This window comes from Actinotalea soli (assembly GCF_017565425.1).
Classification (GTDB): Bacteria; Actinomycetota; Actinomycetes; order Actinomycetales; family Cellulomonadaceae; genus Actinotalea; species Actinotalea soli.
In genome coordinates, this window is record NZ_JAGEMK010000005.1 from 112913 (window position 1) to 168076 (window position 55164).

The following is a 55164-nucleotide window of genomic DNA, read 5'->3' on the forward strand; positions in this document are numbered from 1 at the left end:
GCGCCGCCAGTCCTTGGTGGTGGCGGCCGCGAGGACAGCAGGGGTGATGTCCACGGTCCGGTCCTCGACGTGACCGACCGGCCCGCCCAGGCGCGTCCCGTCCCCGGCGACCTCGGCGTCGTTGACGACCCTGCCCGGCTCCCCCGGGACGTTGTACTCGAGGGCGTCGTTGATCACCGTGCCGTCGGCCCGCGAGACGTCGCGCAGCGACACCGCGAGGACGATCCCCCGCGCGGGATGGACCGAGCTCGCGACCTCGCCGGTCACCAGGCTCGGGGCGAGCGAGGCCCGCCAGTCACCCTGCGCCGCGAGGGCGCCGACGACGGCGGCGCGCTCGACGTCGGAGAGCGGCGAGTAGACGAGCCGGACCCCTCCCGCGACCTCCCGCTCGGCGGGACTCAGGTCGATCCGAGGCATCACGACCCAGTCGTTGCCGGGCCCTGCAGCTGCACCCGCGTACGGGACGGCGGCCGCCCCGACCGGCTTCCAGCTCGCGTCGGTGGTGTCGAAGTACTCGACCGCGGTGATCTGGTCGAACACGAGGTACGGGTCGTAGGCCCCCGTCCCGGCGGCGGGCCCGGAGGTGATCCGTCCTACGGCGTCCAGGTCGAAGCTGTCCCAGAAGCTGCTGCTCGCCCCCGTGGCGGGGTCGCCCGCGGTGAGGTCGTTGCCGTCCGTCACCGTGACCGAGCCGTGGCCGGTCCCCCGCGTGCCCCAGGTGAGGCGCGCGGCGAGCTGCCCCCGACCGCCCTCGGTGACGTCGCCGGCGATCCTCTTCACCAGGGCGGCGGGGCCGCCGGCGCCCGCGTCGTAGGCCTCGACCTCGTCGCAGGCCGGCCCGCTGCGGTCGGAGTACACCTGGCCGCCGTACTCGACCGAGCCGACGGCGTGCGCGCAGTTGACCAGCAGCTCACCGGGAGCGACCGCCGCGCCCGAGGTGGGCGACGGCCGCACCGCGAAGGTCACGAGGGCCTGCACGCGGCTGGATCCCTCGAAGCCCGCGGCCCGACGGTGCTCGACCCGCAGCCCGGTCCACGCCGAGGTGTCGCCGAGGGCGACGTCGGTGGTGTCCGTGTAGGTGCCGTGCACGTTCCAGTCGCCGGCCGCGTCGCGGAAGGAGACGGTCGCCTCGTCCCCGGCCGCGACCTGCAGGTCGATCGAGGTCGGAGCCATGACGGCCCACCAGCGCGGTGAGGCGTCGGCGCTCTCCTCGATGATCAGCGAGGTCGGGTTCGTGTTGCCCGGCACCGAGGTGGCCTGGAGCACGGCCAGCACGGTCGAGCCTGGCGCGGTCGAGACGTACCCCTGCGGGATCCGCTTGGTGATCTCGGCCCCCACGCTCGGAGCCTCGACCCCGAGGTCGGCCCGCGAGACGGGGCGGTTGCCGCTGTCCGGCGTGCGGGGCGCGACCCCGGAGACCTCGCCGCCGATCGACGTCGTGGCGAGGACGTGGTTCGCGTACACGCCCGGCTCTGCGTCCGCGCCCGGGGTGAGCAGGTACGGGAGCGAGGCCCGCGCACCGGTCGGGATCGGGTCACCGCCGCGGTCCACGAAGGTCGCGGTCAGGCCGGTGACGGCCGCCCAGGACCCGATGCTCTGGGGGGCGGTGAGCGCGCCCAGCCCCGGCAGCAGATCACCGGGGACGAGGGTCACCGTCGCTGTGCCGGCCGCCGAGGTCACGGTGAGCTCGAGCTCCTCCGCGTCGCTCGGCCAGACCAGGCCGGTGCCGTTCGGCCCCGACGCCGGGTCGCCGTCGACGAACCCGTCGCCGAACCCCGCGAAGACGAGGCCGGAGTCGGCGAACATGGCGCCGTCGATGTCCCCGAGGCCGAGGGCCGGCGGGTTGGCGTCGAGGTCGCCCTGGGCGGGGCGCTCGACCAGGCTGAGGGAGTCGACGCCCTGACGGGTCCAGTTGGTCCCCGTGATCGTCGCGACGGCGTACGAGCCGACGGGCACCTCGGTCAGGGCATCCCCCGACCCCGGCGCCGTGTACCGCTTCGTCGAGCTCGCGTACGGGCGCGGGTCCAGGATCTCGGCGAGGGCGGTGTCCTGGGAGGTGCCCGGCGCCTCCCCCGTGATGCCGGAGGTGGCCACGGTCCGTGCGGTGTTCTCGATCCTCAGCACCCCGAAGCTGTCCGACGGGCCACCGCCGGAGTCGAAGTCCACCGTGCCGTGACGGGCGAGGACGGACCCGGCGTCGTCCCCCCACTGCTCGGTGCTCAGCTCCAGCCCTGCCGCGGCCCCGGTGGCGATGTGGGCACCCTCCGGCGCGGCGAAGACCGCGCGCAGCCCGGTCACGTCCCGCGGGGACGCCAGGGCGGCGAGCCACGCGTTCGCCTCGGCCAGGTCGGCCAGCGCGGGAGAGGTCGCCTGCTCGACGCCGTCGGCCCACGTGGTCAGGACCAGGGAGGTGGCGCCCGCAGGCCACTGGGTGATCTCGGCCCCGGTCAGCGCGACGAGGTTGAAGGCCGCAGCGCCGGCGGGCACCGCCGTCGGGTCGGCCGGCTCGGTGATCGTCAGGGTCCGCGTCGGCTCGCCCGCGTTCGTCCCGAGGATCGATGCGGTGTCGGCCGTGCTCGCCCCCTGGCCCGACAACCAGGAGCCCTGGGCCCAGGACTTCGCGGTCTCCGTCGACAGCACGGGCACGAAGGTGGTCGTCACGCTGATGCCTGCGACGGGGCCGCTGCCGGTCTCGTCCTCGGGGGTCACGACCACGGTGCCGGTCTGCTCCCCCCCGCCCACCGGGGGGCGGACCACGGCGCGCAGCAGGAGGTTGCCGGTGGTGCCGCTCACCAGACCCGCGGTGCCCGCGACCTCGTCGGCGAACCGGATGCGGATCGCGGCGACGTCCGCCAGGACGCCGCTGCCGGCCGGGACCTCCACGCCCCCGGCGTCGAGGTGCGTCACCGTGTAGGCCCCCGGGGACGTGGCGCTCGGCGTGAGCCAGGCCTCCAGGACGAGGTCCTCGAGGCCCAGGGTGAACGCTGCGCCCAGGCAGCCGTCGGCGCCGTCGGCCGGGCAGGTGTAGGACAGCGCGAACTGCTGCGCGTCGCGCGCGCGGTCGCTGTCGAGGGTGTAGACGCCGTCCTCGCCGGTGAGCCCGGGCGCAGGGATCATGCCGCTCGCCGTGAGCTGCAACCGGGCTGCCGGGTCCGCGGCCGCGGGAGCCGCGACACCCACCGTCGCCAGGCCCATCGTCACGACCGCGACGAGGAGGGCGGCGAGCCCGCGGGCCGCCCCACGCCTCGAGTCGCGTCGGGCACGGGAGAACGGCAGCAGAGCAGCGCGGGTCATCGTCACGTCCATCAGGAGTCGGGGTCACGTCCAGGGCCCCGACCGACGGCCGGGTGCTCCTCGTGACTCCTCGTCGCGCCGTGGGGGAAGCACGAGATGAAAGCCGAGGTGAACCGAGGAGGCGGCCTGGTGCGCCCGGACGCCGAGCCACGGCCACCGTCCTCGGACCGAGGGCGGTACCCCCGGTGGGTCGGCTCAGGACGCGTCGGAGGTGAGGGAGAACCCGTGGGCGAGGGCCGCAGCGAGGGTCTCGGACCGCGTCCTCGTGCCGAGCTTGCGGTAGATGCTGCGCACCTGCGTCTTGACGGTGTTGATCGACACCACCAGGGTCTGGGCGATCTCCTGGTGAGAAGCGGTGCGGGCGAGCTCGATCAGGACCAGCCGCTCGCGCTCGCTGAGCTGGACCACCGCGAGGTCGGGCATCGCCTCGGGGGCCCGCACCACCCAGTCGGGCAGCGGGACGTCCCCCGCCGCTCGTGCCAGGGCGAGGACGTCCGCCCGAGGCGCGGTGGCGATGCCTCGCCAGCACTCGTCACGGCGCGCCCGTCCCACGGCGTCGGCGAAGTGCTCCACGCCGCCCCGGGGATCGAGTCGACGTTCCGCCACGGCGAGGGCGACCAGCAGGTCCACCCGGCGGAACCCGTAGGCCTCAGGGGACACCAGCCCGGCGGCCGCCTCGACCTTGGCTGTCTCGGGGTCCCCCACCGCCAGGGCGAGACGCGCGCGCGCAGCCCGGAGCAGGTGCCCCTCCCCTGCCCCGTCGAGTAGCTCCTGGGCGTGGGCCGACCGTCCCAGCCGGAGGTCGAGGTCCACCGCCACCGACGTCAGCAGCCCGTGGGCCAAGGAGCCCACCTGGCCTGTCTCGGGCTCCGCCATGGCGTGGTTCGCGAGCTCGGCCGCGACCTCGCGGGGACGCGAGCCGTAGACCGCAAGATGGGCGCGGACGTAGGCCTCGACGATCCACCCGGGGTGTGCACCCTCCAGGGACGTGAAACCCGCCAGCGCCACGTCCGCCTCGGCCAGCTCCCCCGCCTCGCTCGCCAGCAGTGCCTCGACCAGGGGGTCCCACTCCTCGACGAACTGCCGCAGGAACCCCTCCGCCCGCGGGAGGCCGGACGCCCGGTCGAGCCACCGCCGAGCCCGGGCCCGGTCTCCGTGCAGGGCGTGGACCAGGGCGGCGTTGGTCGCGCCGTTGCGGGCGACGTAGGACGTGTCCGTGGACCGGCCGGTCCAGTACCCCTCCTGGAAGTCGCGCACCGCCTGGGTGAGGTCCCCCGCCAGCAGGCTCACCAGGCCCCACTGGACGTACAGCAACGACCGCAGGTCCGGGGCGAGCGCGACCCAGCCCTCGGGCTCGTCGCGGGCGAGGGCCCGCTGCTGGTCGACGACAGGCACCGCGAGCAGGGGCTGGCGCGCGGAACGGAGTGCGACGAGGAGCGCGACGCCCTCGGTCAGCGTGTCCTGCATGGGCCGGTCCACGAGGCCGGCCCCGAGCGTGCCCGCGAAGGCCTCGGCGCCGACCGCGTCGGAGGGGAACTCGACGAGCAGGGTCCGGACGAGCGCGATCGACGGGCGCGCCAGGAGCAGCTCCTCAGGCACCCCACCGATCCAGGTGCCCAGACGGTTGCCGTGGTGCACCGCGAGGCTCGGCCAGTGCAGGTCGAGCACGGTCACCATCGTCTCGTGGTCCTCGGCCAGCCAGGCGGCCTCGGCTGCGGCGTCCGGCAGGCCCTGCTCCAGGTACCACCGCGCGGCCCACCGCAGCAGGGCGACCTCCTCCGCACCGAGCGTGGCGTCCGCTCGCGCTCCCTGGAGCGCGTCCCGGACGCCCGGGGCCTGCTCGAGCGGGGCGTCCGCGTCCGGGCCGACCGCGACGCACAGACCCGAGTCGACCAGCTGGCCGACCACGTCGTTCTCCTGGTCGAGGCCTGCCTCCGCCGCGAGGGCGACCACGATGCCACGGTGCAGGCGCGGGAGGAGCGCGAGCTGCGACGCCAGCCTCCGCAGCGGGACCGGCTCGAGCGTGCTGAGGACGTACCGCACGAAGTCCCGTGCCGCGACGCCCCCGGGGTCCCGCACCAGCGCGACCGTCGGTCCGGTCCACCCGTCGTAGGTGCGGCGGATCTCCTCGGCGTCGGCGAGGCCCGCGGCGTCCTCGTCGGGGTCGCCCTCGGGGCCACCGGGCAGCGCTCGCGCCGTGCCCTGCAGGGCGGACGGCCCCTTCTGCAGGGTGCGCACCTCCGCCGCCGAGAGGGCGAGGTCGGGGGCTGTGAGAACCGTCGCGGCGTGCTCGACCCGACCGAGCACCTCGACCGGGCGCAGCACCTCGGTCGAGACGAGCACACGAGTCGCCGGGCACCGGCGCAGCAGGGTCATCAGGTCCCGGTCGAGGGTGTCGTCCGCGAGCAGCTCGGCACGTTCCACGACCAGGACGGCGCGGACGGTCTGGCGCTCGAGGACGTCGAGGACCTGCCGCGCGACGCTGCGCCCTGGGTCGCTCTCGACGCCGAGCCGGGACAGGACCTCGGTCCACACCTCGGCCGCCTCGGCGTGCCCCGGGTCGACCTCGACGCGGAGCACCCGGCGCTCACGGGACCGGCACGCCGCGACCCACTGGTCGACCAGGACCCTCTTGCCCGAGCCCCTCGGACCGCGGAGCACCGTGAGCCGCGACCCGTCCTCGACCCGCGCCAGGAGGCCGGCCCGCTCGATCAGTTCGTCGTCCGATCCGACCTTCCCGGCCTCGCGCGGCACGGCGCCTCCTCCTCGATCCTGGCTGCCGCAGCAGTCCGGTGCGTCCCTAGGGCTCCCACGGCGCGATGGTCACGCCGAGGGCGGCGAGCCGCTCGGCGCCGCCGTCCGGGGCGGTCAGGACCCACACGCCCTCGGGCCCGATGGCCACGGTGTGCTCCCAGTGCGCGGCACGCTGACCGTCCATGGTCACGACCGTCCAGTCGTCCTCGAGCACCTGCGTGGCCCGCGATCCCCGGGTCAGCATCGGCTCGACGGCCACGCAGAGCCCGGCCCGGAGCCGCGGGCCCTTGTCGCGGGTCCGGTAGTTGAGCACCTCCGGTGGCTGGTGCATGGCGCTGCCGATCCCGTGTCCGACGTACTCCTGCACGATCCCGTAGCCCGTGCCGGAGGCCGCCACCACGTCCTCGACGGCATCGCCCACGACGCCGAGCCGGTCGCCCTTGGCCAGGGCCGCGATCCCGGCCCACATGGCCTGCTCGGTGGCGTCGCTCAGTGCGAGGTCACCGGGATCGGCGTCGGGGAGGACGGTGGTGAAGGCTGCGTCGCCGTGCCACCCGTCCACGACCGCGCCGCAGTCGACCGAGACCACGTCGCCGGGCCCGAGCACCCGCGGACCGGGGATGCCGTGCACGATCTCGTCGTTGACCGAGACGCAGATCGACGCCGGGTAGCCGTGGTACCCGAGGAAGGAGGACGTCGCCCCGGCCTCGGCGAGGGTCGCGGCGGCGACGTCGTCGAGGTCGGCCGTCGTCACGCCGGGCCGCATCGCCTCGCGGACGGTGCGGTGGATGTCGGCCACGACGAGGCCCGCACGACGCATGGTCTGCACCTGCGCGGCCGTCTTGTACTCGATCTTCTCGCGTCCGAACATCGGCGGAGAGCCCTCAGGCCGCAGGGGTCGACGCGGCGACCACGCGGGCCGTGACCTCGTCGATGGTGCCGATCCCGTCGACGCGGACGAGGAGGCCACGCTCGGCGTAGGCCGAGGTGAGCGGAGCGGTCTGCTCGGCGTAGATGTCCAGCCGCCGGGCGATCGCCTCCTCGGTGTCGTCCTCACGGCCCTCGGTCTCGGCCCGCTGGCGCAGCCGGGTGAGGAGCTCGGACCGGTCGGCGGTCAGCTCGACCACGCGGTCGAGGGCCACCCCGAGGCTGGTGAGGATGTCGTCGAGCTCGACGACCTGCGCGGCGTTGCGCGGGTACCCGTCGAGGATGAAGCCGCCGGCCGCGTCGGACTGACCGAGCCGGTCCCGCACCATCGCGTTGGTGACCTCGTCGGGCACGAGGTCTCCCTTGGAGGTGTACGACTGCGCGAGGACACCGAGCTCGGTGCCGCCCTTGATGTTGGCGCGGAAGATGTCGCCGGTCGAGATCGCCGGGACGCCCAGCCGCTCGGCGAGCCGCTGGGCCTGGGTGCCCTTGCCGGCTCCCTGCGGGCCCATGATCACCAGACGTGAGCTCACCGCAGGAACCCTTCGTAGTGCCGCTGCTGGAGCTGAGACTCGATCTGCTTGACGGTCTCGAGGCCCACGCCGACGACGATGAGGATGGACGCCCCGCCGAACGGGATGTTCGCGCCGACCCCGAGCCAGATGAACACGAGCAGCGGGATGAGGGCGACGAAGGCGAGGTAGACCGACCCGGGAGCGGTGATGCGGGAGATCACGTAGTCGAGGTACTCGGCCGTGGGGCGCCCTGCCCGGATGCCCGGGATGAAGCCGCCGTACTTCTTCATGTTGTCTGCGACCTCGTCCGGGTTGAACGTGATCGCTGTGTAGAAGTACGCGAAGAAGATGATGAGGACCAGGTAGAGCGCGATGTGCAGCGGGGCCTCGGGAGCGGCGACGTAGGTCGACAACCAGATCACCCACCCCGCGGTCTGGTCGCCGAACTGAGCGGCGAGACCCGGGATCGCGAGCAACGAGGAGGCGAAGATGACCGGGATGATCCCCGCCATGTTGATCTTGATCGGGATGTAGGTGCTCGACCCGCCGTACATCTTCCGGCCGACCATCCGCTTGGCGTACTGCACGGGGATGCGTCGCTGGGACTGCTCGACGAAGACCACGAGGGCGATCACGAGCAGGATCACGAGCATCACGATCACGAAGTTCGTGAGGCCGTTCTCGCCACCGGCGATCGACCACATCGCACCGGGGAAGGTGGCCGCGATCGAGGTGAAGATCAGGAGCGACATGCCGTTGCCGATGCCCCGCTCGCTGATGAGCTCCCCGAGCCACATGATCAGCGCGGTGCCGGCGGTCATCGTGATGACCATGAGGACGATCGTGGTGACCGAGTCGTCCGGGATGAGCGGCACAGGGCACTCGGGGAAGAGCAGGTTGTTGCGGGCGACCGTGATGACGGTGGTCGACTGCAGGATCGCCAGCCCGATCGTCATGTACCGCGTGTACTGGGTGAGCTGGGCGGTGCCCTGCTGGCCCTCCTTGTGGAGGGCCTCGAAGCGCGGGATGACCACGCGCAGCAGCTGGGTGATGATGCTCGCCGTGATGTACGGCATGATCCCCAGCGCGAACACCGAGAGCTGGAGCAGCGCCCCACCGCTGAACAGGTTCACCAGACCGAGCAGGTCGTTGGTGCCGTCCATCGACGCGACGCACTGCTGCACGTTGCCGTAGTCCACACCCGGGGTCGGGATGAAGGACCCCACCCGGAAGATCACCATGATGGAGATCGTGAACAGCAGCTTGCGCCGCAGGTCGGGCGTCCGGAACGCCCGCACGAATGCGCTGAGCACTAGTCCTCCTGCTCCGCCCGAGAGCGGTGTGTCGTCATGCCGGTGCCCCGGCGTACGGGTTGATCACCCGCGGGAGGCCGCTTGGAACCCTAACCGACGTCCGACCCGGGACGGCACAGGGGCCGGGTCGCGCGTCGCGTCCCGGCCCCTGGTCCATCTCAGTCCTGGTCGACGGACCCGCCAGCGGCGAGGATCTTCTCCTTGGCCGAGGCCGAGACCGCCTGCACCTGGACGTTGAGCTTGACGCTCACGTCGCCGCTGCCGAGGACCTTGACCGGCGAGCCCTTGCGGACCGCGCCCTTGGCCACGAGGTCCTCGACCGTCACGTCGCCACCCTGCGGGTACAGCGAGGCGAGGCTGTCCAGGTTGACCACCTGGTACTCCACGCGGAACGGGTTCCTGAACCCACGGAGCTTGGGCAGCCGCATGTGCAGCGGCATCTGCCCGCCCTCGAACCGCTCAGGCACCTGGTAACGGGCCTTGGTGCCCTTGGTGCCTCGTCCGGCGGTCTTGCCCTTGGACGCCTCACCACGACCCACACGGGTCTTGGCGGTCTTCGCGCCGGGTGCAGGCCGCAGGTGGTGCAGCTTGAGCGTGCCGCCGGCACCTTCGGTGGTCGACGACCCCTTGGTGGCCGAGGACTTCGTCGTCGATGCCTTCGCCGCGGGGGCCTTCGACGCCGACGCCGTGGGCTCGGAGGCCTTGGCTGCGGACGTGCTCGGCTTCTCGGCCTTGGCGGCCGAGCCCTCGGTCTTGGCCTTGCTGGCCGTCCCGGCGGACTTCGTGGTGCTGCTCTTGGCCTTGGCGGGCTTGTCGGCCGCCGCGGTCTTCGCTGCAGCCGTCTTGCTCGCGGGCTTCTTGGTGGGAGCCGCGGCCGAGGTGTCCTCGGACGGGTCCTTGGTGCTGTCTGCCATGGTCAGTCGACCTCCTCGACGGTGACGAGGTGCGCCACCGTGACGACCATGCCGCGGATCTCAGGACGGTCCTCCTTGACGACGACGTCGCCGATGCGCTTGAGGCCGAGGGTCCGCAGCGTGTCGCGCTGGTTCTGCTTGCCGCCGATGGCGGACTTGGTCTGGGTCACCTTGAGACGAGCCATCAGGCACCTGCCTTCGCGGCGACGCCCTTGGCACGGGCACGCAGCATCGAGGCCGGCGTGACGTGCTCGAGGGGCAGGCCACGACGAGCGGCCACGGCCTCGGGCTCCTCGAGCCCGCGCAGAGCAGCCACCGTGGCGTGCACGATGTTGATCGCGTTGGTCGAGCCCATCGACTTGGAGAGCACGTCGTGGATCCCGGCGCACTCCAGGACGGCGCGCACCGGTCCACCGGCGATCACACCGGTACCCGGGGACGCGGGCCGCAGGAAGACGACTCCGGCCGCGGCCTCACCCGTGATGGGGTGCGGGATCGTGCCCTGGATGCGGGGGACGCGGAAGAAGCTCTTCTTCGCCTCCTCGACGCCCTTCGCGATCGCGGCGGGCACCTCCTTGGCCTTGCCGTAGCCGACACCGACGGTGCCGTCGCCGTCGCCCACGACGACAAGCGCCGTGAAGCTGAAGCGTCGACCGCCCTTGACGACCTTCGAGACGCGGTTGATGGTCACCACGCGCTCGAGGAAGGCGCTCTTGTCGGGCGCGTCGCCGCGGCGACCGCCGCCGTCCCGACGACCGCCGTCACGGCCGCCGCCGGCCTGACCGCCGGTGTTGCTGCGCTGAGGTGCAGCCATCAGTGAATCCTCTTCTTCCGAACGGGAGTGGTGGTCGTCGTCACAGGGACAGCCCGCCCTCGCGGGCGCCGTCGGCGACCGCTGCGACCCGGCCGTGGTACTTGTTCCCACCACGGTCGAAGACGACGGCCTCGACGCCGGCGGCCTTGGCGCGCTCGGCGATGAGCTCGCCGACACGCTTGGCCTTGGCGACCTTGTCGCCGTCCAGGGCGCGCAGGTCGACCTCGAGGGTCGACGCGGAGGCGACCGTGCGGCCGACCGAGTCGTCGACGACCTGGGCGACCATGTGCCGGCTGGACCGGCTCACGACCAGGCGGGGACGCTGCGGGGTGCCTGAGACCTTCTTGCGCAGTCGCAGGTGACGGCGGGCGCGGGCTACTGCCTTGCCCTTGCCACGAATGGTGAGTGCCACGTTACTTACCAGCCTTTCCGGCCTTGCGGCGGACGACCTCGCCGGCGTAGCGCACGCCCTTGCCCTTGTAGGGCTCGGGCTTGCGGATCTTGCGGATGTTCGCAGCGACCTCGCCGACCTGCTGCTTGTCGATGCCGCTCACCGAGAAACGGGTGGGCGACTCGACAGCGAAGGTGATGCCCTGCGGGGCCTGCACGACGACCGGGTGGCTGAAGCCGAGGGCGAACTCGAGGTCCGATCCCTTGGCGGTCACGCGGTAGCCGGTCCCGACGATCTCGAGCTTCTTCTCGTAGCCGGCGGTGACGCCGGTGACGAGGTTGGCGAGCAGCGTCCGGGTGAGGCCGTGCAGCGATCGCGACGCACGCTCGTCGTCAGGTCGGGCGACCACGAGGGTGCCGTCCTCCTGCACGACCGTGATCGGCGCGGGGATGGTGTGGGACAGCTGTCCCTTGGGGCCCTTGACGGTCACCGCGGCGCCGTCGATGGTGACGTCCACGCCGGTCGGGACCGGGACGGGGACCTTGCCAATTCGAGACATGGTTCTCTCCTCTCGGTCTCGGGCTACCAGACGTAGGCGAGGACTTCCCCACCTACGCCCTTCGTGGCGGCCTGCTTGTCGGTCAGGAGGCCGGAGGACGTGGACAGGATCGCCACGCCGAGGCCGCCCAGCACACGGGGCAGGTTGGTCGACTTCGCGTACACACGCAGGCCCGGCTTGGACACGCGGCGCACACCCGCGAGCGAGCGCTCACGGTTCGGGCCGAACTTGAGCTGGATGGTGAGGTTCTTGCCCACCGGCGCGTCCTCGACGCTCCAGCTCGCGATGTAGCCCTCGGCCTGGAGGATCTCAGCGATGTGAGACTTCAGCTTCGAGAACGGCATCGTCACGGAGTCGTGGTACGCGGAGTTCGCGTTACGCAGACGGGTCAGCATGTCTGCGATCGGGTCGGTCATCGTCATCGGGCTTGTGCCCTTCCTCGCCGGGGTATCCCCGCGCTAGTGCGCAAGGGGACCTGCGACGTAGTTGTTACCAGCTGCTCTTGGTGACGCCGGGAAGCTCACCACGGTGCGCCATCTGGCGCAGGCAGATCCGGCAGAGGCCGAACTTGCGGTAGACCGAGTGCGGACGGCCGCACTTCTGGCACCGGGTGTAGGCGCGCACGCTGAACTTGGGCTTGCGTGCCGCCTTCTTGATGAGGGCAGTCTTCGCCATGTCAGTTCTCCTTGAAGGGGAAGCCCAGACGGCGGAGCAGCGAACGGCCCTCGTCGTCGGTGGTCGCGGTCGTCACGATCGTGATGTCCATGCCACGCACCCGGTCGGTCTTGTCGGGGTCGATCTCGTGGAACATCACCTGCTCGGTCAGGCCGAAGGTGTAGTTGCCGTGCCCGTCGAACTGCTTGGGCGACAGACCGCGGAAGTCACGGATGCGGGGAAGGGCCAGCGAGACCAGGCGGTCTGCGAACTCCCACATCCGGTCTCCGCGCAGCGTGACGTGCGCACCGATGGGCATGCCCTCACGGAGCTTGAACTGGGCGATCGACTTGCGGGCCTTGGTGACCTGGGGCTTCTGCCCCGTGATCGCGGTCAGGTCGCGGATCGCGCCCTCGATCAGCTTGGAGTCCTTGGCGGCGTCCCCGACACCCATGTTCACGACGATCTTCGTGAGCCGGGCGACCTGGTTGATGTTCTCGTGGCCGAACTCCTCACGCAGGCCGGGGAGGATCTCCTCGGCGTAGCGCGTCTTGAGGCGCGGCGCGACCTTGGTCTCAGTCGTGGTGCTCATCAGATGTCCTTACCGGAGCGCTTGGCCACGCGGACCCGCACGGTGCGGGTCCGGCCGTCGCGCTCGATCTCCTCGGTGCGGTACCCGACCCGGGTGCCCTTCTTGGTCTCCGGGTCGACCAGCATGACGTTGCTGACGTGGATGGCGGCCTCGACGGTCTCGATGCCCCCGGTCCGCGTCCCGCGGCTCGACTGGCCCGCCTTGACGTGCTTGGTCACGCGCTGGACACCCTCGACCACGATGCGGTCGGTCTCCGAGAAGACCTCCAGCACGCGGCCCTGCTTGCCCTTGTCGCGGCCCGAGATGACGACGACGAGGTCGCCCTTCTTGATCTTTGCCATGGTCAGAGCACCTCCGGCGCCAGCGAGATGATCTTCATGAACTTCTTGTCGCGCAGCTCGCGGCCCACCGGGCCGAAGATGCGGGTTCCGCGAGGCTCGCCGTCGCCCTTGAGGATCACGGCGGCGTTCTCGTCGAACTTGATGTACGAACCGTCGGGCCGACGGCGCTCCTTGGTGGTGCGCACGATGACGGCCTTGACGACGTCGCCCCGCTTGACGTTTCCGCCCGGGATGGCGTCCTTGACGGTCGCGACGATGACGTCGCCGATACCGGCGTAGCGACGGCCAGATCCGCCGAGAACACGGATGCAGAGAATCTGCTTCGCTCCCGTGTTGTCGGCGACCTTGAGTCGCGACTCCTGCTGGATCATCTACCTACTCCTGTCGTCTGCTGGTTCTCGCTGCGCTCATCGCTGCGAGCCTGGCCGAACGGATCGCTGTGGTCGAGCTGCGGACCGGTCGTGGCGCGAGGCCCGATCGGTCGGACTACTTGGCCTTCTCGAGGATCTCCACCACACGCCAGCGCTTGGTCGCCGACAGCGGACGGGTCTCCATGATGAGGACGAGGTCGCCCGCGCCGGCCGCATTGGCCTCGTCGTGCGCCTTGACCTTGCTCGTGCGTCGCATGACCTTGCCGTAGAGCGGGTGCTTGACCCGGTCCTCGACCTCGACCACGACGGTCTTGTCCATCTTGTCGCTGACCACGTAGCCGCGCCGCGTCTTGCGGTACGGCCGGTGCTCGGCCACCGACGCCGCGGCGTCGGTCTTGTTCGTGTCGGTGCTCATCTATGACCTCTCGCTCACTCAGCGCTGGCGCTGGGTGCGGTACGGATGCCGAGCTCGCGCTCGCGCAGGATCGTGTAGATCCGCGCGATGTCGCGACGAACGGCCTTGAGGCGCCCGTGGCTCTCGAGCTGGCCGGTAGCTGACTGGAAGCGGAGGTTGAACAGCTCCTCCTTGGCCTTCTTCAGCTCGGCGACGAGCGCGTCGTCGTCCATGCCGTCGAGCTCGACCGGAGCAAGCTCCTTGGAACCGATAGCCATCAGCTGCCACCACCCTCGCGAACCACGAAACGGGTCTTCATCGGGAGCTTGTGCATCGCACGACGCATGGCCTCTCGGGCCAGGGGCTCGGGCACACCCGCGAGCTCGAAGAGCACGCGACCCGGCTTGACGTTGGCGATCCACCACTCGGGGGAACCCTTACCCGAACCCATACGGGTCTCCGCCGGCTTCTTGGTCAGCGGGCGGTCGGGGTAGATGTTGATCCAGACCTTGCCACCACGCTTGATGTGGCGGGTCATGGCGATACGAGCAGCCTCGATCTGCCGGTTGGTGACGTAGGCGGGCTCGATGGCCTGGATGCCGTAGTCGCCGAAGGCGATCGTGGTGCCACCCTTGGCCGCGCCGGAGCGCGAGGGGTGGTGCTGCTTGCGGTGCTTGAGCCTGCGCGGGATCAGCATGCTCAGGCCTCCGTTCCGGACTCGGTCGCCTTCTCGGCGGGCGCGGCTGCAGGAGCCTCGGTCCCCGCGGCAGGCTGAGCGGGGGCGTCGGACCGCTCGGGACGACGTGCGCCCCCGCGGGCCGGGCGGTCACCACGCGGGCCACCGCGCGGCGAGCGCGGACCGGCAGCAGCCTGCTCGCGAGCAAACTCCTTCTCGGTCATGTCGCCCTTGTAGATCCAGACCTTCACGCCGATCTGGCCGAAGGTCGTGCGGGCCTCGAAGGTGCCGAAGTCGATGTTCGCGCGGAGGGTGTGCAGCGGCACGCGCCCCTCGCGGTAGAACTCCGACCGGCTCATCTCGGCGCCGCCGAGGCGGCCGGCGCACTGCACCCGGATGCCCTTGGCACCGGCGCGGAGGGCGGACTGCATGCCCTTGCGCATCGCACGGCGGAAGGAGACACGGCTCGCCAGCTGCTCGGCGATGCCCTGCGCGACCAGCTGCGCCTCGATCTCGGCGTTCTTGACCTCGAGGATGTTCAGCTGCACCTGCTTGCCGGTGAGCTTCTCGAGCTCGCCACGGATGCGGTCGGCCTCGGCGCCGCGGCGACCGATGACGATCCCGGGGCGGGCGGTGTGGATGTCGACACGGACGCGGTCACGCGTTCGCTCGATCTCGACCTTGGCGATACCGGCACGCTCGAGCCCGGTGGACATGAGCTTGCGGATCTGGACGTCCTCGCGGACGTAGTCGCGGTAGCGCTGTCCGGGCTTGGTGCTGTCGGCGAACCAGCGCGACCGGTGGTCGGTGGTGATGCCGAGGCGGTACCCGTGCGGGTTGACCTTCTGTCCCACTATCGGGTCCTCTCCTTCTTCTCGACCGGGGCGACGACCACGGTGATGTGGCTCGTGCGCTTCAGGATCTGGCTGGCCCGCCCCTGGGCGCGGGGCCGGAACCGCTTGAGGGTCGGGCCCTCGTCCACGTACGCCGCGGAGACCACGAGCGCCGAGGCGTCGAAGGCCTCGTTCGCACGGTCGGCCTTGACCCGGGCGTTCGCGATCGCGCTCTCCACGACCTTGCGAACCGTCTCGCCAGCGGCCTGCGGCGCGAACTTCAGCGTCGCCACGGCCTCGTCGGCCTGCTTGCCACGGATGAGGTCCACGACGCGCCGGGCCTTCTGGGGCGTGACACGGACGAACCGCGCCTGCGCCTTGGCTTCCATTGCTGTCCTGCCTTCTTCTGTCGTCATGGGAAGTCCTTCCCGCACTTGTCCTCGTCGCGACCGGAGGTCAGCGACGACGACCCTTGCGGTCGTCCTTCTCGTGGCCGCGGAAGGTCCGCGTCGGGGCGAACTCGCCGAGCTTGTGGCCAACCATCGACTCGGTCACGAAGACCGGGACGTGCTTGCGGCCGTCGTGCACGGCAAGGGTGTGGCCCAGGAAATCGGGCGTGATCATCGAACGACGGGACCAGGTCTTGATGACCGTCTTGGTGCCCTTCTCGTTCTGGACATCCACCTTCTTCTGCAGGTGGTCGTCCACGAAGGGGCCCTTCTTCAGGCTGCGTGGCATCTGTCAGGCTCCTTCTCAGCGCTTCTTGTTCTTGCCGGAACGGCGACGACGGACGATGAGCTTGTCGCTCGGCTTGTTCGGGCGACGCGTGCGGCCCTCGGCCTGTCCCCAGGGGCTGACCGGGTGGCGACCACCCGAGGTCTTGCCCTCACCGCCTCCGTGGGGGTGGTCGATCGGGTTCATCGCGACACCGCGGACGGAGGGACGCTTGCCCTTCCAGCGCATCCGGCCGGCCTTGCCCCAGTTGATGTTCGACTGCTCGGCGTTGCCGACCTCGCCGACCGTCGCGCGGCAGCGCAGGTCGACGTTGCGGATCTCGCCCGAGGGCAGCCGCAGCTGGGCGTAGGGCCCGTCCTTGGCGACCAGCTGGACCGAGGCACCCGCCGAGCGGGCCATCTTGGCCCCGCCGCCGGGCCGCAGCTCGACGGCGTGGATGACCGTACCGGTCGGGATGTTGCGCAGCGGGAGGTTGTTGCCGGGCTTGATGTCGGCGCCGGCACCGTTCTCGATCATGTCGCCCTGCGACAGACGGTTCGGCGCGATGATGTAGCGCTTCTCCCCGTCGGCGTAGTGCAGGAGCGCGATGCGCGCGGTGCGGTTGGGGTCGTACTCGATGTGAGCGACCTTGGCCGGCACGCCGTCCTTGTCGTGGCGACGGAAGTCGATCACCCGGTAGGCGCGCTTGTGGCCCCCACCCTGGTGACGCATCGTCACGCGGCCGGTGCTGTTGCGTCCACCGGTCTTGTGCAGCGGGCGCACCAGCGACTTCTCGGGCTCGGAGCGCGTGATCTCGACGAAGTCGGCGACGCTCGAGCCGCGGCGCCCGGGCGTCGTCGGCTTGTACTTACGGATTCCCATGGAGGTCAGTCCTCAATCTGTCTCGTCGGTCCGGCCTCAGCCGACCGGTCCGCCGAAGATGTCGATGGTGCCCTCGCGCAGCGTGATGATCGCGCGCTTGGTGTCCTTGCGCTTGCCCAGGCCGAACCGCGTCCGCCGCGACTTGCCCTTGCGGTTGATCGTGTTGACCGAGGCGACCTTCACACCGAAGACCTGCTCGACCGCGATCTTGATCTCGGTCTTGTTCGCCCGAGGGTCCACCACGAAGGTGTACTTGCCCTCGTCGAGGAGCCCGTAGCTCTTCTCGGAGACGACCGGCGAGACGAGGATGTCGCGCGGGTCCTTGTTCACGGTGGTCACTTGGTCTCCTCCGTGTCGAGGACGGACGCCTCGGTCGAGGTGGCGACACCCTTGGCACCGCGGCCGGCAGGCCGGGTCAGGAACGCGTCGAGCGCGCCCCGGGTGAACACGACGTCGTCAGAGACGAGCACGTCGTAGGTGTTGAGCTGGTCGGCGAGCAGCAGGTGCACCTGCTCGACGTTGCGCAGCGACTTCCACGTGAGGTCGTCGCCCCGCTCGAGGACGACCAGCACGTGCCGACGCGGCGACAGGGTCGCGAGGGTCGAGACGGCCGTGCGGGTCGAGGGCGCGCCGTCCACGGCGAAGCCATCGACGACATGCACGCGGCCGGCGCGTGCCCGGTCCGAGAGGGCCCCGCGCAGGGCGGCAGCCTTCATCTTCTTCGGGGTGCGCTGGCTGTAGTCGCGCGGCTGCGGTCCGTGGACCGTACCGCCGCCGGCGAACTGAGGAGCGCGGGTCGAGCCCTGGCGGGCGCGGCCGGTGCCCTTCTGCTTGTAGGGCTTCTTGCCGCCACCACGGACCTCACCACGGGTCTTCGTGGAGTGCGTGCCCTGCCGCGCGGCGGCGAGCTGTGCCACGACGACCTGGTGGATCAGCGGAACGTTGGTCTGGACGTCGAACACCTCGGCGGGAAGCTCGGCGGTGCCGGACTTCTTGCCCTTGGCGTCCAGGACGTCGACGGTCAGCGTGCTCATGCTCACGCCCCCTTCACGGCGGAACGCACCAGGACGACGCCACCCTTGGGGCCGGGGACGGCGCCCTTGACGAGCAGCAGACCCCTCTCGGCGTCGACCGCGTGCACGGTCAGATTCTGGGTCGTCTGGCGCTCGTGGCCCATCCGACCGGCCATCCGCATGCCCTTGAAGACTCGCGACGGCGTCGAGGCGCCACCGATCGAGCCGGCCTTGCGGTGGTTGCGGTGCGCACCGTGGGAAGCGCCGACGCCGGAGAAGCCGTGACGCTTCATCACACCGGCGGTGCCCTTGCCCTTGGTGGTGCCCGAGACGTCGACGGTCTGCCCGGCCGCGAAGGCCTCGGCGGTGATCTCCTGGCCGAGGGCGTACTCGGCGGAGTCCGGCGTCCGGACCTCGGCCACGTGACGGCGCGGCGTGACGCCGGCCTTCTCGAAGTGGCCCTTGAGGGGCTGCGTGACCTTGCGCGGGTCGATCTGGCCGTAGGCCAGCTGGACCGCGGCGTAGCCGTCGACGTCCTCGGTCCGCACCTGCGTCACCACGTTGGTGCCCACCTGGACGACCGTGACGGGGACGAGGCGGCCTGCCTCGTCCCACACCTGGGTCATTCCCAGCTTGGTACCGAGCGCGGCCGTGATCGGCTTGGCGTTCTGGGGAAGCGTGGTCATCGTGATCTCCTCGCCAGCCTCAGAGCTTGATCTCGATGTTCACGTCCGCGGGCAGGTCGAGTCGCATGAGCGAGTCGACCGCCTTCGGCGTGGGATCGATGATGTCGATGAGGCGCTTGTGCGTGCGCATCTCGAAGTGCTCGCGGCTGTCCTTGTACTTGTGAGGCGACCGGATGACGCAGAACACGTTCTTCTCCGTCGGCAGCGGCACCGGACCCACGACCGTTGCACCAGCGCGCGTCACCGTGTCGACGATCCTGCGCGCCGAGCTGTCGATGACCTCGTGGTCGTAGGACTTGAGCCGGATGCGGATCTTCTGTCCCGCCATGGCGTCGTCTGACTCTCTCTCTCGAACCGCTAGCTGTCCGACCCCCGCACTCGGGCGTGTCGCCTGTTGCGACATACTCTGGCGCTGCGCACCGTGAGGCGCGAGGTCGTTGGATGCTGTGTGAACCGCCCCGCCCGAAGGCGAGTGCCGGTCCTCAACGTCTGTCGTACGTGGCTGCCGGCCTGTCTCAGCGCGTCCTCGTCGGCGCTCATCGAGCGCACGGTCGAGACGTGCCGGTACCGGGCAACCTGAACAGTGTGCCAGACACCCGCGTGGATTACCAATCGCGGGCGCCGTGACCACCCGGCCCTCCCCTGGGCCGCCGTGACGACGGCCAGCGCGAGGAGGACATGCCGAGGGCCCGGACGCCTGAGGCGTCCGGGCCCTCGGTCAGATCACTTGAGGATCTTGGTCACACGGCCGGAGCCGACGGTACGGCCACCCTCACGGATGGCGAAGCCGAGGCCCTCCTCCATGGCGATCGGCTGGATCAGCTCGACCGTCATCTCGGTGTTGTCGCCGGGCATGACCATCTCGGTGCCCTCAGGCAGCGTGATGACGCCGGTGACGTCCGTCGTGCGGAAGTAGAACTGCGGGCGGTAGTTCGAGTAGAACGGGTTGTGACGCCCACCCTCGTCCTTGGCCAGGATGTAGACCTGGGCCTCGAAGTCGGTGTGGGGCGTGATCGACCCGGGCTTCACGACGACCTGGCCGCGCTCGACGTCCTCGCGCTTGATGCCGCGGAGCAGGAGGCCGCAGTTCTCGCCGGCCCACGCCTCGTCCATCTGCTTGTGGAACATCTCGATGCCCGTGACCGTGGTCTTCTGGGCCTCGCGGATGCCGACGATCTCGACCTCCGAGTTGATCGCGAGCTTGCCGCGGTCGACCTTGCCGGTGACGACGGTGCCACGACCGGTGATCGTGAAGACGTCCTCGATCGGCATGAGGAAGGGCTTGTCCATGTCACGGACGGGCTCGGGGACGCTCTCGTCCACGGCCTCCATGAGCTCCTCGACCGACTTGGTCCAGGTCGCGTCGCCCTCGAGCGCCTTGAGGCCCGACACCCGGATGACCGGGGCGTCGTCGCCGTCGAAGCCCTGCGAGGACAGCAGCTCACGGACCTCCATCTCGACGAGCTCGAGGATCTCCTCGTCCTCGACCATGTCGGACTTGTTGAGCGCGACCAGCAGGTAGGGAACGCCGACCTGACGGGCGAGCAGGACGTGCTCACGCGTCTGGGCCATCGGCCCGTCGGTGGCGGCCACGACCAGGATCGCGCCGTCCATCTGGGCGGCACCCGTGATCATGTTCTTGATGTAGTCGGCGTGACCAGGGGCGTCGACGTGGGCGTAGTGCCGCTTCTCGGTCTGGTACTCGACGTGCGCGATGTTGATCGTGATACCGCGCTGCTTCTCCTCAGGCGCCTTGTCGATCTCGTCGAACGGCGTGAAGGGGTTCAGGTCGGGGTGCTTGTCGTGCAGCACCTTCGAGATCGCAGCAGTCAGCGTCGTCTTGCCGTGGTCGACGTGACCGATGGTCCCGATGTTGACGTGCGGCTTGGTCCGCTCGAACTTGGCCTTCGCCACTGGGGTCCTCCTCGGACTCGGGGTAGTGGTACCGATCTCCGCAGCTGCCGGTTGGCCGCTGCGGGATGCGGCTGTCTACAGGTTGATGGTTACTGGTGGGTCGACCTGTGGGACTACTCGCCCCGGGTCTTCTTGATGATCTCCTCGGCGACCGCGCGAGGAACCTCGGCATAGCTGTCGAACTGCATCGAGTACACCGCGCGGCCCTGGGTCTTGGACCGCAGGTCGCCGACGTACCCGAACATCTCGGAGAGCGGCACCTGCGCCCGCACCACCTTGACGCCGGTCGCGTCCTCCATCGACTGGATGAGGCCACGACGCGAGTTGATGTCGCCGATGACCTCGCCCATGTACTCCTCGGGCGTACGGACCTCGACGGCCATGACCGGCTCGAGCAGGACGGGGTCCGCCTGGCGGACCGCCTCCTTGAGGATCATCGAGCCAGCGATCTTGAACGCCATCTCCGAGGAGTCGACGTCGTGCGAAGCACCGTCGAGCAGCGTGGCCTTGATCCCGACGAGCGGGAAGCCGGCGAGCACGCCGAGCTCCATCGCCGACTGGATGCCCGCGTCGACGCTGGGGATGTACTCACGAGGAACGCGACCGCCGGTGACGGCGTTCTTGAACTCGTAGAGCTCCCCTTCCTCGGACTGCAGGGGCTCGAAGGTCATCTGGACCTTGGCGTACTGGCCCGACCCACCGGTCTGCTTCTTGTGCGTGAAGTCGATCTTCTCGACCTTGCGACGGATGGTCTCGCGGTAGGCGACCTGGGGCTTGCCCACGTTCGCCTCGACACGGAACTCGCGGCGCATGCGGTCCACCAGGATGTCCAGGTGAAGCTCGCCCATCCCACCGATGACCGTCTGGCCCGTCTCCTCGTCGAGGCGCACCCGGAAGGTCGGGTCCTCCTCGGCGAGCTTCTGGATGGCGACGGACAGCTTCTCCTGGTCGCCCTTGGTCTTCGGCTCGATCGCGACGTCGATCACGGGCTCGGGGAAGGTCATCGACTCGAGGACGATCTGGTTCTGCGGGTCGCAGAGCGTGTCGCCGGTCGTGACGTCCTTGAGGCCGATGAACGCGTAGATGTGGCCCGCCTGGGCCTCCTCGACCGGGTTCTCCTTGTTGGAGTGCATCTGGAAGAGCTTCCCGATGCGCTCCTTCTTGCCCTTGGTCGCGTTGTAGACCTGCGCGCCCGAGGGGACCTTGCCCGAGTAGACCCGGACGTAGGTCAGCTTGCCGAAGAACGGGTGGCTCGCGACCTTGAACGCCAGGGCCGAGAAGGGCTCGTCCGCCGACGGCTTGCGCGTGATGATCTTCTCCTCGTCCTTGACGTCGTGCCCCTCCATGGGGGGGACGTCGAGGGGCGAGGGGAGGTAGTCGATCACGGCGTCGAGCATGGGCTGCACGCCCTTGTTCTTGAACGCCGAGCCGCACAGGACCGGGTACGCCTCGCTCGAGATCGTGAGCTGGCGGATGCCGGCCTTGATCTCCGCGACGCTGATCTCCTCGCCGCCGAGGTACTTCTCGAGCAGCTCCTCGCTGGTCTCGGCGACGGCCTCGATGAGCTCCGCGCGGTACTGCGCGGCCTTCTCGGCGAGGTCGGCCGGGATCTCCTCGGTCGTGTAGGCCTCGCCGAGTGGGGTCTCCCCACGCCAGGTGAGGGCCTTGTTCTCGACCAGGTCGATCACGCCGATGAAGTCGTTCTCGGCACCGATGGGCAGCTGGATGACCAGCGGCTTGGCCTTGAGGCGGTTCACGATGGTGTCGACCGTGAAGTAGAAGTCAGCACCGAGCTTGTCCATCTTGTTGACGAAGCAGATGCGCGGGACGTCGTACTTGTCCGCCTGACGCCACACCGTCTCGGACTGGGGCTCGACACCCTCCTTGCCGTCGAAGACGGCGACCGCACCGTCGAGGACGCGCAGCGAGCGCTCGACCTCGACCGTGAAGTCGACGTGCCCCGGGGTGTCGATGATGTTGATCTGGTTGTCCTTCCAGTAGCAGGTCGTCGCGGCCGACGTGATCGTGATGCCGCGCTCCTGCTCCTGCTCCATCCAGTCCATCGTCGAGGCGCCGTCGTGCGTCTCGCCCATCTTGTAGTTGACCCCGGTGTAGAACAGGATCCGCTCGGTCGTCGTCGTCTTACCGGCGTCGATGTGGGCCATGATGCCGATGTTGCGGACCTTGTTCAGGTCGGTCAGCACGTCAAGTGCCACGGTGTGAAGCCCTTCGTCGGTCTGCAGTCCAGGAGGCGCCGGGAAGACGCCGGATTACCAGCGGTAGTGCGCGAAGGCCTTGTTCGACTCGGCCATCTTGTGCATGTCCTCACGACGCTTGACCGCGGCACCGAGGCCGTTGCTCGCGTCGAGGATCTCGTTCATGAGGCGCTCGGTCATCGTCTTCTCGCGACGCGCGCGGGAGAAGTCGACGAGCCAGCGCAGCGCGAGGGTCGTCGAGCGCACGGGACGCACCTCGACCGGCACCTGGTAGGTCGCGCCACCGACACGGCGGGACTTGACCTCGAGGGCGGGACGGACGTTCTCGAGCGAACGCTTGAGGACGACGACGGGGTCGCTGCCGGTCTTGTCACGGACGCCCTCGAGGGCGCCGTAGACGATCGCCTCGGCGACGGACTTCTTGCCGTCCTGCAGGACCTTGTTGATCAGCTGGGTGACGACCGGCGATCCGTAGACCGGGTCGATGATGAGCGGCCGCTTCGGGGCCGGGCCCTTGCGAGGCATCAGCTCTTCTCCTTCTTGGCGCCGTAGCGGCTGCGGGCCTGCTTGCGACCCTTGACACCCTGGGTGTCGAGGGCGCCGCGGACGATCTTGTAACGGACGCCGGGGAGGTCCTTCACCCGGCCGCCGCGCACGAGCACGATGGAGTGCTCCTGGAGGTTGTGACCGACGCCGGGGATGTACGCGGTGACCTCGATCTGGCTCGAGAGGCGCACGCGAGCGACCTTCCGCAGGGCGGAGTTCGGCTTCTTCGGCGTGGTGGTGTAGACGCGGGTGCACACACCGCGCCGCTGCGGGCTGCCCTTGAGGGCCGGCGTCTTGGACGACGTCTGCTTGGACGTCCGTCCCTTGCGCACGAGCTGCTGAATCGTGGGCACTGCATCTCCGTGTCTGCTCGGTACTGCTCGTCTGGTCGACCGGCGGTTGACCGGTCAGGAGGGCCGACTGGTGCCGACCCTGGGATCTTTCGTCCCCGCCGCCGGGCTCGACCCCCGCACCCGGGCGTGTCGCCCCGTCCTGAGCACGGCGCCGTCCGCCTGTTCGGGGCGGAGGAGCCGTGCGACGGCGGGTCGAGCACCCGGCACAGCGTCGCATGGGCCGACCCCGAGGGGCTGACGCTCCGTCGCTGTGCGCGCACGAGGGCCCGACGGCGCGGGCACAGGGACTTACGTTACCCGGCGATCCGTCACACCGTCAAAGCGTGGCGGGCCAGGACGCCTCGAGGGGCCCACCGTGCGGTGGGCCCCTCGAGGCAGGTCACGACGTCCGGGTCAGCGCAGGTCCCCGAAGTCGATGTCCTCGAGCGGGATGGCCTCGCCCGACCCCACGCCCAGGGGCGGGAAGTCGATCTCGTCGTAGCCGAAGGACGGGTACAGCTCGGCCTTCGCCTCCTCGGTGGGCTCGACCGTGACGTTCCGGTACCGAGGAAGACCGGTACCCGCCGGGATGAGCTTTCCGATGATGACGTTCTCCTTGAGGCCGAGCAGCGGGTCGCTGCGTCCGCTCATCGCGGCCTCCGTGAGCACCCGGGTGGTCTCCTGGAAGGAGGCCGCCGAGAGCCACGAGTCGGTCGCGAGCGAGGCCTTGGTGATGCCCATCAGCTCGGGACGGCCCGAGGCGGGCTGACCGCCCTCGGCCATCGTCTTGCGGTTGGCGTCCTCGAAGCGACCACGCTCGGCGAGCTCGCCCGGGAGCAGGTCGGTGTCCCCCGAGTCGAGCACGGTCACGCGCCGCAGCATCTGCCGGACGATGACCTCGATGTGCTTGTCGTGGATGTCCACGCCCTGCGACCGGTAGGTCTCCTGGACCTCGTCCACGAGGTGCTTCTGGGTGGCACGCGGGCCGAGGATGCGCAGCACCTTCTTCGGGTCGACAGCACCCTGGACCAGCTGGGTGCCGACCTCGACGTGGTCGCCGTCCTCGATCAGCAGGCGCGAACGCTTGGTGATCGGGTAGGCGATCTCCTCGGAGCCGTCGTCGGGGGTGAGCAGCAGGCGACGCGTCCGCTCGGACTCGTCGATGGTGACCCGGCCCGAGAACTCCGCGATCGTGCCCTCACCCTTGGGGGTGCGGGCCTCGAAGAGCTCCTGGACGCGGGGCAGACCCTGCGTGATGTCGTCCGCCGAGGCCACACCACCGGTGTGGAAGGTACGCATCGTCAGCTGCGTGCCGGGCTCGCCGATCGACTGGGCCGAGATGATGCCGACGGCCTCGCCGATGTCCACGAGCTTGCCGGTCGCGAGGGACCGGCCGTAGCACTTGGCGCAGGTGCCGACCCGCGACTCGCAGGTCAGGACCGAGCGGACCTTGATCTCGGTGACACCGGCCTCGAGCAGCTGGTCGATGATGACGTCGCCGGCGTCGTCCCCGGCGTGCGCGACGACGGTGCCGTCGGCGCTCACGTCGGTCGCGATGGTCCGGGCGTAGATGCTCGTCTCGACCTTCTCGTGACGACGCAGCGTGCCGTCGGGAGCCTTCTCGGCCACGGGGAGGGTGAGACCACGCTCAGTGCCGCAGTCCTCCTCGCGGATGATGACGTCCTGCGACACGTCGACCAGACGTCGGGTGAGGTACCCGGAGTCTGCGGTCCGCAGGGCGGTGTCCGCCAGGCCCTTACGGGCACCGTGGGAGGCGATGAAGTACTCCAGGACCGACAGGCCCTCGCGGTAGTTGGACTTGATCGGGCGCGGGATGATCTCGCCCTTCGGGTTCGCCACGAGGCCGCGCATGCCGGCGATCTGACGGACCTGCATCCAGTTACCACGCGCACCCGAGCCCACCATGCGGTTGAGCGCGTTGTGCGTGGGGAAGTTCTTCTGCATGGCCTTGGCGACCTCGTCGGTCGCCTGGGTCCAGATCTCGATGAGCTCCTGGCGGCGCTCGTCGTCGGTGATCAGACCCTTGTCGTACTGGCCCTGGATCCGCGCGGCACGACCCTCGTAGTCCTCGAGGATGTCCTTCTTGATCTCAGGGGTCGCGACGTCGGAGATGGCGATCGTGACGCCCGAGCGCGTGGCCCAGTGGAAGCCGGCGTCCTTGAGCGCGTCGAGGCTCGCCGCCACCTCGACCTTGGGGTACCGCTCGGCGAGGTCGTTGACGATCGAGGACAGCGCCTTCTTGTCGACCACGCCGTTGACGTACGGGTAGTCGACCGGGAGGAGCTCGTTGAACAGCGCCCGCCCCAGCGTCGTCTCGAAGACGATCGGCTGGTCGCTCGTCCACCCCTCGGGGGCCTCGAAGCCGTCCGGCGGCACGAGACCGTCCAGGCGCAGGTCGATCACCGCGTTCAGGTCCAGGGTCTTCTGGTCGAAGGCCATCGTGGCCTCGGCGACCGAGCTGAAGGACCGCCCGTGCCCGAGGGCCTCCTCCTTGTCCGCCGTCAGGTGGAACAGACCGATGATCATGTCCTGCGAGGGCATGGTGACCGGGCGGCCGTCCGAGGGCTTGAGGATGTTGTTGCTCGAGAGCATGAGGATGCGGGCCTCGGCCTGCGCCTCGGTGCTCAGCGGCAGGTGCACGGCCATCTGGTCACCGTCGAAGTCGGCGTTGAACGCGCCGCAGACGAGCGGGTGCAGGTGGATCGCCTTGCCCTCGACGAGCTTGGGCTCGAAGGCCTGGATGCCCAGGCGGTGCAGGGTGGGCGCACGGTTGAGCAGCACGGGGTGCTCGGTGATGACCTCTTCGAGGACGTCCCAGACCTGGGGCCGGGCGCGCTCGACCATGCGCTTGGCGCTCTTGATGTTCTGCGCGTGGTTGAGGTCCACGAGGCGCTTCATGACGAAGGGCTTGAACAGCTCGAGGGCCATCTGCTTGGGCAGGCCGCACTGGTGCAGCTTGAGCTCGGGGCCGACGACGATGACCGAACGGCCCGAGTAGTCGACGCGCTTGCCGAGCAGGTTCTGCCGGAAACGCCCCTGCTTGCCCTTGAGCATGTCCGAGATCGACTTGAGCGGCCGGTTGCCCGGGCCGGTCACCGGTCGCCCACGACGGCCGTTGTCGAACAGCGCGTCGACGGCCTCCTGGAGCATCCGCTTCTCGTTGTTGACGATGATCTCGGGGGCGCCCAGGTCGAGCAGGCGCTTGAGCCGGTTGTTCCGGTTGATCACCCGGCGGTACAGGTCGTTCAGGTCCGAGGTGGCGAAGCGGCCACCGTCGAGCTGGACCATCGGACGCAGGTCCGGCGGGATGACCGGGACGGCGTCCAGGACCATGCCCTGCGGCGTGTTGGTCGTGGTGAGGAAGGCGTTGACGACCTTGAGCCGCTTGAGGGCGCGGGTCTTGCGCTGCCCCTTGCCGTTCTTGATCGTGTCGCGCAGCGACTCGGCCTCGGCGACGAGGTCGAAGTCCTCGAGGCGCTTCTGGATCGCGGCCGCGCCCATGGCGCCCTTGAAGTAGTTGCCGTACCGGTCCATGAGCTGGCGGTAGAGCATCTCGTCGCCCTCGAGGTCGGCGACCTTGAGGTTCTTGAAGCGGTCCCAGACCTGCTCGAGGCGGTCGAGCTCGGCGTCGGCGCGCTTGCGGAGCTGAGCCATCTCGCGCTCGGCCGAGTCGCGCACCTTGCGGCGTGCGTCGGCCTTGGCGCCCTCGGCCTCGAGCTCGGCCAGGTCGGCCTCGAGCTTGCGGGCACGCTTGTCGATGTCGACGTCGCGCCGCGAGGTGATCTCCTTCTTCTCCAGGTCGATCTCGTTCTGGAGGTTGGGAAGGTCCTCCTGCCGGCCCTCGTCGTCGACCCAGGTGATCATGTAGGCCGCGAAGTAGATGACCTTCTCGAGGTCCTTCGGCGCCAGGTCGAGCAGGTATCCCAGCCGCGACGGCACACCCTTGAAGAACCAGATGTGGGTCACCGGGGCGGCGAGCTCGATGTGCCCCATGCGCTCACGGCGCACCTTGGAGCGGGTCACCTCGACGCCGCAGCGCTCGCAGATGATGCCCTTGAAGCGCACGCGCTTGTACTTGCCGCAGTAGCACTCCCAGTCCCGGGTGGGACCGAAGATCTTCTCGCAGAAGAGACCGTCCTTCTCAGGCTTGAGAGTCCGGTAGTTGATGGTCTCGGGCTTCTTGACCTCGCCGTGCGACCAGGTGCGGATGTCCTCCGCGGTCGCCAGGCCGATGCGCAGCTCGTCGAAGACGTTGACGTCGAGCAAGGTGTCCTACTTCCTTCGTCAGTCCGTGTTCACCGTGTGTGGCCGGTGAGAGCCGGTGGTCGGGCCCCCGCGTCGCTGTCGCGTGGCAGGGGCCCGACGAGATCAGATCTCTTCGATGCTGGAGGCGTTGGGGCGGCGGGACAGGTCGATGCCCAGCTCCTCCGCCGCGCGGTACACCTCGTCGTCGTTCTCCTTCATGTCGATCTGGACGCCGTCCGCGGACAGCACCTCGACGTTCAGGCAGAGCGACTGCATCTCCTTGAGGAGAACCTTGAACGACTCCGGGATACCCGAGTCGGGGATGTTCTCGCCCTTGACGATCGCCTCGTAGACCTTGACGCGACCAGGAACGTCGTCGGACTTGATCGTGAGCAGCTCCTGGAGCGTGTACGCGGCGCCGTACGCCTCGAGGGCCCACACCTCCATCTCGCCGAACCGCTGACCACCGAACTGCGCCTTACCGCCGAGCGGCTGCTGGGTGATCATCGAGTACGGGCCGGTCGACCGCGCGTGGATCTTGTCGTCGACCAGGTGGTGGAGCTTGAGGATGTACATGTAGCCGACGGCGATCGGGTCCGGGAAGGGCTCCCCCGAACGGCCGTCGAAGAGCCGCGTCTTGCCGGTCGAGTCGACCAGCCGCTCGCCGTCGCGGTTCGGGTGCGTCGCGTCGAGCAGGCCCGTGAGCACGCCCTCGGGCACGCCGTCGAAGACCGGGGTCGCGACCGGGGTGCCCGGTGCGCTCTTGACCGCGGCCTGCGGCACGTCCTTGATCCACGACGCCTCGGCGTCGGCCAGCTCGATGTCCCAACCCTGCTTGGCGACCCAGCCGAGGTGGGTCTCCAGGACCTGACCCACGTTCATGCGTCCGGGGACGCCGAGCGGGTTGAGCACGATGTCGACCGCGGTGCCGTCGGGGAGGAACGGCATGTCCTCGATGGGGAGGATCTTGCCGATGACGCCCTTGTTGCCGTGACGGCCGGCGAGCTTGTCGCCGTCGGTGATCTTGCGTCGCTGGGCGATGTACACCCGGACCAGCTCGTTCACGCCGGCGGGCAGCTCGTCGCCGTCCTCACGGTTGAAGGTGCGGACCTCGATGACCGTGCCGGACTCGCCGTGGGGCACCTTGAGGGAGGTGTCACGGACCTCGCGGGCCTTCTCGCCGAAGATGGCGCGCAGCAGGCGCTCCTCCGGGGTGAGCTCGGTCTCGCCCTTGGGCGTGACCTTGCCGACCAGGACGTCGCCGGCGCCGACCTCGGCGCCGATCCGGATGATCCCGCGCTCGTCGAGGTCCGCGAGGACCTCCTCCGAGACGTTCGGGATGTCCCGCGTGATCTCCTCGGGGCCGAGCTTGGTGTCACGCGCGTCGACCTCGTGCTCCTCGATGTGGATCGAGGTCAGCACGTCGTCCTGCACGAGACGCTGGCTGAGGATGATCGCGTCCTCGTAGTTGTGACCCTCCCAGGACATGAACGCCACGAGGAGGTTGCGGCCCAGGGCGAGCTCGCCCTCGTCGGTCGCCGGCCCGTCGGCCAGGACCGAGCCGACCTCGACGCGCGCACCGTCGTCGACCAGCACGCGCTGGTTGTACGAGGTGCCCTGGTTCGAGCGACGGAACTTCGCGACGCGGTAGGTCGAGGTCGTCGCGTCGTCGTTGGCGACCGTGATGAGGTCCGCGGAGACCTCGGTCACGACACCGGGCTTGGTCGCCACGATCACGTCACCCGCGTCGACGGCAGCGCGCCGCTCCATGCCGGTGCCGACCAGCGGCGCCTCGGAGCGGACCAGCGGCACGGCCTGACGCTGCATGTTGGCGCCCATGAGGGCACGGTTGGCGTCGTCGTGCTCGAGGAACGGGATCATCGCGGTCGCGACCGAGACCATCTGCCGCGGCGAGACGTCCATGTAGTCGACCATGTCGCCCGGGACGATCTCGACCTCGCCGCCCTTGACGCGGACCAGCACGCGGTCCTCGGCGAAGGCGCCGTCGTCCTTGAGCTCGGCGTTGGCCTGGGCGATGACGTAGCGGTCCTCGTCGTCGGCCGTGAGGTAGTGGACGTCGTCGGTGACCTTGCCCTTGATGACCTTGCGGTACGGGGTCTCGACGAAGCCGAAGGCGTTGATGCGGCCGTAGGTCGCGAGCGAGCCGATCAGGCCGATGTTCGGGCCCTCAGGGGTCTCGATCGGGCACATGCGGCCGTAGTGGGAGGGGTGGACGTCGCGGACGTCCATGCCGGCGCGGTCGCGGGACAGACCACCCGGGCCGAGGGCAGACAGACGCCGCTTGTGCGTCAGGCCCGCGAGCGGGTTGTTCTGGTCCATGAACTGCGACAGCTGCGAGGTGCCGAAGAACTCCTTGATCGACGCCACCACGGGGCGGATGTTGATCAGGGTCTGCGGGGTGATGGCCTCGACGTCCTGCGTGGTCATCCGCTCGCGGACGACGCGCTCCATCCGCGACAGGCCCGTGCGGACCTGGTTCTGGATGAGCTCGCCCACCGCACGGATGCGGCGGTTGCCGAAGTGGTCGATGTCGTCGGTCTCGACGCGGACGTCGACCGGCTCGCCGGCGCGGGTGCCGGACAGGCTCGTGACCTCGGCGTGCAGCGCAGCCATGTACTTGACCGTCGCGACGATGTCGCTGACCGACAGCACCGAGTCCGTCAGCGGGGCGTCGATGCCGAGCTTCTTGTTGACCTTGTAGCGGCCGACCTTCGCGAGGTCGTAGCGCTTGGGGTTGAAGTAGAAGTTCTCCAGCAGCGAGCGGCCGGCCTCGATCGTGGGCGGCTCACCCGGGCGGATCTTCCGGTAGAGGTCGAGCAGCGCCTCCTCCTCGGTGGACACGTGGTCCTTCTCGAGGGTCTCCAGGACGGCGGGGAACTGCGCGAACTCCTCGCGGATCTGCGACTCCGTCAGGCCGAGGGCCTTGAGGAGGACCGTGACCGACTGCTTGCGCTTGCGGTCCACGCGCACGCCGACGGCGTCACGCTTGTCGATCTCGAACTCGAGCCAGGCGCCGCGGCTGGGGATGATCTTCGCGGTGAAGATGTCCTTGTCCGAGGTCTTGTCGGCGGTGCGCTCGAAGTACACGCCCGGGGACCGCACGAGCTGCGAGACGACGACGCGCTCGGTGCCGTTGATGATGAAGGTGCCACGCTCGGTCATGAGCGGGAACTCGCCCATGAAGACCGTCTGGCTCTTGATCTCACCGGTGGTGTAGTTCACGAACTCCGCCGTCACGAACAGCGGGGCCGCGTAGGTGAAGTCCTTCTCCTTGCACTCCTCCCCCGTGTACTTGGGGGGCTCGAAGCGGTGGTCCCGGAACGAGAGCGACATGCTGCCGCCGAAGTCCTCGATCGGGGAGATCTCCTCGAAGATCTCCTCGAGGCCCGAGGTCTCGGAGATGTCCTGCCGGCCGGCCGCGAGGGCGGTCGCCACTCGCTCCTGCCAAGCAGCGTTGCCGAGGAGCCAGTCGAAGTTCTCCGTCTGGAGCCCGAGGAGGTCCGGGACCTCGAGGGGCTCGTGGATCTTGGCGAAGGAGACGCGGCGCGAAGCGGTGCGGTTCGCGATAGCGTCGGCGGACGGAGCAGAAGGGGTGCGCGAGGCAGCCAAGAGGGGTCCTTCCCTGCGGATCGAGTGCACACGCGCCGGTCGAGGGTCGTCCCGTACCCCACCAGCCCATGGCGATCGGTTCGGCTACCGGGCAGAGCTCGGACCGAGGGGCGGGTAGAGGGGGGCAGGCACAAGCCAGCGCAAAGCGCTAGCGTAGCCGGTCCGACCAGGCCTGTCTACTGGCCCTGTGGACGGCTGCGCTGATGAGTGATCGCGGGGACGTCTGCGGCCCCTCGACGGCACGAGGCCCGTACCCCCGCGGGGGGACGGGCCTCGCGTCGAACCGTGGCGCGCGGGAGCGCGCCGTGGTGTCAGAGAACCGAGGTCACTTGAGGGTGACGGTGGCTCCGGCGCCCTCGAGGGCAGCCTTGGCCTTGTCGGCGGTCTCCTTGTTGACGGCCTCAAGAACGGGCTTGGGCGCGCCGTCGACGAGGTCCTTGGCCTCCTTCAGGCCGAGGCTCGTGAGGGCACGCACCTCCTTGATGACCTGGATCTTCTTGTCGCCGGCAGCCTCGAGGACGACGTCGAACTCGTCCTTCTCCTCGGCAGCAGCGGCCTCACCGGCACCGCCGGCGGCAGCCGGGGCAGCAGCGGCGACGGGGGCGGCAGCGGTGACCTCGAAGGTCTCCTCGAAGGCCTTCACGAACTCCGAGAGCTCGATGAGGGTGAGCTCCTTGAACGCGTCGAGCAGCTCGTCGGTGGTGAGCTTCGCCATGGTGGCGTTCCTTCCTGTTTGCCCTGCGGGGACCACGGGTCTCCAGCAGGTGGGGTGGTGTGTCGAGGGACGGGCGGTACCGCCGGGCCGGAGCCCGGAGGATCAGGCCGCCTGCTCCTCGGTCGCCCGCTTCTCTCGCAGGGCATCGATGGTGCGCACGGCCTGGGCCGAGGGCGCGGTGAAGAGGTACGCCGCCTGGTAGAGCGACGCCTTGAACGCGCCGGCCAGCTTGGCCAGCAGGACCTCACGGGACTCGAGGTCCGCGAGCTTGGTGATGTCCTCGGACGTCAGGGCGCGTCCGTCGAGGACACCACCCTTGATGACGAGCTGAGGGTTGGCCTTGGCGAAGTCACGCAGGCCCTTGGCCGCCTCGACCGGGTCACCGGTCACGAAGGCGACGGCCGAGGGGCCCTTGAGCTGGTCGTCGAGACCCTCGACGCCGGCCTGCTTGGCCGCGATCGCGGTCAGCGTGTTCTTCACCACGGCGTAGCTTGCGTTGCCGCTGAGCGCGCGCCGCAGCTGCTTGAGCTGGGCGACGGTGAGCCCGCGGTACTCGGTCAGCATGACGGCGTTCGAGTCGCGGAACTGGTCCGTGAGCTCTCCGACCGCGGCTGCCTTGTCCGGCCTCGCCATGGCAATCCTTCCGGTGGTGGTCCCGCAGATCGGTACGGACCCCGGACATGAGAAGAGCCCCGCGCAGGCGCGGGGCTCACAGGGCGAGATGCGGACGACCGCACTTCACGATGGAGACTCTCACCTGCGCCGGCCCCCGCTCAGTGCGGAGCTTCGGTCGGATTCCCACGTCCTCGGACGCGGTCGGCCGACGACCTGCGGTCTTGGGCTCTTGCAGAGTACGCGACGCGAGGCGTTCGACCAAATCACCGGAACCGCCCATCCCCGGGTGCGTCCGCTCCGAACCTGGTGCAGCGGGTCGCCACCTGGGCGGTCCGGCGATCGGAAGGTCCGTCGAGATGAGCATCTCACCGCACCGTCGCCTCGCCCCGCCGGCGAACCTCCTGGCCCTCGACAGGGCCGACGACGTGCTCCACCTCGCCAGCGCCCTGATGCTGCTCGGCGTCGCTCTGACCGCCGACCGCCGACCCCGTGCCCGCACGCGCACCGGGGTGGTGGCCGCGTGACGGCGCCGAGCGGCACCGCGCCCGACCTCCAGGTCGCGTCCGGCAGCGGGCGTCCACCCAGGCGACGGTCAGAGGAGGACGACCCGCCGTCCCCGCTGCTCGGAGCCGTGGCCTTCGCGGTGCTCGGCGCCGGGTTGGTCGACGTGGCGCTGGCAGCCGGCCACGGCGGCCACGCCGGATGGGCCTGGGTGCTGCTCGCGCTGGGAGTGCTGCAGGTCGGCTGGGCCGTCGCGGCCCTGGCGGTACGCCGACCGCCCCTCCCCCACGTGACCGCCAGGGCGCTGCTCCTGGCAGCCGCGGGCTGGACCGTCGTGGTCGCCCAGGGGATCGCGGCCACGGCGCCAGGTGTGCCGATGACGGCGGCCGACGCCGGGGTGGTGCTTCTCCAGCTGGTCGCTGCCGGGGGGATCGGGCTCGTGGTGCGCACCGCTCCCCGACGGCCCGCGGTCGGCGCGGCCCGCGCCCTCACGGGCTGGGCCCTGGCGGCGATCCTCACCGCCGCGGTGGTGACGCCGGCGCTGGCCTCGACCGGGGTGGGCGAGCAGGCGGTGCCGGACGGCGGCGCCCACCACTCCGAGGACACCCGGCTCCCCGAGGACACCGACAGAGGTCACGCAGACCACTGAGGGGATGACCCGCTCCGCCGGCGCGGACCCGGTCGGCTCGTCACCCCGTCGACGGGGCGCCGGCCTGGCCAGCAACGCCGCGAGGCCCGGCACCCCTGGGGGGCCGGGCCTCGCGGTGACTGCGGTGGGAGCGACGTCAGGCGGCGTCGCCCTCGTCCTCGGTGAGGTTGCGCGTCTTGTTCTGGTCGAGCGGGATGCTCGGGCCCATGGTGGTCGTCACGACCGCCTTCGAGATGTACCGCCCCTTGGAGGAGGCCGGCTTGAGCCGCAGGACCTCGTCGAGGGCCGCGGCGTAGTTCTCGACGAGCTGCACGTCGGCGAAGGAGACCTTGCCGATGATGAAGTGCAGGTTCGCGTGCTTGTCGACGCGGAACTCGATCTTGCCGCCCTTGATCTCGGACACGGCCTTGGCCACGTCCATCGTCACCGTGCCGGTCTTCGGGTTCGGCATGAGGCCGCGGGGCCCGAGGACCTTGCCGAGGCGACCGACCTTGCCCATGAGGTCAGGCGTCGCGACGGCCGAGTCGAAGTCGGTGTAGCCGGCGGCGACCTTCTCGATCAGCTCGTCGCCACCGACCTCGTCGGCGCCGGCCGCGCGGGCCTGCTCGGCGCGCTCACCGGTCGCGAAGACCAGGACGCGGGCGGTCTTGCCCGTGCCGTGCGGCAGGTTGACCGTGCCACGGACCATCTGGTCCGCCTTGCGGGGGTCGACCCCGAGGCGGAAGGCCACCTCGACGGTCGCGTCGTACTTGGTGGTCGACGTCTTCTGGGCCAGCCGGATCGCCTCGAGCGGCGCGTAGAGCCGCTCGCGGTCGATGGCCTCGTCGGCCTTGCGGTACGCCTTGCTGCGCTGTGCCATCTGCGGTGTCTCCTCGTGTGCAGTCGTGGTCCTAGGGCCAGCGCCTGGCCCTGCCACTGGGTGTCCGGGACCGGTTGGTCCCGCGACGGTCAGTCCTTGACGGTGATGCCCATCGACCGCGCGGTGCCCGCGACGATCTTCATGGCGGCGTCGATGTCGTTCGCGTTGAGGTCCTCGAGCTTGGTCTGCGCGATCTCGCGGACCTGGTCCTTGGTGAGCGCGGCGACCTTGGTGGTGTGCGGGGTCGGTGAGCCCTTGGCCACACCGGCGGCCTTCTTGATGAGCTCAGCGGCCGGCGGGGTCTTCGTGATGAAGGTGAACGAGCGGTCCTCGTAGACCGTGATCTCGACCGGCACGACGTTCCCGCGCTGCGACTCGGTCGCCGCGTTGTACGCCTTGCAGAACTCCATGATGTTGACGCCGTGCTGACCCAGGGCAGGGCCGATGGGCGGTGCCGGCGTGGCAGCCCCAGCGTTGATCTGGAGCTTGATCAGGCCGGAGACCTTCTTCTTGGGGGGCATGATGCCTTCCGTTCGTTGAGTGGGCCGACGCCGTGGGCGATGACCCGGTTGCAGTGCTGTCGCACGGACCCGCTGGTGCGGGACCGGTCAGATCTTGGCGACCTGGTTGAAGGACAGCTCGACCGGGGTCTCCCGGCCGAAGATCGAGACGAGCACCTTGAGCTTCTGCTGCTCGGCGTTGATCTCGGAGATCGTCGCCGGCAGCGTGTCGAAGGGCCCGTCGGTCACGGTGACGGACTCGCCGACCGTGAAGTCGACGGTGATCTGCGGGGCCGAGCTGCCCGTCGGGGCGGACTTCTCCGTCGCCGGGGCGAGGGTCGGCGCGAGCATCGAGAAGACCTCGTCGAGGGTCAGCGGCGGGGGCTGGTGGCTGTTGCCGACGAAGCCGGTGACCCCCGGGGTGTGCCGGACGGCGCCCCAGGACTCGTCGGTCAGGTCCATGCGCACGAGCACGTAGCCGGGGATCCGCACCCGGCGCACGACCTTGCGCTGGGCGTTCTTGATCTCCGTGACCTCCTCCATGGGGACCTCCACCTGGTGGATGTAGTCCTCCATGTTGAGGCTCTGCGTGCGGTTCTCGAGGTTGGCCTTGACCCGGTTCTCGTAGCCCGCGTAGGAGTTGATGACGTACCAGTCACCGGGCTGACGCCGCAGCTCGGCCTTGAAGGCCGCGACCGGGTCCTCCTCCTCCTCGTCGTCCTCGTCCAGGACGGGGGCGACGTCGGGCTCGTCGTCGGTCACCGGGATCTGCAGCTCGTCGACCTCGGCGCCCTCGGGCTCCGTGGACTCCTCGTCGACGAGGACCTCGTCCGTGCCGTCGGCCTCGACCGGTGCGTCGACGACGGCCTCCGGGGCCTGCGTCTCGTCCTGCTCGGTCGGGTCCAGGGGCTCCTGCGACACGGGGTGAACCTGCTTTCTGCTGAGGGTGATGCTCGGACGGGCCGGGATCGGGCGGCGCTAGCCGCCGAAGATCCAGCCGGTGGCCAGGCCGATGCCCAGGTCGATGACGGTCACGAAGGCCATCACCACGGCGACGAACACCAGCACCACCGTGGTGTAGGTGATGAGCTCGGACCGGGTCGGGCGGACGACCTTCTTGAGCTCGGCGAAGACCTGGCGGACGAAGAGGGCGATGCGTCCGAAGATGCCGCGGCGGCTGGTCCGGTCACCCGGGCGCGAGCCGTCACCGGCGCCCTCGGCACCTGCGGCGGCCGCTCCTGCGGATTCGCTCACGCTTCGTCCCTACCTACGTCTCGCGGTACCTGCTCGGTCCCTGCTGCGCCCGCTCGTGCGGGCCGTCCCGGCCGGGGACCGGCCGTTCACGCAGGGCAGGCGGGACTCGAACCCACAACCGCCGGTTTTGGAGACCGGTGCGCTACCAATTGCGCCACTGCCCTTCGGTGCACCGACGCCCACGACCGAGGCGGGCACGCCGCATCATGGTGGACGTCAACCACCAGCGGTCGAGTGTACGTGGTCCTGGGCGATGGGTCGAACCGCCCGCCGCGCTGCGGTGCCAGGCGCCTGCCCACGGCTCCCCCCGCGACGGCCGGCCCGCGCACCCTCAGGCACCTCTGCCAGTATGGACGGGTGAGCCAGACACCTTCCGCCGCCCCCAGGATCTCCCGCCGCGTCGGCGCCATCGCCGAGTCCGCGACCCTCGCCGTCGACGCCAAGGCCAAGGCGCTCAAGGCCGCCGGCCGGCCCGTCATCGGCTTCGGCGCAGGTGAACCCGACTTCCCGACCCCGCAGTACGTCGTCGACGCCGCCGTCGCCGCCTGCTCGGTGCCCGCCAACCACCGCTACACCCCCGCCGCTGGCCTGCCCGACCTGCGCGAGGCCATCGCGGCCAAGACCCTGCGCGACTCGGGGTACGAGGTCGCCGCCAACCAGGTCCTCGTGACCAACGGAGGCAAGCAGGCGGTCTACCAGGCCTTCGCGACCGTCGTCGACCCCGGCGACGACGTGCTGCTCCCGGCGCCGTACTGGACCACCTACCCCGAGGCGATCCGGCTGGCCGGGGGCAACCCGGTCGAGGTCTTCGCCGGGGCGGACCAGGGCTACCTCGTGACGGTCGAGCAGCTCGAGGCCGCCCGGACCGAGCGGACCAAGGCACTGCTCTTCTGCTCGCCGTCGAACCCGACCGGGGCCGTGTACAGCCCCGAGCAGACCGAGGCGATCGGGCGATGGGCCCTCGAGCACGGCATCTGGGTCATCACCGACGAGATCTACGAGCACCTCGTCTACGACGACACGACCTTCACCCCGATCGTGCGCGCAGTTCCCGAGCTCGCCGACACGAGCATCGTCCTCAACGGCGTGGCCAAGACCTACGCCATGACCGGCTGGCGGGTCGGCTGGATGATCTCGCCGGTCGACGTGACCAAGGCGGCGACCAACCTGCAGTCGCACCTGAGCTCGAACGTCGCGAACGTGTCCCAGCGGGCAGCGGTCGCAGCCCTCACCGGGGACCTCACCGCGGTCCAGGAGATGCGCACCGCCTTCGACCGGCGCCGGCGCACCATGGTCGAGATGCTCTCCGCGATCGACGGCGTGCACTGCCCGACGCCGCAGGGCGCCTTCTACGCCTACCCGAGCGTCGAGGGACTCCTCGGGCGGACGATCCGTGGCGTCACCCCGACCACCTCGGCCGAGCTCGCCGCCCTCGTCCTCGAGGAGGCCGAGGTCGCTGTCGTCCCCGGGGAGGCCTTCGGCCCGAGCGGGTACCTGCGCCTGTCCTACGCCCTGGGCGACGAGGACCTGGCCGAGGGCGTCGGTCGCCTGCAGACCCTGCTGGGCGAGGCCCGCTGACCCCCTGGGGTCCACCGATCGGTGGACCCCAGGACCGGTCGTCCGAGGGCTCCCGCCGGGGGGCCGCCTGGGCCAGGCTGGAGCCATGAGCCCCACGACCGCGGTCCACGTCCGCGACCTGCACAAGCGCTACGGCCCCAAGCGCGCCGTCGACGGCCTCGAGCTGAGCGTCGAGCACGGCGAGATCTTCTCCGTCCTGGGCCCCAACGGCGCCGGGAAGACCACGACCGTGGAGATCCTCGAGGGCTACCGCCACCGGGACCGCGGCGAGGTCTCGGTGCTCGGCACCGACCCCCAGCGCGGGGACCGCCGGTGGCGCAGCCGCCTCGGCATCGTCCTGCAGTCGGCGGACGACCAGGCCGAGCTCACGGTCGCCGAGCTCGTGCGGCACTTCGCCACCTTCTACCCCGAGCCACGGGACCCCGAGGAGCTCGTCGCGGCGGTCGGGCTGACCGAGAAGGCGGGCACCCGCGTCCGCCAGCTCTCGGGCGGGCAGCGTCGCCGCCTCGACGTCGCCCTCGGCATCGTCGGTCGGCCCGAGCTGCTCTTCCTCGACGAGCCCACCACCGGGTTCGACCCCGAGGCACGGCGGTCCTTCTGGGACCTGCTGCGCTCGCTGCGGGACGAGGGGACCACGATCCTGCTGACCACCCACTACCTCGACGAGGCCGAGCAGCTGGCCGACCGGTGCGCCGTGGTGCGAGACGGGCGGGTCGTGGCCCTCGACACCCCGGCCGCCCTGGGGGGCCGGGCGGCGCGGCAGGTGATGGTCCGCTGGGTCGAGGACGGCGCCGCCCGCAGCACCACCACCGCGGAGCCGACCGCCCTCGTCACCGCACTCACCGCACGGCTCGGGCCGGGCGAGATCCCCGGGCTCGAGGTCCTCCGGCCCACCCTCGAGGACGTCTACCTCAGCCTCATCGGGAAGGCCTCCGACCACCACCTCGAGGAGGTCCCGGCATGAGCACCACCACTCCCCCGCCCGAGCACACCGCTGGGCCCACCGACCGGTCCACCGCTGAGCTCACCACCCGGCCCACCGACCGGCGCGCGAGCGCGGGCACGGGCGCTCTCCCGAGCCTGGCCCGCGTCTCCTGGGCCCGCACCGTCCTGGAGCTCCGGCAGTTCTTCCGGGAGCGGGACGCGGTCGTCTTCATCTTCGCCTACCCGCTGATCATGCTGGCGATCTTCGCGACGGTCTTCGGGCAGGGGGGCGCGACCGTCGGCCCCGAGCCAGGCATCCCCTTCGCGCAGTACTTCCTGCCCGGGATGGTCGCGACCGGGGTGATGCTCTCGAGCTTCCAGAACCTCGCCCTGTCGATCGCGGTCGAGCGCGACGAGGGCGGGCTCAAGCGGCTGCGCGGCACCCCGATGCCCCCGGCGGCGTACTTCCTCGGCAAGATGGGCTCGGTGCTGCTCACCAGCGCGATCCAGATGGTGCTCCTCATCGGGCTCGGTTCCCTCGCGTTCGGGATCGACCTGCCGAGCACCGCCGACCGGTGGCTGACCTTCGCCTGGGTCTTCGTCCTGGGGACGGCAGCCGGTGCGGTGTGCGGCGTGGCGTTCAGCTCGGTGCCGAGGTCGGGGCGCAGCGCCTCGGCGGTCGTGACGCCGATCGTCCTGGTCCTGCAGTTCATCTCCGGGGTGTTCTTCGTCTTCAACGACCTCCCGACCTGGATGCAGCGGGTGGCCGAGGTCTTCCCGCTCAAGTGGCTCGCCCAGGGCATGCGCTCGGTCTTCCTCCCCGAGGAGGCCGAGGCCTTCGAGGTCTCAGGCTCCTGGCAGCACGAGGCGACGGCGGCCGTCCTGGTCGCGTACCTCGTGGTCGGCCTGGTGCTGGGCGTGCGGACCTTCCGCTGGCAGCGGCGCGATGACGGCTGAGCAGCCCGACGGCGACGCCGTCAAGAGCCTCGACGCGCGGTGGCCGCGGGACGTCGTGTGGTGGGACGTCGCCTTCTACGCGATCGCCGTGCTCACAGCCGTGTCGGTAATCGCCCAGCTCGACAGGCTCGGACCCCGGGCGCCGGTCTCCCTCGCCGCGATCGCGGGGCTCGTCCTCGCCTACGCGGTGCTCGGGCGACGGGCGGCCCGGAGCCGCGACCAGGGCCTGGCCCTCGCCTACCTGCTGACCATGATGGTCCTGGTCTGCACCGCGATCGCCACGACCGCGGGCAGCAGCCTGCTGCTCTTCATCGGGTTCTCCCAGATCTGGATGCTCATCGAGCGCACCCGCACCGGGGTCGTCCTCGTCGTGCTGCTCGCCGTCGGCGCGACCCTGGCCATGTCCTTGCCGCACGGGCCGACCCTCGGGAGCCTGGCGCGGGTCGCCGCCGAGATGGCCGTCGTGCTCGTCTTCGCGATCGGCCTGGGCCTGTGGGTCGCGGTCACGATGCGGCAGGCCGAGCGGTACGCGGTGCTCGTCGACGAGCTGCGGGCCACCCAGGCGGCCCTCGCGGCCTCGCACCACGCGGCCGGGGTCACGGCCGAGCGCGAGCGGATGGCCCGCGAGATCCACGACACCCTCGCGCAGGGGTTCACCAGCGTCGTCATGCTCTCCCAGACGGCGCGCTCGAACCTCGAGCACGGGCGCCTCGACCAGGCTCGGGACCGGATGGACCTGGTCGAGCGGACGGCGCGGGACAACCTCGCCGAGGCGCGCGCCCTGGTCGCGGCGTTCGCGCCGGTCGGGCTCCAGGAGGGCTCCCTCGCCCAGGCCCTCGCCCGGCTCGCCGAGCGCTTCACGCAGGAGACGGGGGTGGTGGTCGAGGTCGTCGTCCCCGAGCAGCTGCCGCCGCTGGACCGCGAGCGCGAGGTCGTCCTGCTGCGGGCCGCGCAGGAGGCGCTGTCGAACGTGCGGCGCCACGCCGACGCCCACCGGGTCCGGCTGGTGCTGCGCGAGGGGCCGGGGCAGGCCGGGGCCGGGGGCGCCGTGCCGGGGTGCGCGACCGGGACCGGGGGCGCCCCGGCGCAGGCCCGGACCGTGCACCTCGAGGTGGTGGACGACGGCCGTGGCTTCGACCCGGTCGCGGCAGGCACCGGCCTGGGGCTGCGCGGCATGCGTGAGAGGGTCACCGCCGGGGGCGGTGACCTCTCGGTCGAGAGCTCGGTCGGGGACGGCACCCGGGTGCGGGTCTCGCTGCCCCTAGCGGTGAGGGCCGAGGACGAGGAGAGGACGGTCCCGTGATCAGGGTGCTGGTCGTGGACGACCACCCGGTGGTGCGCGCCGGGCTCGTGGGGCTGCTGGGCGACGAGCCCGACCTCGCGGTGGTGGGCCAGGCGGCCGACGGCGGCGCCGCGGTCGAGATGGTCGAGGACCTCACCCCCGACGTCGTCCTCATGGACCTGCGGATGCCCGGGACCGACGGGGCGACGGCCACCGGGCAGATCACGCGACGCTGGCCCGCGACCCGGGTCGTGGTGCTCACGACCTTCGAGACGGACACCGACATCCTGCGGGCCGTCGAGGCCGGGGCGACCGGGTACCTCCTCAAGGACACCCCGCAGCCCGACCTCGTGGCCGGCATCCGCGCCGCGGCCCGTGGGGACACGGTGCTCGCCCCGTCCGTCGCGAGGCGCCTGGTGCACCAGGTGAGCCGTCCCGAGGAGCGCCTGACCCCCCGCGAGCTCGAGGTGCTGGCCGCGGTGGCCCGGGGAGGCAGCAATGCGCAGATCGGTGCTCAGCTGTTCATCACCGAGGCCACCGTCAAGACCCACCTGCTGCGGGTCTTCGCCAAGCTCGGCGTCGACGACCGGACCCGCGCGGTGACCGTGGCCCTCGAGCGCGGTCTGCTGCCCCCACCCTGAGCCGACGCCCCCGTTCTCATCGTCGTCTCATCCGCGACCCGGATACTTGGTCCATGCCCGCCCGCCCCGAGGAGCCCGCGGAGGACGCAGCGCGTCCCGCGGGCCGGCGGCGTCCCCTCCTACGGCGGCGCCCCACCGTCCGGGCCCGCTTCCTCGGCGCCGTCCTGGCGCTCTCGGCCCTGGGGCTGACGATCGCCGGGGTGACCGCCTACGGGCTCCAGCTCCAACGGGTCGACGCCTTCATCGACGAGTCGCTGACCCGCAACGTCGAGGAGTTCCGGGCTCTCGCGCAGGACGGCGTGGACCCCGCGACCGGCACCGGGTTCGCCGCGGTCGAGGACCTGCTCTACGTGGCCCTGCAGCGCACCGTGCCCGCGACCCAGGAGGGGATGCTCGCCGTGGTCGACGGACGCGTCACCAACGTGGCGCCGACCACGGTCCGGCTCAGGCTCGAAGAGGACCCCGAGCTCCTGGTGGCCGCGATCGCGACACCGCGGGACCAGCCCGTGACCATCCGCTCGATCACGACCTCGACCCGCGAGTACCGCTTCGTCGTCGTGCCGGTGACCGTCGTGGGCGACGAGAGCGAGGGCGTCCTGCTGCTCGCCTTCGACCGCCAGGCCGAGCACGCCCTGCTCGTCCAGACGTACCGCACCTACGCCTGGGTGTCCCTCGCGGCCCTCGCGGTGACCGCCGTGGTCGGGTGGGCGATCGCGGGGCGGCTGCTCGCCCCGATCCGGCTGCTGCGACGCACCGCGCAGCAGATCACCGACACCGACCTCTCGGCGCGCATCCCGGTGACCGGGGACGACGACCTCTCGGACCTGACCCGCACCGTCAACGCCATGCTCGACAGGCTCGAGGGCAGCTTCGCCTCGCAGCGTCGGCTCCTCGACGACGCCGGGCACGAGCTGCGCACCCCGCTGACGATCATCCGCGGGCACCTCGAGCTGGTCGACCCGCAGGACCCGACCGACATCATCGCCACCCAGGCCCTGGTCGTCGACGAGGTGGACCGGATGCACCGGGTCATCGACGACCTGGTCGTGCTCGCGACCGCGGACCGGCCCGACTTCGTGCGACCCGAGAGCGTCGACGTCGGACGGCTGACCGACGAGGTCTTCGACAAGGTGCGCACCCTCGGGGACCACCGCTGGCGGGTCGAGGCCCGGGCCGACGTCGACGCGGTGCTCGACCCGCAGCGCGTGACCCAGGCCCTGGTCCAGCTGGGGGCGAACGCGGTCAAGTTCGCCCCGGCCGGGACCACGGTGCGGCTGGGCTCCCAGGTGGTCGCCGACCGCCTGGTCCTGACGGTCACCGACGAGGGCCCGGGCATCCCCGAGGAGCACGCGGAGCGGGTCTTCGAACGCTTCGCCCGCGGACGGGTGGGCCGAGGCGTCGAGGGCTCAGGGCTCGGGCTGTCGATCGTCCGCGCGATCGCCGAGGCCCACGGCGGGACCGCGACCGTGGACCCCCGCCACTCTCCCGGGGCCCGCCTCGTGATCGACCTGCCGTGGGAGCACGACCTGACCCTTCCCCTGGACCCCGACCTGACGGAGGAGCACCGATGAGCCAGATCCTCATCGCCGAGGACGAGGAGCGCATCGCCTCGTTCATCGCGAAGGGCCTGCGGTCCGCGGGGTACACCCCCGTGGTCGTCGGCACCGGTCGCGAGGCCTACGACCTCGCCCAGAGCGGTGAGGTCGACCTGCTCGTGCTCGACCTGGGTCTGCCCGACCAGGACGGCTTCACGGTGCTGCGCCGGCTGCGGGAGGCGCGCAACAGCCTGCCGGTGATCATCCTCACGGCCCGCGGCTCGGTCGACGACACCGTGGCCGGCCTCGAGGGTGGGGCCGACGACTACATGGCCAAGCCCTTCCGCTTCGAGGAGCTCCTGGCCCGGGTCCGGCTGCGGCTGAGGTCCGAGGCCACCGGGGAGTCCACGGTGCTGGGCAGCGGGAGCGTGACGCTGGACCTGCGCACGCGGCGGGCCCGGGTGGACGGGTCGGAGGTCGACCTCTCGGCCCGCGAGTTCGCCCTCGCCGAGGCCTTCCTGCGCAACCCTGGGCAGGTGCTCAGCCGGGAGCAGCTGCTCTCCCGGGTGTGGGGCTACGACTTCGACCCCGGCTCGAACGTGGTCGACGTCTACGTGCGGTACCTGCGCAAGAAGCTCGGTGCCGAGCGCATCGAGACGGTCCGCGGCATGGGGTACCGGCTCGCGGAGGGCGGTCGCCCCGAGGTGTGAGCCGGCGGTGGTCAGTCGGCGGACTCTGCCGACGGGGGGCTGTCCGGGGAGTCGACGCTCGCCGGGGACGGGGGCGTCACCGGGGACGGGGGGGTGACCGGGGACGGCGGTGTCACCGGTGTGGGGGCGCTCGCGGTCGGCGTGGGGGCGGTCAGCGCCGTGATCGCGCTGCCCGGGGTGAGGTCGGTCGGCGAGACCGACGGTGCGGGAGTCGCGGTCGAGGTGGGCGACGGCGAGGTGGTCGTCCCGGTGGTCACGGCGTCACCGATCTCGGCGTCGTCGGGGCCTGCGAAGGGACCAGCCCCCAGGGCGGCTGTCGCGCCGAGGCCGAGGGCGCCGAAGGCTCCTGAGACGACGGCGACGGTGCGCTTGTTCATGGTGCCTCCTGGTTCGCGGATGGTGCGGTGACGCGGGTGGTGCGGGGGATGTCGAGGTGGTGAGGGCCGGGGGCGGGGACGCGGGGGATGCCCCCGCCCCAGGCTCTGCGGTCCGGTGAGTCAGTCTGCCGAGTCCGCCGACGGCGGGCTGGCGGGCGAGGGAGCCGAGGCAGGGCTGGGAGCCGAGGCAGGGCTGGGAGCGGAGGCCGGGCTCGGGGGCGACTGCGGGGAGGGGGCCGACGCCGGGCTCTGCGGCGAGGGGGCGCTCGGGGCCGAGGCGGGAGAGGGAGCGCTCTGCGGAGACACGGGCGAGGGGGCCGAGGCCGGGCTCGGGGCACTGTCCGGGCTCAGCGGGCTCTGCGCCGAGGCCACGGTCTGCGCCGACACCGCGCTGCCTGCGCTCACCGTGGTGGGGGTGATCCGCGAGACGCCCTGCACGGCAGCGGTGCGGTCGGAGACCGAGCGCACCTGCTCCACCTCGGGCTCGACCTCGGCGGGCGCGAAGGGGCCGGCCCCGACCGCGGCGGTCGCGCCGACGCCGAGGGCGCCGAGGGCCCCGGTGACGATGAAGACGGTCCTGGTGCTCATGGTTTCTCCTTGCTCGTCCGGCTCGTCGCCGGTCTTCGTCCTGATACCCCTCACCGTGGTCTCCCGGGATGAGAGGTCGAGGACGTGGGGATGAGAGCTCTCTCAGACTCCTGGACCGCCCCCCTGGTCCCGCGTCTGGTCCCGACGCGGGACCAGGGGTGCGGTCATGTCCCGGGCCGCGTCCGCCCAGCGCTCCGCGGCGGCCAGCCGCCCCTCGGCGTCGCGCAGGCCGTCCTCGCGCAGGCCGTCCTCGGCACCCTCCCGACGCGCGCCCGCGACCAGGGACAGGGCGACGGCTCCCGCCCGCGCCCGCAGGGCGACGGGGTCGACGCCGGCCTCGAGGGCCTGCGTCCAGCGCCTCACCGTCGCGGGCACGTGGCGGTGCACCTCCGGGGCCATCGCCGGCAGCACGCTGAGGTGCCCCAGCAGGCAGGCGAGGTCGTCGACACGGTGCCCGGGCCCGACCGCGTCGACGTCGAGCAGACCGACGACCTCGGCGCCGGCCAGCAGCAGGTTGGCGTCGTGCAGGTCCCCGTGGGTGGGCACGACCGGTCCGGGGTCCGAGGCCGCCATGAGCTCGACGAGCTCGGTGGTCAGCCGGTCGACCCGCTCGGCCTGGCCCGGGAGCGCGGCCCGTGCTGCCGCGGCGTGGTCGCGCACCCGCTCGGCCCACGAGGGCCGCCGGGGCAGGTCCAGGAGCTGCGGGGGAAGGGTGTCGAGCAGGTCCAGGACCGCACGCGGTCCCACCGCCTGGGCCCCGTCCGCAGCCAGGGCCACGGTGAGCGGCTCGCCGGGTACCTCGTCGAGCACGAGCAGCCCGTCGGCGAGGAGTCGGGCGGGGGCCACGGGCAGTCCCGCGTCGAGCAGGAGACCGTGCCGGGCGTGAAGCATCGCGGCGGTGTGCGGACGGACGACCTTGAGGTACAGGGTGCGCTGGGCGAGCCTCGCGCGCAGCACCGCTCGGCGCAGGGGACGGTACGTGACCAGCTCGAGGGCGAGCACGGGGCTGCCCAGCACGGCACCGAGGTGCTCGGCCGAGCTCGCTGCGACCAGGCCGGGCAGGGCGGGATCGGCCGGGTGTCGCCAGACGTGCACGGTGCGGCCGTCGACCTCGACCCGCTGGACCCCGGCGGGCAGGTCGGTCGAGGCTCCGGCGTGGTGAGCCGACGCGGCGGCGGCACGTCGGGGGGCGACCGGCGCGGTCGTCCCGAGCAGGTACTCCTCGCCGCGGGTGGAGCCCTGGCGCCAGGTGACCGTCCACCCGACCGTGACGCCCACCCCGGGACGGTGGTGCACCGCGTGGCGTTCCCACGCCTCGAGCCCGACCCCCTCGGCCGCGAGCACCGCGCGCAGCAGCTCCTCGGCTGCCGGGCCGGCGAGGAGGTCGAGGTCGGCCGTGCCGTGCACGTCGACGGCGGCCTCGGCAGACCCACGGGAGGCGAGCATGACCCGGAGCCTGACCCGCTCGTGTGAGAGCCGCACGAGAGGAGGATGAGAACTCTCTCATCCAACCACCTGCTGGCACACTGACCCGATGCGTGACCTGGCGGCCCTGCCCAAGGCCCACCTCCACCTGCACTTCACGGGCTCCATGCGGGTCCCGACCCTGGCAGCGCTCGCCGAGGAGCGCGACGTCCGCCTCCCGCGGGCCCTGCTGGACGGCGACCCCCTGCAGCTCCCCGCCGGCGCACGCGGCTGGTTCCGCTTCCAACGCCTCTACGACGCCGCCCGGGCCTGCGTGCGCTCCGAGGCGCACCTGCGCCGGATCGTCGCGGAGGCCGCGCAGGACGACGCCGCCGAGGGCTCGGGCCGGCTCGAGATGCAGGTGGACCCGACGTCGTACGCGCCCTTCGTCGGGGGGATCACCCCCGCGCTGGAGATCGTCCTGGACGAGGCACGGGCCGCGAGCGCCCGCACCGGCGTCGAGGTGGGGGTGGTGGTCGCGGCCTCCCGGATGCGTCATCCGCTCGAGGCCCGGACCCTCGCGCGCCTGGCGGCCCGGCACGCCGGGGACCAGCCCGGCCAGGTGGTGGGGTTCGGCCTCAGCAACGACGAGCGCCGCGGGGACACCGAGGCGTTCGGGCCCGCCTTCGCGATCGCCCGACGCGCAGGGCTGGCCTCCGTGCCGCACGGCGGCGAGCTCCTGGGCCCCGCCCACGTGACCGAGGTGCTCGACCACCTGGGTCCGGACCGGCTGGGCCACGGGGTCCGCGCCGTCGAGGACGCGCGGGTGCTCGAGACGGTGGTCGAGCGCGGCATCGCCCTCGAGGTCTGCCCCGCGTCGAACGTCTCGCTCGGGGTCTACGCCGAGGACCACCACGTCCCGCTCCGCCGGTTGGCCGAGGCGGGGGTGACGATGGCCCTGGGGGCCGACGACCCGTTGCTCTTCGGCTCACGCCTGGTCGCGCAGTACGAGGCGGCGCGGACCGTGCACGGCTTCGACGACGCGGCCCTCGCCGAGCTGGCCCGCGGGTCGATCCGCGCCTCGGTCGCGACCGACGAGACCCGGCGCCGGCTGCTGGCCGGGGTCGACGCGTGGCTGGCGGGCCCCGAGGGTCAGAGCGAGCAGCCGACCAGCACGGGCTCGGCCTCGAGGGTGATGCCGTAGGCCTCGCGGACGCCGTCCCGCACGCTGCGCGCGAGGGTCAGGAGGTCCTCGGTGCTGCCGCCGCCCCGGTGGGTGAGGGCCAGGCTGTGCTTGGTCGACAGTCCCACGACCCCGGGCAGGCCGTAGCCCTTGGTGAAGCCGGCGTTGTCGATCAACCAGGCCGCGCTCGTCTTGACCAGGGCCTCGCCGCCAGCCCCGCTGGCGGGGGCGGCTGCGGAGGTGGTCGGGCGCACCGGGTAGCGGGGCGCCCCCTCGGGCAGCATGTCGGCGACCTCGGCGGGGACCACCGGGTTGGTGAAGAAGGAGCCCGCGCTCCAGGTGTCACGGTCGGCGGCGTCGAGCACCATGCCCTTGCCCCCGCGCAGCTCGAGGACGGCGGCCCGCACCTCGGCAAGGGGCGCGCGCTCCCCCACCGCGACGTCGAGGCGCCGTGCGAGCTCGGCGTAGGCCACAGGGGCCGAGAGCGTGCCGAGCCGCAGCTGGAAGCCGACCTCGAGCACCACGTACCGCGGGGTGGGGGCCCAGCGGCTGGGTGAGCCGTCGGCCTCGCGCAGCGAGCGCTTGAGCAGCGAGGTGCGGTACCCGAAGGCCAGGTCCGTCAGGGCGAGGGTGCGGGTGCGCTGCTGCTCGCGGTCCCACACGCGCACCGTGGAGATCACCCCCGAGACCTCCTGGCCGTAGGCACCCACGTTCTGCACGGGGGTCGCGCCGGTCGAGCCAGGGATCCCCGCCAGGGCCTCGACCCCGACCCACCCCTCGGCGACGGCCCGGTCGACGACGTCGACCCACGGCGTCCCGGCGGGCACGGTGATCGACGCACCGACGCAGGACATGGCGTCGTCGAGCCGGATGCCCGTGCGGACATCACGGACCACCAGGCCCGGGAAGCCCTCGTCGGGCACCACGAGGTTCGACCCGCCGCCGAGGACGAGCACGGGCTGACCGGCGTCATCGGCTGCGCGGACCTCCGCGACGAGCTCCTCGGCGCTGGCGGCCTCGACGTAGCGTCCGGCAGGTCCACCCAGGCGCAGGGTGGTCAGGTCGGCCAGGGCGGGCACGTCGGCGGTGGTCGAGGTCGGTGCTGCGGGTGAAGTCGTCACGGTCCCAGGCTAGGCCCGGTCAGTCCTGCGGGCGCGCCCCGGCCGCGGTGGGCAAGGGCTCGGCGGCACGCAGCACGAACAGACCGATCACCACGGGGATCGTGATGACCAGCAGCGCCTCGCGGTAGCCGACGTGCTCGGCGAGGAATCCCAGCAGGGGCGGCCCGGCGAGGAAGGCGCTGTAGCCGATGGTCGCCACGACGGCGACCCGCGGGGCCGCGCGCAACGGGTCGTCCGAGGCGGCGCTCATGCCCACCGGGAACCCCAGGGCTGCTCCCGCTCCCCAGGCCAGGACACCGACGAGGGCCAGCCACATCCACGGCGACAGGCCGAAGACCAGGAGCCCGACCAGCGCGAGCCCTGCCGACAGGCGCAGCACCGCGATCCGGCCCCACCGGTCCAGCAGGCTCGTGCCGAGGAAGCGCATGCCCGTCATCGCGGTCACGAAGACCGCGAACCCGAGCGCGCCGACCGCGTTGGAGGTGCCGAACCCGTCGACCACGGCGAGGCTGACCCAGTCGTTGGCGGCCCCCTCGGTCAGGGCCGCGGCGAGCACCACGAGGCCGATCAGCAGGGTGCGGGGCTCGAGCCACGCCGCGAAGACGCTGCGTCGCGGCGCACCGTCGGCCGAGCTGGGGGTCTCGCTGTGCGTGCCCTCGGGCAGGAACCAGCGCGAGGAGACCACCACGCCCACCAGGCTCAGCGTCAGCGCGACGGCGAGGTGGGCGACCACCGGGGCGTGCAGCCAGGCCGCGAGCGCTCCGACCCCGGCGCCCGCGAGGGTGCCCAGGGAGAAGCCTGCGTGGAAGCGCGGCATCACGGCCTTGTGCAGCGCCTGCTCGACCGCGGCCCCCTCGAGGTTCATCGCGGCGTCCCAGACGCCGGTGCCGATGCCGAAGAGCACCAGGGCAGCAGCCACGAGCCAGGTCGTCCCGAGGGCGACGCCGGTGGCCGCGACGAGCAGCCCGACGACGTTCACCACCGCGAAGGTCAGGATGGTGCGGCGCGCCCCGAGCCGCTGGACCACGAGCCCCGAGAGGGGCAGGGCCGCGAGGGAGCCGATCGCCCCGAGGAGCAGCAGCACGCCCATCTCGTTGGGCCGCAGCTCGAGCTGGTCCCGTACCGCGGGAAGGCGAGCCGCCCAGTTGGCGAAGTTGAAGCCGTTGAGCACGAAGGTCGCGAAGACCGCGGCGCTCGCGAACCGGACCTGGCGCAGGGACAGGCCGGGGCCGGACGGCACCGGAGAAGGTCCGGGCCTGCCTGCGTCGTCATGGGTGGGCGTGCTCGTCATCGACCGACCTCGCTCGGGACCCGCTCGGCCTCTCCGAGCCCGGCGAGCGTATCGGGGACCACGACCTCGACGAGGAGGTCGTCACCGGTCACCGAGGCCGAGGGCGCAGGCACCGACCCGGCGTCGGGACCACCGGTGGGACGCACGCCGCGCGGGACCGCGGCGGGCGCCGTCGAGCGGACCTGGCCCGAGAGGACGATGCTCACGACCATCGCACCGAGGATCAGGAGCAGCGCCTGGCGGGTGCCCAGGCTCTCGGCAGCGAGTCCCAGCAGCGGCGGGGCGGCGAGCGAGGCCACCGACGCGAAGGCTGAGACGACGGCGACCCGACCGGCCGCACGCATCGGGTCCTCGGAGACGGCCACCATCCCGATCGGGACGGCGAGCCCCGCACCGAGCCCCCACCCGACGACGCCGAGGAGCGCGAGGGGCAGCGACGGCGCGGTGCCGAAGAGCGCGAGCCCCGCGAAGGACACCACGCCCGAGCCGAGCAGGACCCGCACGCGACCGAAGCGGTCGATCAGGCGGGTGCCGACCAGACGGGCGACCGTCATCGAGGCGACGAAGACCCCGAAGACGAGGGCCGCGACCGCCTCGCTCTGCGCGAAGCCGTCCACCACCGCGATGGCCAACCAGTTGTTGGCCGAGCCCTCCGAGAGGGCGGCGGTCATGACCACCAGGCCGATGAGCAGGGTGCGCTTCTCCCGCCAGGCGCCCAGGGACCTGCGCATCCCCGCACCGCGCCGACGAGGGCCGGCGTCCCCGGCCTGCGCCGCGGAGACCGGCTCGGGCGGCAGGGGCAGCACGGCGCCGGGCACGGCACGGAACCGCCACACCAGGCTCGCGACGCTCACGACGCCGAACTGGATCAGCAGCGGGACCTGGCCCCAGGCCGCCAGGGCGCCGATCCCCGAGCCCACCACCGAGCCGATCGAGAAGGCCGCGTGGAACTGGGGCACGACCGTGCGGCCCATGCGGCGCTCGATGACGGCCGTCTCGACGTTCATGGGCACGTTGCCCAGGGCGAAGGAGGCGCTCATCAGGACGATCCCGGCCACCAGGACCGCCACGCTGCCGAGGGTCGGGCCCAGCCCGAGGGCCAGGGTGGCGAGGCTGAACAGGACGGCTGCCACCAGCATCGTGCGGCGGCTGCCCCAGCGCACCACGATCGCCCCCGCCACCAGCACCATGGTCAGCGAGCCGACGGCGCCGATCAGGAGGATGACGCCGAGGTCGCTCGTGGTGAGGTCGAGCTGGTCCCGCACCGAGGGCAGTCGGGACAGCCAGCTCGACACGGTCAGGCCGAGCAGGACGTAGAGCCCCAGGAGGAGCCTGCGCGCGCGCAGGACCTCGGGGGCGACGCGGGCGTCGCGGGACGTGGGACGAGACGCGCGGCGCGCGCGGAGCACAGACATGCAGGCCGATCCAGGTGAGCAGAGCACGGGTGCCGGGGCTGCCGGCACGGGGAGGGATGGGCACGTCCTCGTGCCGTGACGCCCTGCTGTCGCCTCCGGGAGCGGCGCGGCCCTCGAGGGGCGTCCGGTCCGGGTTCGAATCGTTTCGAGGCGTCGCGACAAGTCTGCCGATAGGCTGCGGGAACGTCAAACGGATTCGACCACGAGGCAGGTGAGATGGGGCACAGTCGACCGACCCTGGCTGACGTGGCCGGTGCGGCCGGTGTCTCGGTCTCGACCGCCTCCCTCGCGTTCTCGGGCGCGGGCCCCATCGCGGCCGCGACCCGTGACCGTGTCCTCGCCGCCGCCGGCGAGCTCGGGTACTCGGGCCCCAACCCCCTGGGCCGTTCGCTGCGCAGCGGCCGCTCGGGCATCGCCGCCGTGGTGATCGGCGACCAGCTGCGGCGCAGCTTCCGCGACCCGGTCTCGGTGCAGGTGCTCGACGGCCTGGTGAGCACCCTGGGCCAGATGGGCCTCGGCGTCCTGCTCGTGCCGGGCATGCCCGCCACCGAGGGCACGACCGGGGTCGACCCGCTGCTCGAGACGGCACCCATGGACGTCGCGGTCCTCATCTGGGGCTCGCGCGAGGACGACCCCGCTCTCCTCTCGCTCCAGCGCCGCGGGGTGCCCGTGGTGATCGGGGAGGGCCCCTCGGTCGAGGGGGTGCCTGTCGTCGGCATCCAGGACCGGCGCGGGTCCGAGGAGCTCGCCCGGCACCTGGTGGACCTCGGCCACGAGCGCATCGCCGTCGTGAGCCTGCCGTTCGGCGGACCCCGCCGCTGCGCCGTGGTGTCCCCCCAGCGCATGACCGAGCTGAGGTGGACACCGACCAAGCACCGGCTCGAGGGGCTGCAGGACGCGGGGGTCGTACCCACGGTCGTGGTCGAGGCCGCGGCCTCGCTCGTCGAGGAGGGGCAGGCCGCCGGGCGCCTGCTGCTCGACGTCGAGGACCCGCCGACGGCCGTCGTGGCGCAGTCCGACCTGCTGGCCGCCGGGGTGCTGCTCGCCGCCCGCGACCTCGGGCTGCGCGTCCCTCAGGACGTCTCGGTCGCGGGGTTCGACGGGATCGACCTGCCGTGGCTCGCCCCCGACGTGCTGACCACCGTGGCCCAGCCCCTGGCGGCCAAGGGCGAGGCCCTCGGTCAGACGGTCGCAGCTCTCCTCGCAGGAGAGCAGCCCGAGCCCGCACTGCTCCCGGTCACCCTGCGCACCGGCACGACGACGGGGCCGCCACGCACCTAGGCGGTCGCGCGGGCAGGTCAGAGACGGACGAGGGCCTGGGCCTTGCCCAGCACACGGGTCCCGCCGCAGGTGACCGTGAGGTCGATCCGCACCGTGCCCTGCTCGGCGTCGACAGCACCGACCACGCCGCTGATCTCGACGGTGGCCACGCCCGGGTCCGGCACCGGGACGGGGCGGGTGAAGCGGACGCCGTAGTCCACGACCTTGCCCGGGTCCCCTGCCCAGTCCCCCACGAGGCCGACGGCGGTGCCCATGGTGAGCATCCCGTGGGCGATGACCCCGGGCAGGCCGACCTCGACCGCGACGCGCTCGTTCCAGTGGATGGGGTTGAGGTCACCGCTGGCCCCGGCGTAACGGACCAGGGCCCGCCGGTCGAGCTCGACGGTGCGCTCGCCGACCAGCTGCCCGACCTCGAGGTCGGCGAGGACGGGGCTCATGAGCCCTCTCCCCGGACGGCGAGGGTCGAGCGCACCGTGGAGACGGGGGCGCCGTCGGCCGCAGTGATCTCGCAGCGCGTGGTGACCATCGCGAGACCGGCCCGCTCGACGATGCCGTCGACGTGCAGGACCGTGCTGAGCTCGTCCCCCGCGTGGATGGGGCGGTGGTGGGTGAAGCGCTCGTCGGCGTGCACCACGCGCGTGAAGTCGATCCCTGCGTCGGGGTCCTCGACGAGCTGGGCCTCGGCCCGCTGGGCGATCACGACGGCGAAGGTGGGCGGGGCGATCACGTCGGGGTGCCCGAGGGACCGCGCCGCGTCCACGTCGTGGTGCACCGGGTGCTCGGCCCCGACCGCACGCGCGAAGTCGCGCAGGTGCTCACGCCCGACCGTGTAGGGCGCGGTGGCCGGGTAGGACCGACCCGCGTACTCGAGGTTGATACCCATGGGTGCGGAGCGAGCCCTCAGCGCGCGAGGCGCTGGATCAGCGGGTCTCGCGGTGCAGCGTGTGCTTGCCGTCGCGCGGGCAGAACTTCTTCATCTCCAGACGGTCCGGGTTGTTGCGCCGGTTCTTCTTGGTGATGTAGTTCCGCTCCTTGCAGTCCACGCAGGCGAGCGTGATCTTCGGACGGACGTCCTGACTCTTGCTGGCCACGGTCTTGCCACCTCTCGTGCTGCGCGAGCAGCACCTGGATCGTCGATCGCACGCCGCCGGAAGGTCGACCGGCATGCCGTTGTCACTGTGGTAGCGGGGGCGGGACTCGAACCCGCGACACCACGATTATGAGCCGTGTGCTCTAACCACCTGAGCTACCCCGCCGCATCGGCACCCTGACACCCAGGACGGCGAACCGTCCTGGGTGTCCAGGTACCAACAGAGCCCCGAAAGGGAATCGAACCCTTGACCTTCTCCTTACCATGGAGACGCTCTGCCGACTGAGCTATCGGGGCAGCGCGTGCCAGGGTACACGCGCTGAGCCCCGCCTGCGAAATCGTGGTTCAGACAGGCTCTGGCGCCAGGGGACCGAGCACCATCCCGCCGTCCACCGCGAGCTCCGCCCCCGTGATGTACGAGGCCTCCTCGCTCAGCAGGAAGGCCACCACCGAGGCGATCTCCCCGACCTCGCCGATGCGTGGGATCGCCTGGGTCGCGAACATCGCGTCGTCCACCCCGGCCGCCATCGGCGTGCGGATCCCCCCCGGGTGGATCGAGCTCACCCTGATGCCGTAGCGCCCCAGGTCCAGCGCGGCGCACTTGGTCAGCCCCCGCATCCCCCACTTGCTCGAGGCGTACGCCGCGAGCCCGGCCATCCCGACCAGCCCTGCCGCGGAGGAGATGTTCACGATCGACCCGCCACCGGCGGCCTTCATGTCCTCGACGACGGCCTGGATGCCCAGGAACGCGCCCGTGAGGTTGACCTGCAGCAGCCGCGTGACGTCCGCCTCCTCGGCGGTGTCCACCGGGCTGAAGGAGAGCACCCCGGCGTTGTTGACGAGCCCCGTGACCGTCCCGTAGGCCTCGTGGGCGGCCTCGACCGCTGCTGCCCACGAGGAGGCCGAGGCGACGTCCAGGTGCACGAAGATCGCGGCGTCCCCGAGCTCGGCGTCCAGGGCCTGCCCCTCGGCGTCGAGGACGTCCCCGATGACGACCTGCGCCCCCTCGCTGACGAGCCGGCGGCAGTCCTCCGCGCCCATGCCGCGGGCCCCTCCGGTGACGATGACCACCATCCCGTCCAGGCGTGCCATGGCGAGCTCCCCTCCGCCGGCTCCGTCGCCGGCTGCTGGGCCACGGGACGTCCTGGGGGTG

The 55164-nt window shown here is 71.2% G+C and carries 59 protein-coding genes and 3 tRNA genes (1 of these 62 running past the window's edge); 11 read left to right on the forward strand and 51 right to left on the reverse strand.

All coding sequences use genetic code 11. The annotated features are described in order from the left end of the window. The 34 genes from J4G33_RS11000 to rplJ form a co-directional block, all read right to left on the reverse strand. Positions 1-3294, reverse strand: partial view of an SdrD B-like domain-containing protein gene (locus J4G33_RS11000; RefSeq protein ID WP_208056018.1) — the beginning only. It extends 3558 nt beyond the left edge of the window; only the first 3294 of its 6852 coding nucleotides appear in the window; it begins with the start codon at positions 3292-3294; its stop codon lies beyond the left edge, outside the window. A 195-nt stretch (positions 3295-3489) separates the two neighbouring features. Beyond that, the gene (locus tag J4G33_RS17830) at positions 3490-6048 is read right to left on the reverse strand and encodes a LuxR C-terminal-related transcriptional regulator (RefSeq protein ID WP_307793859.1); all 2559 of its coding nucleotides are present in this window, start codon (positions 6046-6048) and stop codon (positions 3490-3492) included. 46 nt (positions 6049-6094) lie between these two features. Next, positions 6095-6919: a type I methionyl aminopeptidase gene (gene map / locus J4G33_RS11010; RefSeq protein WP_208056019.1), complete on the reverse strand. Its 825-nt coding sequence runs from the start codon at positions 6917-6919 to the stop codon at positions 6095-6097. A 13-nt stretch (positions 6920-6932) separates the two neighbouring features. Continuing rightward, entirely contained in the window at positions 6933-7508 is a 576-nt protein-coding gene (locus J4G33_RS11015; protein WP_208056020.1) for an adenylate kinase, read from the reverse strand. Further along, positions 7505-8803 (reverse strand): preprotein translocase subunit SecY, encoded by a 1299-nt coding sequence (secY, locus tag J4G33_RS11020; protein ID WP_208056021.1) that lies wholly within the window; start codon positions 8801-8803, stop codon positions 7505-7507. Before secY ends, J4G33_RS11015 begins: the two co-directional genes overlap by 4 nt. 158 nt (positions 8804-8961) lie before the next feature. Further along, a complete protein-coding gene (gene rplO / locus J4G33_RS17180) occupies positions 8962-9717 on the reverse strand; it encodes a 50S ribosomal protein L15 (RefSeq protein ID WP_243758974.1) in 756 nt (251 codons plus the stop codon). A 2-nt stretch (positions 9718-9719) separates the two neighbouring features. Further along, positions 9720-9902 (reverse strand): 50S ribosomal protein L30, encoded by a 183-nt coding sequence (rpmD, locus tag J4G33_RS11030; RefSeq protein WP_208056022.1) that lies wholly within the window; start codon positions 9900-9902, stop codon positions 9720-9722. Then, on the reverse strand, positions 9902-10531 hold the full coding sequence (gene rpsE / locus J4G33_RS11035; protein ID WP_208056023.1) for a 30S ribosomal protein S5: 630 nt from the start codon (positions 10529-10531) through the stop codon (positions 9902-9904). Before rpsE ends, rpmD begins: the two co-directional genes overlap by 1 nt. 40 nt (positions 10532-10571) lie before the next feature. Next, positions 10572-10943, reverse strand: coding sequence for a 50S ribosomal protein L18 (gene rplR / locus J4G33_RS11040; RefSeq protein WP_208056024.1), 372 nt, complete (start codon positions 10941-10943; stop codon positions 10572-10574). Between the two features lies 1 nt (position 10944). Then, complete coding sequence (rplF, locus tag J4G33_RS11045) at positions 10945-11481, reverse strand: 50S ribosomal protein L6 (protein WP_208056025.1); 537 nt, start codon at positions 11479-11481, stop codon at positions 10945-10947. A 23-nt stretch (positions 11482-11504) separates the two neighbouring features. Next, positions 11505-11903: a 30S ribosomal protein S8 gene (rpsH, locus tag J4G33_RS11050; RefSeq protein WP_208056026.1), complete on the reverse strand. Its 399-nt coding sequence runs from the start codon at positions 11901-11903 to the stop codon at positions 11505-11507. A 67-nt stretch (positions 11904-11970) separates the two neighbouring features. Beyond that, complete coding sequence (locus J4G33_RS11055; RefSeq protein WP_208056027.1) at positions 11971-12156, reverse strand: type Z 30S ribosomal protein S14; 186 nt, start codon at positions 12154-12156, stop codon at positions 11971-11973. A 1-nt stretch (position 12157) separates the two neighbouring features. Beyond that, positions 12158-12727, reverse strand: coding sequence for a 50S ribosomal protein L5 (gene rplE, locus J4G33_RS11060; RefSeq protein ID WP_208056028.1), 570 nt, complete (start codon positions 12725-12727; stop codon positions 12158-12160). Then, positions 12727-13068 (reverse strand): 50S ribosomal protein L24, encoded by a 342-nt coding sequence (gene rplX, locus J4G33_RS11065; protein WP_208056029.1) that lies wholly within the window; start codon positions 13066-13068, stop codon positions 12727-12729. Before rplX ends, rplE begins: the two co-directional genes overlap by 1 nt. Before the next feature lie 2 nt (positions 13069-13070). Beyond that, entirely contained in the window at positions 13071-13439 is a 369-nt protein-coding gene (gene rplN, locus J4G33_RS11070; protein WP_208056030.1) for a 50S ribosomal protein L14, read from the reverse strand. A gap of 115 nt (positions 13440-13554) precedes the next feature. Continuing rightward, complete coding sequence (gene rpsQ / locus J4G33_RS11075; RefSeq protein ID WP_208056031.1) at positions 13555-13854, reverse strand: 30S ribosomal protein S17; 300 nt, start codon at positions 13852-13854, stop codon at positions 13555-13557. Between the two features lie 14 nt (positions 13855-13868). Next, positions 13869-14111, reverse strand: a complete 243-nt coding sequence (rpmC, locus tag J4G33_RS11080; protein WP_208056032.1) for a 50S ribosomal protein L29 — start codon at positions 14109-14111, stop codon at positions 13869-13871. Then, a complete protein-coding gene (gene rplP, locus J4G33_RS11085; protein ID WP_208056033.1) occupies positions 14111-14530 on the reverse strand; it encodes a 50S ribosomal protein L16 in 420 nt (139 codons plus the stop codon). Before rplP ends, rpmC begins: the two co-directional genes overlap by 1 nt. Before the next feature lie 2 nt (positions 14531-14532). Further along, positions 14533-15363 carry a 30S ribosomal protein S3 gene (gene rpsC, locus J4G33_RS11090; protein WP_208056034.1) on the reverse strand — a complete coding sequence of 277 codons (831 nt, stop codon included), beginning with the start codon at positions 15361-15363 and terminating at the stop codon, positions 14533-14535. Further along, on the reverse strand, positions 15363-15731 hold the full coding sequence (rplV, locus tag J4G33_RS11095) for a 50S ribosomal protein L22 (RefSeq protein WP_208056035.1): 369 nt from the start codon (positions 15729-15731) through the stop codon (positions 15363-15365). The genes rpsC and rplV overlap by 1 nt, the downstream gene beginning before the upstream one ends. Positions 15732-15798: 67 nt before the next feature. After that, positions 15799-16080 carry a 30S ribosomal protein S19 gene (gene rpsS, locus J4G33_RS11100; protein ID WP_208056036.1) on the reverse strand — a complete coding sequence of 94 codons (282 nt, stop codon included), beginning with the start codon at positions 16078-16080 and terminating at the stop codon, positions 15799-15801. 15 nt (positions 16081-16095) lie between these two features. Next, positions 16096-16938: a 50S ribosomal protein L2 gene (gene rplB / locus J4G33_RS11105; protein WP_208056037.1), complete on the reverse strand. Its 843-nt coding sequence runs from the start codon at positions 16936-16938 to the stop codon at positions 16096-16098. Positions 16939-16974: 36 nt separating this feature from the next. Further along, positions 16975-17277 (reverse strand): 50S ribosomal protein L23, encoded by a 303-nt coding sequence (gene rplW / locus J4G33_RS11110; RefSeq protein WP_208056038.1) that lies wholly within the window; start codon positions 17275-17277, stop codon positions 16975-16977. Continuing rightward, positions 17274-17972, reverse strand: a complete 699-nt coding sequence (gene rplD, locus J4G33_RS11115) for a 50S ribosomal protein L4 (protein ID WP_208056039.1) — start codon at positions 17970-17972, stop codon at positions 17274-17276. Before rplD ends, rplW begins: the two co-directional genes overlap by 4 nt. A gap of 2 nt (positions 17973-17974) precedes the next feature. Beyond that, positions 17975-18637 carry a 50S ribosomal protein L3 gene (gene rplC, locus J4G33_RS11120; protein WP_208056040.1) on the reverse strand — a complete coding sequence of 221 codons (663 nt, stop codon included), beginning with the start codon at positions 18635-18637 and terminating at the stop codon, positions 17975-17977. 19 nt (positions 18638-18656) lie between these two features. Further along, positions 18657-18965: a 30S ribosomal protein S10 gene (gene rpsJ, locus J4G33_RS11125; RefSeq protein WP_035056184.1), complete on the reverse strand. Its 309-nt coding sequence runs from the start codon at positions 18963-18965 to the stop codon at positions 18657-18659. A gap of 395 nt (positions 18966-19360) precedes the next feature. Beyond that, positions 19361-20551: an elongation factor Tu gene (tuf, locus tag J4G33_RS11130; protein ID WP_208056041.1), complete on the reverse strand. Its 1191-nt coding sequence runs from the start codon at positions 20549-20551 to the stop codon at positions 19361-19363. A 113-nt stretch (positions 20552-20664) separates the two neighbouring features. Then, a complete protein-coding gene (fusA, locus tag J4G33_RS11135) occupies positions 20665-22767 on the reverse strand; it encodes an elongation factor G (RefSeq protein ID WP_208056042.1) in 2103 nt (700 codons plus the stop codon). 54 nt (positions 22768-22821) lie between these two features. Further along, positions 22822-23292 (reverse strand): 30S ribosomal protein S7, encoded by a 471-nt coding sequence (gene rpsG / locus J4G33_RS11140; RefSeq protein WP_208056043.1) that lies wholly within the window; start codon positions 23290-23292, stop codon positions 22822-22824. Beyond that, positions 23292-23666 carry a 30S ribosomal protein S12 gene (gene rpsL / locus J4G33_RS11145; RefSeq protein WP_208056044.1) on the reverse strand — a complete coding sequence of 125 codons (375 nt, stop codon included), beginning with the start codon at positions 23664-23666 and terminating at the stop codon, positions 23292-23294. Before rpsL ends, rpsG begins: the two co-directional genes overlap by 1 nt. A 393-nt stretch (positions 23667-24059) precedes the next feature. Next, positions 24060-27932, reverse strand: coding sequence for a DNA-directed RNA polymerase subunit beta' (locus J4G33_RS11150; protein WP_208056045.1), 3873 nt, complete (start codon positions 27930-27932; stop codon positions 24060-24062). Between the two features lie 102 nt (positions 27933-28034). Next, positions 28035-31541: a DNA-directed RNA polymerase subunit beta gene (rpoB, locus tag J4G33_RS11155; RefSeq protein WP_208056046.1), complete on the reverse strand. Its 3507-nt coding sequence runs from the start codon at positions 31539-31541 to the stop codon at positions 28035-28037. Positions 31542-31866: 325 nt separating this feature from the next. Further along, complete coding sequence (gene rplL, locus J4G33_RS11160; protein WP_208056047.1) at positions 31867-32256, reverse strand: 50S ribosomal protein L7/L12; 390 nt, start codon at positions 32254-32256, stop codon at positions 31867-31869. Between the two features lie 102 nt (positions 32257-32358). Then, on the reverse strand, positions 32359-32889 hold the full coding sequence (gene rplJ, locus J4G33_RS11165; RefSeq protein ID WP_208056048.1) for a 50S ribosomal protein L10: 531 nt from the start codon (positions 32887-32889) through the stop codon (positions 32359-32361). A 338-nt stretch (positions 32890-33227) separates the two neighbouring features. On the opposite strand from rplJ, the gene J4G33_RS11170 reads away from it, so the two are divergent. Further along, complete coding sequence (locus tag J4G33_RS11170; protein ID WP_208056049.1) at positions 33228-33395, forward strand: hypothetical protein; 168 nt, start codon at positions 33228-33230, stop codon at positions 33393-33395. Next, positions 33392-34021, forward strand: a complete 630-nt coding sequence (locus J4G33_RS11175) for a hypothetical protein (RefSeq protein ID WP_208056050.1) — start codon at positions 33392-33394, stop codon at positions 34019-34021. Before J4G33_RS11170 ends, J4G33_RS11175 begins: the two co-directional genes overlap by 4 nt. Before the next feature lie 136 nt (positions 34022-34157). On the opposite strand, the gene rplA is transcribed toward J4G33_RS11175, so the two are convergent. The 5 genes from rplA to J4G33_RS11200 form a co-directional block, all read right to left on the reverse strand. Then, positions 34158-34880, reverse strand: a complete 723-nt coding sequence (rplA, locus tag J4G33_RS11180; protein WP_208056051.1) for a 50S ribosomal protein L1 — start codon at positions 34878-34880, stop codon at positions 34158-34160. Positions 34881-34969: 89 nt separating this feature from the next. Continuing rightward, complete coding sequence (gene rplK, locus J4G33_RS11185) at positions 34970-35401, reverse strand: 50S ribosomal protein L11 (RefSeq protein WP_208056052.1); 432 nt, start codon at positions 35399-35401, stop codon at positions 34970-34972. An 87-nt stretch (positions 35402-35488) separates the two neighbouring features. Then, positions 35489-36301 (reverse strand): transcription termination/antitermination protein NusG, encoded by an 813-nt coding sequence (gene nusG / locus J4G33_RS11190; RefSeq protein ID WP_208056053.1) that lies wholly within the window; start codon positions 36299-36301, stop codon positions 35489-35491. Positions 36302-36358: 57 nt separating this feature from the next. Continuing rightward, positions 36359-36634, reverse strand: coding sequence for a preprotein translocase subunit SecE (secE, locus tag J4G33_RS11195; RefSeq protein WP_208056054.1), 276 nt, complete (start codon positions 36632-36634; stop codon positions 36359-36361). Between the two features lie 91 nt (positions 36635-36725). Beyond that, a tRNA-Trp gene (locus J4G33_RS11200) sits at positions 36726-36798 on the reverse strand. A gap of 193 nt (positions 36799-36991) precedes the next feature. On the opposite strand from J4G33_RS11200, the gene J4G33_RS11205 reads away from it, so the two are divergent. From J4G33_RS11205 to J4G33_RS11235, 7 genes are all read left to right on the forward strand, one after another. Then, positions 36992-38212, forward strand: a complete 1221-nt coding sequence (locus J4G33_RS11205) for a pyridoxal phosphate-dependent aminotransferase (protein ID WP_208056055.1) — start codon at positions 36992-36994, stop codon at positions 38210-38212. An 85-nt stretch (positions 38213-38297) separates the two neighbouring features. Beyond that, complete coding sequence (locus J4G33_RS11210) at positions 38298-39176, forward strand: ABC transporter ATP-binding protein (RefSeq protein ID WP_208056056.1); 879 nt, start codon at positions 38298-38300, stop codon at positions 39174-39176. Then, positions 39173-40093 (forward strand): ABC transporter permease, encoded by a 921-nt coding sequence (locus J4G33_RS11215; protein WP_208056057.1) that lies wholly within the window; start codon positions 39173-39175, stop codon positions 40091-40093. Before J4G33_RS11210 ends, J4G33_RS11215 begins: the two co-directional genes overlap by 4 nt. Continuing rightward, complete coding sequence (locus J4G33_RS11220) at positions 40083-41396, forward strand: sensor histidine kinase (protein ID WP_208056058.1); 1314 nt, start codon at positions 40083-40085, stop codon at positions 41394-41396. The genes J4G33_RS11215 and J4G33_RS11220 overlap by 11 nt, the downstream gene beginning before the upstream one ends. Then, positions 41393-42016 carry a response regulator gene (locus tag J4G33_RS11225; RefSeq protein ID WP_208056059.1) on the forward strand — a complete coding sequence of 208 codons (624 nt, stop codon included), beginning with the start codon at positions 41393-41395 and terminating at the stop codon, positions 42014-42016. Before J4G33_RS11220 ends, J4G33_RS11225 begins: the two co-directional genes overlap by 4 nt. Before the next feature lie 53 nt (positions 42017-42069). Next, positions 42070-43587: a sensor histidine kinase gene (locus tag J4G33_RS11230; protein ID WP_208056060.1), complete on the forward strand. Its 1518-nt coding sequence runs from the start codon at positions 42070-42072 to the stop codon at positions 43585-43587. Further along, on the forward strand, positions 43584-44261 hold the full coding sequence (locus J4G33_RS11235) for a response regulator transcription factor (protein ID WP_208056061.1): 678 nt from the start codon (positions 43584-43586) through the stop codon (positions 44259-44261). The genes J4G33_RS11230 and J4G33_RS11235 overlap by 4 nt, the downstream gene beginning before the upstream one ends. Before the next feature lie 11 nt (positions 44262-44272). On the opposite strand, the gene J4G33_RS11240 is transcribed toward J4G33_RS11235, so the two are convergent. The 3 genes from J4G33_RS11240 to J4G33_RS11250 form a co-directional block, all read right to left on the reverse strand. Beyond that, positions 44273-44638 (reverse strand): hypothetical protein, encoded by a 366-nt coding sequence (locus J4G33_RS11240; RefSeq protein WP_208056062.1) that lies wholly within the window; start codon positions 44636-44638, stop codon positions 44273-44275. 120 nt (positions 44639-44758) lie between these two features. Then, on the reverse strand, positions 44759-45226 hold the full coding sequence (locus J4G33_RS11245) for a hypothetical protein (protein WP_208056063.1): 468 nt from the start codon (positions 45224-45226) through the stop codon (positions 44759-44761). 102 nt (positions 45227-45328) lie between these two features. Then, positions 45329-46672 carry an aminoglycoside phosphotransferase/kinase family protein gene (locus J4G33_RS11250; protein ID WP_208056064.1) on the reverse strand — a complete coding sequence of 448 codons (1344 nt, stop codon included), beginning with the start codon at positions 46670-46672 and terminating at the stop codon, positions 45329-45331. 88 nt (positions 46673-46760) lie between these two features. On the opposite strand from J4G33_RS11250, the gene J4G33_RS11255 reads away from it, so the two are divergent. Continuing rightward, entirely contained in the window at positions 46761-47834 is a 1074-nt protein-coding gene (locus J4G33_RS11255) for an adenosine deaminase (protein ID WP_208056065.1), read from the forward strand. On the opposite strand, the gene J4G33_RS11260 is transcribed toward J4G33_RS11255, so the two are convergent. From J4G33_RS11260 to J4G33_RS11270, 3 genes are read right to left on the reverse strand one after another with little or no spacing between them, the layout of a single operon-like run. Continuing rightward, positions 47783-48934, reverse strand: coding sequence for a UDP-N-acetylmuramate dehydrogenase (locus J4G33_RS11260; protein WP_208056066.1), 1152 nt, complete (start codon positions 48932-48934; stop codon positions 47783-47785). The genes J4G33_RS11255 and J4G33_RS11260 overlap by 52 nt on opposite strands. 19 nt (positions 48935-48953) lie before the next feature. Continuing rightward, complete coding sequence (locus J4G33_RS11265; protein WP_208056067.1) at positions 48954-50225, reverse strand: MFS transporter; 1272 nt, start codon at positions 50223-50225, stop codon at positions 48954-48956. Beyond that, positions 50222-51640 carry an MFS transporter gene (locus J4G33_RS11270; protein ID WP_208056068.1) on the reverse strand — a complete coding sequence of 473 codons (1419 nt, stop codon included), beginning with the start codon at positions 51638-51640 and terminating at the stop codon, positions 50222-50224. Before J4G33_RS11270 ends, J4G33_RS11265 begins: the two co-directional genes overlap by 4 nt. A gap of 216 nt (positions 51641-51856) precedes the next feature. Here J4G33_RS11270 and J4G33_RS11275 point away from each other — a divergent pair, with 216 nt between their 5' ends. Continuing rightward, complete coding sequence (locus J4G33_RS11275) at positions 51857-52921, forward strand: LacI family DNA-binding transcriptional regulator (RefSeq protein ID WP_208056069.1); 1065 nt, start codon at positions 51857-51859, stop codon at positions 52919-52921. Positions 52922-52938: 17 nt separating this feature from the next. On the opposite strand, the gene J4G33_RS11280 is transcribed toward J4G33_RS11275, so the two are convergent. From J4G33_RS11280 to J4G33_RS11305, 6 genes are all read right to left on the reverse strand, one after another. After that, the gene (locus J4G33_RS11280; protein WP_208056070.1) at positions 52939-53358 is read right to left on the reverse strand and encodes a MaoC family dehydratase; all 420 of its coding nucleotides are present in this window, start codon (positions 53356-53358) and stop codon (positions 52939-52941) included. Then, entirely contained in the window at positions 53355-53804 is a 450-nt protein-coding gene (locus tag J4G33_RS11285; protein ID WP_208056071.1) for an FAS1-like dehydratase domain-containing protein, read from the reverse strand. The genes J4G33_RS11280 and J4G33_RS11285 overlap by 4 nt, the downstream gene beginning before the upstream one ends. A 37-nt stretch (positions 53805-53841) precedes the next feature. Further along, positions 53842-54012 (reverse strand): 50S ribosomal protein L33, encoded by a 171-nt coding sequence (rpmG, locus tag J4G33_RS17185; protein WP_250443899.1) that lies wholly within the window; start codon positions 54010-54012, stop codon positions 53842-53844. An 88-nt stretch (positions 54013-54100) separates the two neighbouring features. Next, positions 54101-54177: transfer RNA gene (locus tag J4G33_RS11295), tRNA-Met, on the reverse strand. 58 nt (positions 54178-54235) lie between these two features. Then, a tRNA-Thr gene (locus J4G33_RS11300) sits at positions 54236-54308 on the reverse strand. Between the two features lie 48 nt (positions 54309-54356). After that, entirely contained in the window at positions 54357-55103 is a 747-nt protein-coding gene (locus tag J4G33_RS11305) for an SDR family NAD(P)-dependent oxidoreductase (RefSeq protein ID WP_208056073.1), read from the reverse strand. Between the last annotated feature and the right edge of the window lie 61 nt (positions 55104-55164).

Bases quoted from the DNA above. Each gene is read 5' to 3' on its own strand.
- map (WP_208056019.1), bottom strand. From the start codon at position 6,919: ATGTTCGGACGCGAGAAGATCGAGTACAAGACGGCCGCGCAGGTGCAG.
- rplO (WP_243758974.1), bottom strand. From the start codon at position 9,717: ATGGCAGACAGCACCAAGGACCCGTCCGAGGACACCTCGGCCGCGGCT.
- rpmD (WP_208056022.1), bottom strand. From the start codon at position 9,902: ATGGCTCGTCTCAAGGTGACCCAGACCAAGTCCGCCATCGGCGGCAAG.
- rpsE (WP_208056023.1), bottom strand. From the start codon at position 10,531: ATGGCTGCACCTCAGCGCAGCAACACCGGCGGTCAGGCCGGCGGCGGC.
- rplF (WP_208056025.1), bottom strand. From the start codon at position 11,481: ATGTCTCGAATTGGCAAGGTCCCCGTCCCGGTCCCGACCGGCGTGGAC.
- rpsH (WP_208056026.1), bottom strand. From the start codon at position 11,903: ATGACGATGACCGACCCGATCGCAGACATGCTGACCCGTCTGCGTAAC.
- J4G33_RS11055 (WP_208056027.1), bottom strand. From the start codon at position 12,156: ATGGCGAAGACTGCCCTCATCAAGAAGGCGGCACGCAAGCCCAAGTTC.
- rplE (WP_208056028.1), bottom strand. From the start codon at position 12,727: ATGAGCACCACGACTGAGACCAAGGTCGCGCCGCGCCTCAAGACGCGC.
- rplX (WP_208056029.1), bottom strand. From the start codon at position 13,068: ATGGCAAAGATCAAGAAGGGCGACCTCGTCGTCGTCATCTCGGGCCGC.
- rplN (WP_208056030.1), bottom strand. From the start codon at position 13,439: ATGATCCAGCAGGAGTCGCGACTCAAGGTCGCCGACAACACGGGAGCG.
- rpsQ (WP_208056031.1), bottom strand. From the start codon at position 13,854: ATGAGCACCGACACGAACAAGACCGACGCCGCGGCGTCGGTGGCCGAG.
- rpmC (WP_208056032.1), bottom strand. From the start codon at position 14,111: ATGGCTATCGGTTCCAAGGAGCTTGCTCCGGTCGAGCTCGACGGCATG.
- rplP (WP_208056033.1), bottom strand. From the start codon at position 14,530: ATGCTGATCCCGCGCAGGCTCAAGCACCGCAAGCAGCACCACCCCTCG.
- rplV (WP_208056035.1), bottom strand. From the start codon at position 15,731: ATGGAAGCCAAGGCGCAGGCGCGGTTCGTCCGTGTCACGCCCCAGAAG.
- rpsS (WP_208056036.1), bottom strand. From the start codon at position 16,080: ATGCCACGCAGCCTGAAGAAGGGCCCCTTCGTGGACGACCACCTGCAG.
- rplB (WP_208056037.1), bottom strand. From the start codon at position 16,938: ATGGGAATCCGTAAGTACAAGCCGACGACGCCCGGGCGCCGCGGCTCG.
- rplD (WP_208056039.1), bottom strand. From the start codon at position 17,972: ATGAGCACGCTGACCGTCGACGTCCTGGACGCCAAGGGCAAGAAGTCC.
- rplC (WP_208056040.1), bottom strand. From the start codon at position 18,637: ATGACCACGCTTCCCCAGAACGCCAAGCCGATCACGGCCGCGCTCGGT.
- rpsJ (WP_035056184.1), bottom strand. From the start codon at position 18,965: ATGGCGGGACAGAAGATCCGCATCCGGCTCAAGTCCTACGACCACGAG.
- rpsG (WP_208056043.1), bottom strand. From the start codon at position 23,292: ATGCCTCGCAAGGGCCCGGCCCCGAAGCGGCCGCTCATCATCGACCCG.
- rplL (WP_208056047.1), bottom strand. From the start codon at position 32,256: ATGGCGAAGCTCACCACCGACGAGCTGCTCGACGCGTTCAAGGAGCTC.
- rplJ (WP_208056048.1), bottom strand. From the start codon at position 32,889: ATGGCGAGGCCGGACAAGGCAGCCGCGGTCGGAGAGCTCACGGACCAG.
- J4G33_RS11170 (WP_208056049.1), top strand. From the start codon at position 33,228: ATGAGCATCTCACCGCACCGTCGCCTCGCCCCGCCGGCGAACCTCCTG.
- rplA (WP_208056051.1), bottom strand. From the start codon at position 34,880: ATGGCACAGCGCAGCAAGGCGTACCGCAAGGCCGACGAGGCCATCGAC.
- rplK (WP_208056052.1), bottom strand. From the start codon at position 35,401: ATGCCCCCCAAGAAGAAGGTCTCCGGCCTGATCAAGCTCCAGATCAAC.
- J4G33_RS11210 (WP_208056056.1), top strand. From the start codon at position 38,298: ATGAGCCCCACGACCGCGGTCCACGTCCGCGACCTGCACAAGCGCTAC.
- J4G33_RS11215 (WP_208056057.1), top strand. From the start codon at position 39,173: ATGAGCACCACCACTCCCCCGCCCGAGCACACCGCTGGGCCCACCGAC.
- J4G33_RS11220 (WP_208056058.1), top strand. From the start codon at position 40,083: ATGACGGCTGAGCAGCCCGACGGCGACGCCGTCAAGAGCCTCGACGCG.
- J4G33_RS11230 (WP_208056060.1), top strand. From the start codon at position 42,070: ATGCCCGCCCGCCCCGAGGAGCCCGCGGAGGACGCAGCGCGTCCCGCG.
- J4G33_RS11235 (WP_208056061.1), top strand. From the start codon at position 43,584: ATGAGCCAGATCCTCATCGCCGAGGACGAGGAGCGCATCGCCTCGTTC.
- J4G33_RS11240 (WP_208056062.1), bottom strand. From the start codon at position 44,638: ATGAACAAGCGCACCGTCGCCGTCGTCTCAGGAGCCTTCGGCGCCCTC.
- J4G33_RS11245 (WP_208056063.1), bottom strand. From the start codon at position 45,226: ATGAGCACCAGGACCGTCTTCATCGTCACCGGGGCCCTCGGCGCCCTC.
- J4G33_RS11250 (WP_208056064.1), bottom strand. From the start codon at position 46,672: ATGCTCGCCTCCCGTGGGTCTGCCGAGGCCGCCGTCGACGTGCACGGC.
- J4G33_RS11255 (WP_208056065.1), top strand. From the start codon at position 46,761: ATGCGTGACCTGGCGGCCCTGCCCAAGGCCCACCTCCACCTGCACTTC.
- J4G33_RS11265 (WP_208056067.1), bottom strand. From the start codon at position 50,225: ATGACGAGCACGCCCACCCATGACGACGCAGGCAGGCCCGGACCTTCT.
- J4G33_RS11270 (WP_208056068.1), bottom strand. From the start codon at position 51,640: ATGTCTGTGCTCCGCGCGCGCCGCGCGTCTCGTCCCACGTCCCGCGAC.
- J4G33_RS11275 (WP_208056069.1), top strand. From the start codon at position 51,857: ATGGGGCACAGTCGACCGACCCTGGCTGACGTGGCCGGTGCGGCCGGT.
- J4G33_RS11280 (WP_208056070.1), bottom strand. From the start codon at position 53,358: ATGAGCCCCGTCCTCGCCGACCTCGAGGTCGGGCAGCTGGTCGGCGAG.
- J4G33_RS11285 (WP_208056071.1), bottom strand. From the start codon at position 53,804: ATGGGTATCAACCTCGAGTACGCGGGTCGGTCCTACCCGGCCACCGCG.
- J4G33_RS11305 (WP_208056073.1), bottom strand. From the start codon at position 55,103: ATGGCACGCCTGGACGGGATGGTGGTCATCGTCACCGGAGGGGCCCGC.